The 57,671-nt window shown below is 39.9% G+C and carries 55 protein-coding genes and 2 pseudogenes (1 of these 57 running past the window's edge); 7 read left to right on the top strand and 50 right to left on the bottom strand.

Annotated elements, in window-relative coordinates; all coding sequences use genetic code 11:
- The 3 genes from ACFOSE_RS05160 to ACFOSE_RS05150 all read right to left on the bottom strand — a co-directional run.
- On the bottom strand, positions 1 to 371 hold the 5' end (the start) of the coding sequence (locus tag ACFOSE_RS05160) for a restriction endonuclease subunit S (protein ID WP_380431301.1). Its footprint begins 856 nt before the window's first position; the window shows 371 of its 1,227 coding nt (coding positions 1-371); its start codon is at positions 369 to 371; its stop codon lies off the left edge, out of view.
- Positions 372 to 482: 111 nt separating this feature from the next.
- On the bottom strand, positions 483 to 3,707 hold the full coding sequence (locus tag ACFOSE_RS05155) for a type I restriction endonuclease subunit R (protein WP_380431299.1): 3,225 nt from the start codon (positions 3,705 to 3,707) through the stop codon (positions 483 to 485).
- 66 nt (positions 3,708 to 3,773) lie between these two features.
- Positions 3,774 to 4,334 carry a restriction endonuclease subunit S gene (locus tag ACFOSE_RS05150; RefSeq protein WP_380431297.1) on the bottom strand — a complete coding sequence of 187 codons (561 nt, stop codon included), beginning with the start codon at positions 4,332 to 4,334 and terminating at the stop codon, positions 3,774 to 3,776.
- A 22-nt stretch (positions 4,335 to 4,356) separates the two neighbouring features.
- On the opposite strand from ACFOSE_RS05150, the gene ACFOSE_RS05145 reads away from it, so the two are divergent.
- Complete coding sequence (locus ACFOSE_RS05145; RefSeq protein ID WP_380431296.1) at positions 4,357 to 4,521, top strand: hypothetical protein; 165 nt, start codon at positions 4,357 to 4,359, stop codon at positions 4,519 to 4,521.
- Here the strand turns inward: ACFOSE_RS05145 and ACFOSE_RS05140 are convergent.
- The 10 genes from ACFOSE_RS05140 to ACFOSE_RS05095 all read right to left on the bottom strand — a co-directional run bounded on the left by ACFOSE_RS05140 (position 4,511) and on the right by ACFOSE_RS05095 (position 13,253).
- Positions 4,511 to 4,894, bottom strand: coding sequence for a PBECR3 domain-containing polyvalent protein (locus ACFOSE_RS05140; protein ID WP_380431295.1), 384 nt, complete (start codon positions 4,892 to 4,894; stop codon positions 4,511 to 4,513). The genes ACFOSE_RS05145 and ACFOSE_RS05140 overlap by 11 nt on opposite strands.
- On the bottom strand, positions 4,884 to 5,453 hold the full coding sequence (locus tag ACFOSE_RS05135) for a restriction endonuclease subunit S (protein WP_380431294.1): 570 nt from the start codon (positions 5,451 to 5,453) through the stop codon (positions 4,884 to 4,886). Before ACFOSE_RS05135 ends, ACFOSE_RS05140 begins: the two co-directional genes overlap by 11 nt.
- A 156-nt stretch (positions 5,454 to 5,609) precedes the next feature.
- Positions 5,610 to 5,996, bottom strand: a complete 387-nt coding sequence (locus ACFOSE_RS05130; RefSeq protein ID WP_380431293.1) for a hypothetical protein — start codon at positions 5,994 to 5,996, stop codon at positions 5,610 to 5,612.
- A complete protein-coding gene (locus ACFOSE_RS05125; protein ID WP_380431291.1) occupies positions 5,989 to 6,645 on the bottom strand; it encodes a TetR/AcrR family transcriptional regulator in 657 nt (218 codons plus the stop codon). Before ACFOSE_RS05125 ends, ACFOSE_RS05130 begins: the two co-directional genes overlap by 8 nt.
- Before the next feature lie 103 nt (positions 6,646 to 6,748).
- Positions 6,749 to 8,188, bottom strand: a complete 1,440-nt coding sequence (gene gatB, locus ACFOSE_RS05120) for an Asp-tRNA(Asn)/Glu-tRNA(Gln) amidotransferase subunit GatB (protein WP_380431290.1) — start codon at positions 8,186 to 8,188, stop codon at positions 6,749 to 6,751.
- Positions 8,188 to 9,654 (bottom strand): Asp-tRNA(Asn)/Glu-tRNA(Gln) amidotransferase subunit GatA, encoded by a 1,467-nt coding sequence (gene gatA / locus ACFOSE_RS05115; protein ID WP_380431289.1) that lies wholly within the window; start codon positions 9,652 to 9,654, stop codon positions 8,188 to 8,190. The genes gatB and gatA overlap by 1 nt, the downstream gene beginning before the upstream one ends.
- Positions 9,654 to 9,956, bottom strand: a complete 303-nt coding sequence (gene gatC, locus ACFOSE_RS05110) for an Asp-tRNA(Asn)/Glu-tRNA(Gln) amidotransferase subunit GatC (RefSeq protein ID WP_380431288.1) — start codon at positions 9,954 to 9,956, stop codon at positions 9,654 to 9,656. The genes gatA and gatC overlap by 1 nt, the downstream gene beginning before the upstream one ends.
- Positions 9,957 to 10,175: 219 nt before the next feature.
- Positions 10,176 to 10,727 carry a cysteine hydrolase family protein gene (locus tag ACFOSE_RS05105; RefSeq protein ID WP_380431287.1) on the bottom strand — a complete coding sequence of 184 codons (552 nt, stop codon included), beginning with the start codon at positions 10,725 to 10,727 and terminating at the stop codon, positions 10,176 to 10,178.
- A gap of 324 nt (positions 10,728 to 11,051) precedes the next feature.
- On the bottom strand, positions 11,052 to 11,837 hold the full coding sequence (codY, locus tag ACFOSE_RS05100) for a GTP-sensing pleiotropic transcriptional regulator CodY (RefSeq protein ID WP_380431285.1): 786 nt from the start codon (positions 11,835 to 11,837) through the stop codon (positions 11,052 to 11,054).
- A 201-nt stretch (positions 11,838 to 12,038) separates the two neighbouring features.
- The gene (locus ACFOSE_RS05095) at positions 12,039 to 13,253 is read right to left on the bottom strand and encodes a pyridoxal phosphate-dependent aminotransferase (protein WP_380431284.1); all 1,215 of its coding nucleotides are present in this window, start codon (positions 13,251 to 13,253) and stop codon (positions 12,039 to 12,041) included.
- Positions 13,254 to 13,420: 167 nt separating this feature from the next.
- On the opposite strand from ACFOSE_RS05095, the gene ACFOSE_RS05090 reads away from it, so the two are divergent.
- Positions 13,421 to 13,870: a universal stress protein gene (locus ACFOSE_RS05090; protein ID WP_380431321.1), complete on the top strand. Its 450-nt coding sequence runs from the start codon at positions 13,421 to 13,423 to the stop codon at positions 13,868 to 13,870.
- A gap of 1,152 nt (positions 13,871 to 15,022) precedes the next feature.
- On the opposite strand, the gene ACFOSE_RS05085 is transcribed toward ACFOSE_RS05090, so the two are convergent.
- Positions 15,023 to 16,429 carry a Cof-type HAD-IIB family hydrolase gene (locus ACFOSE_RS05085; protein ID WP_380431282.1) on the bottom strand — a complete coding sequence of 469 codons (1,407 nt, stop codon included), beginning with the start codon at positions 16,427 to 16,429 and terminating at the stop codon, positions 15,023 to 15,025.
- Between the two features lie 71 nt (positions 16,430 to 16,500).
- Between ACFOSE_RS05085 and ACFOSE_RS05080 the strand changes: the two genes are divergently transcribed.
- Together ACFOSE_RS05080 and ACFOSE_RS05075 are read left to right on the top strand one after the other, a co-directional pair.
- Positions 16,501 to 17,466, top strand: a complete 966-nt coding sequence (locus ACFOSE_RS05080) for an asparaginase (RefSeq protein ID WP_380431281.1) — start codon at positions 16,501 to 16,503, stop codon at positions 17,464 to 17,466.
- A 101-nt stretch (positions 17,467 to 17,567) separates the two neighbouring features.
- Positions 17,568 to 18,688: pseudogene (locus tag ACFOSE_RS05075) on the top strand (IS3 family transposase).
- Positions 18,689 to 18,780: 92 nt separating this feature from the next.
- Here ACFOSE_RS05075 and ACFOSE_RS05070 read toward each other — a convergent pair.
- The 22 genes and pseudogenes from ACFOSE_RS05070 to ACFOSE_RS04965 all read right to left on the bottom strand — a co-directional run bounded on the left by ACFOSE_RS05070 (position 18,781) and on the right by ACFOSE_RS04965 (position 40,182).
- Positions 18,781 to 19,752, bottom strand: a complete 972-nt coding sequence (locus ACFOSE_RS05070) for a YihY/virulence factor BrkB family protein (RefSeq protein WP_380431280.1) — start codon at positions 19,750 to 19,752, stop codon at positions 18,781 to 18,783.
- A gap of 3 nt (positions 19,753 to 19,755) precedes the next feature.
- Positions 19,756 to 20,616 (bottom strand): methionyl aminopeptidase, encoded by an 861-nt coding sequence (locus ACFOSE_RS05065; RefSeq protein ID WP_380431278.1) that lies wholly within the window; start codon positions 20,614 to 20,616, stop codon positions 19,756 to 19,758.
- A 16-nt stretch (positions 20,617 to 20,632) separates the two neighbouring features.
- Positions 20,633 to 21,913, bottom strand: coding sequence for a CBS-HotDog domain-containing transcription factor SpxR (spxR, locus tag ACFOSE_RS05060; protein WP_380431276.1), 1,281 nt, complete (start codon positions 21,911 to 21,913; stop codon positions 20,633 to 20,635).
- A 1-nt stretch (position 21,914) separates the two neighbouring features.
- Complete coding sequence (locus tag ACFOSE_RS05055) at positions 21,915 to 22,460, bottom strand: GNAT family N-acetyltransferase (RefSeq protein ID WP_380431319.1); 546 nt, start codon at positions 22,458 to 22,460, stop codon at positions 21,915 to 21,917.
- A 47-nt stretch (positions 22,461 to 22,507) separates the two neighbouring features.
- A complete protein-coding gene (recJ, locus tag ACFOSE_RS05050) occupies positions 22,508 to 24,709 on the bottom strand; it encodes a single-stranded-DNA-specific exonuclease RecJ (protein WP_380431274.1) in 2,202 nt (733 codons plus the stop codon).
- Positions 24,706 to 25,470, bottom strand: coding sequence for an SDR family NAD(P)-dependent oxidoreductase (locus ACFOSE_RS05045; protein ID WP_380431272.1), 765 nt, complete (start codon positions 25,468 to 25,470; stop codon positions 24,706 to 24,708). Before ACFOSE_RS05045 ends, recJ begins: the two co-directional genes overlap by 4 nt.
- Positions 25,467 to 26,396 carry a ribonuclease Z gene (gene rnz, locus ACFOSE_RS05040; RefSeq protein WP_380431270.1) on the bottom strand — a complete coding sequence of 310 codons (930 nt, stop codon included), beginning with the start codon at positions 26,394 to 26,396 and terminating at the stop codon, positions 25,467 to 25,469. Before rnz ends, ACFOSE_RS05045 begins: the two co-directional genes overlap by 4 nt.
- Before the next feature lie 80 nt (positions 26,397 to 26,476).
- On the bottom strand, positions 26,477 to 27,136 hold the full coding sequence (locus tag ACFOSE_RS05035) for a cystathionine beta-lyase (protein WP_380431269.1): 660 nt from the start codon (positions 27,134 to 27,136) through the stop codon (positions 26,477 to 26,479).
- Positions 27,129 to 28,367, bottom strand: a complete 1,239-nt coding sequence (gene hflX, locus ACFOSE_RS05030) for a GTPase HflX (RefSeq protein ID WP_380431267.1) — start codon at positions 28,365 to 28,367, stop codon at positions 27,129 to 27,131. Before hflX ends, ACFOSE_RS05035 begins: the two co-directional genes overlap by 8 nt.
- A 230-nt stretch (positions 28,368 to 28,597) precedes the next feature.
- Positions 28,598 to 29,803 (bottom strand): chloride channel protein, encoded by a 1,206-nt coding sequence (locus ACFOSE_RS05025; RefSeq protein ID WP_380431317.1) that lies wholly within the window; start codon positions 29,801 to 29,803, stop codon positions 28,598 to 28,600.
- Complete coding sequence (locus ACFOSE_RS05020) at positions 29,803 to 30,156, bottom strand: potassium channel family protein (protein ID WP_380431266.1); 354 nt, start codon at positions 30,154 to 30,156, stop codon at positions 29,803 to 29,805. Before ACFOSE_RS05020 ends, ACFOSE_RS05025 begins: the two co-directional genes overlap by 1 nt.
- Positions 30,157 to 30,167: 11 nt before the next feature.
- Positions 30,168 to 30,707: a phospholipase D-like domain-containing protein gene (locus ACFOSE_RS05015; RefSeq protein WP_380431265.1), complete on the bottom strand. Its 540-nt coding sequence runs from the start codon at positions 30,705 to 30,707 to the stop codon at positions 30,168 to 30,170.
- Positions 30,707 to 30,757 (bottom strand): annotated as a pseudogene (locus ACFOSE_RS05010) (hypothetical protein); the annotation flags it as partial. The pseudogene ACFOSE_RS05010 and the gene ACFOSE_RS05015, both read right to left, overlap by 1 nt.
- A gap of 165 nt (positions 30,758 to 30,922) precedes the next feature.
- Positions 30,923 to 31,441 carry an HdeD family acid-resistance protein gene (locus ACFOSE_RS05005; protein WP_380431264.1) on the bottom strand — a complete coding sequence of 173 codons (519 nt, stop codon included), beginning with the start codon at positions 31,439 to 31,441 and terminating at the stop codon, positions 30,923 to 30,925.
- Between the two features lie 71 nt (positions 31,442 to 31,512).
- Complete coding sequence (locus tag ACFOSE_RS05000) at positions 31,513 to 32,142, bottom strand: TetR/AcrR family transcriptional regulator (protein WP_380431263.1); 630 nt, start codon at positions 32,140 to 32,142, stop codon at positions 31,513 to 31,515.
- Positions 32,143 to 32,592: 450 nt separating this feature from the next.
- On the bottom strand, positions 32,593 to 33,642 hold the full coding sequence (locus ACFOSE_RS04995; RefSeq protein WP_380431262.1) for a D-alanine--D-alanine ligase: 1,050 nt from the start codon (positions 33,640 to 33,642) through the stop codon (positions 32,593 to 32,595).
- An 81-nt stretch (positions 33,643 to 33,723) separates the two neighbouring features.
- Complete coding sequence (locus ACFOSE_RS04990) at positions 33,724 to 34,656, bottom strand: alpha/beta hydrolase (protein WP_380431261.1); 933 nt, start codon at positions 34,654 to 34,656, stop codon at positions 33,724 to 33,726.
- Positions 34,617 to 34,967, bottom strand: coding sequence for an acyl-CoA thioesterase/BAAT N-terminal domain-containing protein (locus ACFOSE_RS04985; protein WP_380431259.1), 351 nt, complete (start codon positions 34,965 to 34,967; stop codon positions 34,617 to 34,619). Before ACFOSE_RS04985 ends, ACFOSE_RS04990 begins: the two co-directional genes overlap by 40 nt.
- Complete coding sequence (locus ACFOSE_RS04980; RefSeq protein ID WP_380431258.1) at positions 34,967 to 35,437, bottom strand: MarR family winged helix-turn-helix transcriptional regulator; 471 nt, start codon at positions 35,435 to 35,437, stop codon at positions 34,967 to 34,969. Before ACFOSE_RS04980 ends, ACFOSE_RS04985 begins: the two co-directional genes overlap by 1 nt.
- A 912-nt stretch (positions 35,438 to 36,349) precedes the next feature.
- The gene (gene recR / locus ACFOSE_RS04975; protein ID WP_380431257.1) at positions 36,350 to 36,946 is read right to left on the bottom strand and encodes a recombination mediator RecR; all 597 of its coding nucleotides are present in this window, start codon (positions 36,944 to 36,946) and stop codon (positions 36,350 to 36,352) included.
- 80 nt (positions 36,947 to 37,026) lie between these two features.
- Entirely contained in the window at positions 37,027 to 39,177 is a 2,151-nt protein-coding gene (pbp2b, locus tag ACFOSE_RS04970; protein ID WP_380431256.1) for a penicillin-binding protein PBP2B, read from the bottom strand.
- Between the two features lie 309 nt (positions 39,178 to 39,486).
- Positions 39,487 to 40,182, bottom strand: coding sequence for a phosphoglycerate mutase (locus tag ACFOSE_RS04965; protein WP_380431255.1), 696 nt, complete (start codon positions 40,180 to 40,182; stop codon positions 39,487 to 39,489).
- A gap of 232 nt (positions 40,183 to 40,414) precedes the next feature.
- Here ACFOSE_RS04965 and ACFOSE_RS04960 point away from each other — a divergent pair, with 232 nt between their 5' ends.
- A complete protein-coding gene (locus ACFOSE_RS04960) occupies positions 40,415 to 41,350 on the top strand; it encodes a dihydroorotate oxidase (RefSeq protein WP_380431254.1) in 936 nt (311 codons plus the stop codon).
- Between the two features lie 105 nt (positions 41,351 to 41,455).
- A complete protein-coding gene (locus ACFOSE_RS04955) occupies positions 41,456 to 42,493 on the top strand; it encodes an oxidoreductase (protein ID WP_380431253.1) in 1,038 nt (345 codons plus the stop codon).
- Positions 42,494 to 42,545: 52 nt separating this feature from the next.
- Here ACFOSE_RS04955 and ACFOSE_RS04950 read toward each other — a convergent pair whose 3' ends face one another.
- From ACFOSE_RS04950 to ACFOSE_RS04930, 5 genes are all read right to left on the bottom strand, one after another.
- Positions 42,546 to 42,737, bottom strand: coding sequence for a hypothetical protein (locus ACFOSE_RS04950; protein ID WP_380431252.1), 192 nt, complete (start codon positions 42,735 to 42,737; stop codon positions 42,546 to 42,548).
- Positions 42,738 to 42,825: 88 nt separating this feature from the next.
- Positions 42,826 to 43,101 carry an HU family DNA-binding protein gene (locus ACFOSE_RS04945; protein ID WP_380431250.1) on the bottom strand — a complete coding sequence of 92 codons (276 nt, stop codon included), beginning with the start codon at positions 43,099 to 43,101 and terminating at the stop codon, positions 42,826 to 42,828.
- 106 nt (positions 43,102 to 43,207) lie between these two features.
- Entirely contained in the window at positions 43,208 to 43,810 is a 603-nt protein-coding gene (locus ACFOSE_RS04940) for a YpmS family protein (RefSeq protein ID WP_380431248.1), read from the bottom strand.
- Positions 43,788 to 44,627, bottom strand: a complete 840-nt coding sequence (locus ACFOSE_RS04935) for an SGNH/GDSL hydrolase family protein (RefSeq protein WP_380431247.1) — start codon at positions 44,625 to 44,627, stop codon at positions 43,788 to 43,790. Before ACFOSE_RS04935 ends, ACFOSE_RS04940 begins: the two co-directional genes overlap by 23 nt.
- Complete coding sequence (locus tag ACFOSE_RS04930) at positions 44,620 to 45,462, bottom strand: DegV family protein (RefSeq protein WP_380431246.1); 843 nt, start codon at positions 45,460 to 45,462, stop codon at positions 44,620 to 44,622. The genes ACFOSE_RS04935 and ACFOSE_RS04930 overlap by 8 nt, the downstream gene beginning before the upstream one ends.
- Positions 45,463 to 46,664: 1,202 nt before the next feature.
- Here ACFOSE_RS04930 and ACFOSE_RS04925 point away from each other — a divergent pair.
- Positions 46,665 to 48,137: a putative cross-wall-targeting lipoprotein signal domain-containing proteiin gene (locus ACFOSE_RS04925; protein WP_380431245.1), complete on the top strand. Its 1,473-nt coding sequence runs from the start codon at positions 46,665 to 46,667 to the stop codon at positions 48,135 to 48,137.
- Between the two features lie 55 nt (positions 48,138 to 48,192).
- Here the strand turns inward: ACFOSE_RS04925 and ACFOSE_RS04920 are convergent, their stop codons facing one another.
- The 9 genes from ACFOSE_RS04920 to ACFOSE_RS04880 all read right to left on the bottom strand — a co-directional run bounded on the left by ACFOSE_RS04920 (position 48,193) and on the right by ACFOSE_RS04880 (position 57,497).
- Positions 48,193 to 49,944 carry an ABC transporter ATP-binding protein gene (locus ACFOSE_RS04920; protein WP_380431243.1) on the bottom strand — a complete coding sequence of 584 codons (1,752 nt, stop codon included), beginning with the start codon at positions 49,942 to 49,944 and terminating at the stop codon, positions 48,193 to 48,195.
- Positions 49,934 to 51,679, bottom strand: a complete 1,746-nt coding sequence (locus ACFOSE_RS04915; protein ID WP_380431242.1) for an ABC transporter ATP-binding protein — start codon at positions 51,677 to 51,679, stop codon at positions 49,934 to 49,936. Before ACFOSE_RS04915 ends, ACFOSE_RS04920 begins: the two co-directional genes overlap by 11 nt.
- A 179-nt stretch (positions 51,680 to 51,858) precedes the next feature.
- Entirely contained in the window at positions 51,859 to 52,392 is a 534-nt protein-coding gene (locus tag ACFOSE_RS04910) for a VanZ family protein (protein WP_380431241.1), read from the bottom strand.
- Positions 52,392 to 53,498, bottom strand: coding sequence for a 23S rRNA (adenine(2503)-C(2))-methyltransferase RlmN (gene rlmN, locus ACFOSE_RS04905; RefSeq protein WP_380431239.1), 1,107 nt, complete (start codon positions 53,496 to 53,498; stop codon positions 52,392 to 52,394). Before rlmN ends, ACFOSE_RS04910 begins: the two co-directional genes overlap by 1 nt.
- Positions 53,495 to 54,070 carry a YutD family protein gene (locus ACFOSE_RS04900; protein WP_380431238.1) on the bottom strand — a complete coding sequence of 192 codons (576 nt, stop codon included), beginning with the start codon at positions 54,068 to 54,070 and terminating at the stop codon, positions 53,495 to 53,497. Before ACFOSE_RS04900 ends, rlmN begins: the two co-directional genes overlap by 4 nt.
- Positions 54,071 to 54,259: 189 nt before the next feature.
- A complete protein-coding gene (locus ACFOSE_RS04895) occupies positions 54,260 to 55,348 on the bottom strand; it encodes a SepM family pheromone-processing serine protease (RefSeq protein WP_380431236.1) in 1,089 nt (362 codons plus the stop codon).
- Positions 55,317 to 55,826, bottom strand: a complete 510-nt coding sequence (gene coaD / locus ACFOSE_RS04890) for a pantetheine-phosphate adenylyltransferase (protein ID WP_380431235.1) — start codon at positions 55,824 to 55,826, stop codon at positions 55,317 to 55,319. The genes ACFOSE_RS04895 and coaD overlap by 32 nt, the downstream gene beginning before the upstream one ends.
- Entirely contained in the window at positions 55,816 to 56,355 is a 540-nt protein-coding gene (gene rsmD, locus ACFOSE_RS04885; RefSeq protein ID WP_380431234.1) for a 16S rRNA (guanine(966)-N(2))-methyltransferase RsmD, read from the bottom strand. Before rsmD ends, coaD begins: the two co-directional genes overlap by 11 nt.
- A gap of 47 nt (positions 56,356 to 56,402) precedes the next feature.
- On the bottom strand, positions 56,403 to 57,497 hold the full coding sequence (locus ACFOSE_RS04880) for an MmcQ/YjbR family DNA-binding protein (protein WP_380431231.1): 1,095 nt from the start codon (positions 57,495 to 57,497) through the stop codon (positions 56,403 to 56,405).
- Positions 57,498 to 57,671 lie beyond the last annotated feature (174 nt).

Below are 57,671 nucleotides of genomic sequence, written 5' to 3'. Positions count from 1 at the left end.
AAAATAAAATAAGAATTAAGCTCTCCAATATGAGGAACAATGGACTGAAAACCTTGGTTGGTAGCACCTTTTCTTGCCAGAATTGCTGTATTTCCAATACCAGCACGTGATGTAAATAATACAGTACCTACTGGTAATATTTTTGCCGAGCTTTTTTGAATTCCTAATTCCGTAATCTTCTTTTGACTACCCTTAAGAAAAATTTGATTCCCAATTTCAGCAGGAGAATACCAATCAATATCTCCATCCCAATAATTCTGTATTGAGGTACTAGGAGTTCCTCCTCCAACAATTTCCGCCACTTCCCCCAACTTCCGCTGTTCCCAATCATCCGTGAATCCCGGAAATCTTAGTTTCGGTGTTTTTGTCATTCAAACAACCCCCAAATTTTAACCATTTTAATCATCATTTGCTCTTTTTCTCCTTGATTTCTATCGTCTTTTAATTATAGCATACTGACGCTGGTTTTCAGTAAGCATCCTTTATTCTTCTCTGACTAAGGTATCAGCCAATTCATAGATAGCTGCCCGCAATTCATTACGGTATTTAACTTTCGACAAGGATTTAATCGTTGCATCTTGTGCCATGATGTGATAAGTCTTGACGGCCTCTTTTTGCCAATTGCTGAGGAGATTGGTATCATTGAGGTCTTGTTTTCCATAAGTATGCTGAGCTAACATTTCTTTAAAGACAGCATTGTTCACAATATCAGTCAATCCCCACTTATAACGAAAGTCTAAAATCACTTGATCAATGGTAACAGCATTCGCTTCTTCAATAACAGCTCTGCTATCATCTAAATCATAAGGATACTTGAGCTTACTGTTTTTATCTGGATAAAGACCTTGGACAATAGCTGATGCCGCACTTTTGATTTGTTTAGCATGTAAGCGATCATCCAAACCATCTGCAAATTGAACAATTTTCTCTTGTATGTCTTTTGCTTCTTCCATTTTCTTATCATGCACTTGACGAAGGAGAGTGGCGATCAGTTCAGTGAGATAATCGTAGTTGACACGAACATCCTTGATGTGGCTCATGCGCAGATCCAGCTGATAAACCGGGATTTCTTTAGCTGCTGCTAACTTCGCTTTTAGTTGATTAGCCAGGACAGTTGTCAGCATGACTTCCTCTTCCGAGCTAATTCCTAGTTTTTCCAAGACCTTATCTGGCTCTGAATAATCAAATCCCTCACCGTTTTCTGGCTGATACTGCTTAAGCTTGGCCATACCGGCATTATAAGATTTCAGCAATCCATACATCTCCTCACACTTCTTCTCAGAAGCCGGAATTTCATTGAAATCTTCTGTCATTTCGCGCAGCTCTTCAATAACTTCTTTGACCTCTGCTAAGGTTGAGCTGAAGTCTTTAGCTGTAATCCCATCTTCTTGATTGCGTCTCTTGCGTTCTTCATCGCTCAGATCAGCAGACTTTTCATCGGCATAAATGGCTAAAGCTTCATTCATCAGTCGTTCATTTTGTGCTGGCCAACGATAATTGACAATACGTCCAAAAGGTTTAGCATCCATATCAGCAACACGATTGGTCCGTGAATAAGCTTGGATCAAACTAGCGTTTTTTAGTGTACGGTCAACATAGAGAGTATTCAACTCTGGTGCATTGAATCCTGTCAAGAGCTGATCCACCACAATGACCAGATCAAGGTATTTACCATCATCTGCTGTCTTTTTCAAGCGATCCACCACGTCATCTGTATACTCTGAGACATCGCTCATCCCAAAGCTTGTTCCAAATTCATCATTGTAAGCCATCATAGCGCGGTGAAGCCCTTTGTTGCTCTCCAAACTATGATCGCTATGATTGGTACTGTCTGCAAAAGTAACAGCTACTTTCAAACAGTCATCTGTTCGACCTTGCTCTTTAAGTTCCTGATTTTTCTTCTGGAAAGCATCAAAATACATCATTGCCATTGGTGTGCTGGCCTTTCCACCACCGACATGCGTCGTAAAGAGAGCATTATACTTGCCGTCGTTGGATCGATTTTTCCAATTTTTAAAGACATCCTCTACCACCAATTGAATATGGTCTTGATTTTCATCGTAAAAACTCGGCTGTACAGCATCATCCATATCCTCTGGAGTCAGATTGGCAATTTTTTCCTTGATTTTTTCGTTAGACCAGTCAGGATGTTGCGCATGATAGAATTCTGGAAGGTACTTTTCTTTCATAGATTCTTGGTCAATCGTTGTCTCAAAATCAACCTTAAACCCTAAAACGTTTTGGTCACGAATGGCGTCACGAATGGTATAAGAATGCAGGCATGGCCCAAATACATCCTCCGTATAAGTCCCTTTTGCTGTATCTTCGACCATTGGTGTCCCTGTATAGCCAACCCAAGCTGCTCTTTTAAAAGCATTTTGGATGGCCGAGAAACTATTGCCATTTGTAGAGCGATGGGCTTCATCGACAATGAAGACAATATTTTTATCAGGTGATTTGAAAGAGCGGCGTTTCACTAAAGTATCCATTTTTTGGATAGAGGTGACAATAATGCTGCTTGACTTATCTTTCAGACGACGTCCTAAAACCCTTGTATTTTTAGTGTCTTGAACGCTGCCAAGAGCTGATTCGCCTTCAATGTTATCCTCTATATGCTCTGGATCATAAGCCCGATATTCATCGCGCGTTTGATTGGTTAAATTCACACGATCAACCAGAAAGACAACTTTATCTACATTAGGCAAGCGCGAAGCCAGCCAAGCCGTTTTAAAACTAGTAATGGTTTTTCCTGAACCTGTCGTATGCCAAATATAGCCTAGTTTATTCGTCCCAAGCTCAAAATCAGTACGCTTCAAAGCCTCAATCACCTTACGGGTAGCCTCGACTTGATAAGGACGCATGACCTTGAGCGTTTCTTTTGTCTTTGTCCCATCCAAAATCATAAAGGATGTCGCCATTTGATGTGCCATAGGAATTGAAAGAAAACGCCGGGCAAACTCCTTCCATTGTCTAACAGTGCGATAGCGGCTAACTCCTCTGTCATCCTCTTCTTTGACTTGCCAGTTAAAGGCAAAGTCTTTATTGAAGCGCTCAGAAGGCGTGTTTGCCATGTATTTCACATTATTAGGTGTAATCCCCACTAAAATTTGCAGAGTAGAAAAAATATCGCCGTACTGCTTTTCATCCATGTACTCTTTCATCTGATTAAGAGCCGCATTTACATCAATTGTGTCTTTCTTTTCTTCAATTTGAACAATAGGAAGTCCATTAATCAGAAGGGTCGTATCAAAACGACGGTCTATTTTACCCGTAACAATAGCGGGACGCTTAATTTGATTAACAACTTGATAAACCGTATCATCGGCATCAATAGCATCCTGTTTGAAAACGGTCAGATAGACATGCTTCCCATCATCCAAATCAATCTCAATTTGCGCTGTCCCATTCATCCCATAAAGAAATTGACCCGCTTGATAAGGCGTATGGAGATCAGAAATAACCTTTTTCACTTGTGCAAATTCCGTCACAGTCATCGGACGATAACCCAATTCTGACTGATTATGCTGTTCCAGAATCTCCTTAAAATTCTGCCACAAAGCATCTGTTGTACGAATATCAGGGCGGTAAGTCCACTTTTTTTGACTAGGTAAAAAGTCAATTAAGTCTTCTTCAACCTCATTATTTTCCACAACACGTCCAGTTGACAAATATTCAATCAATTTCGTTTCAAAAACAAGCTCTTTCATATCTTACTCCTATCTGTTTATTTCTATAATATATTTAACTTCATTTTTATCGTTTATCATACCTTATCACTTACGCTGATGAAGGGTAAGCAGCTCATCCAGCTGACGGAAAAAAGTACCGATGGCTTCTTGTTCGGGGAGGGTGGGATTTGAAAATACTACTTTTTCCAAATCAGAATTACGAATATGAACTACTGATTTTCCTTGTGCCCTCTTAACTAGTTCTTTCTGTGGTTTACCATTTGAGATAGTCAAGGCTAAAAATTCAGAACGAAGCTGTTTCTTAGGATATACGATATTTAAGTCCCCACCTAGAATAATACCAGTCTTTCTAATAGCTGAAGCCCTAGCAATATCTTCAGGTGATTCTCCTGAGGCAGGTACAATGACTTCATTACCTTTACTTATTACAGAATTTGGTTGTTCATTAACAAATGTATCTACATCAGTTATCACTGTTTCATAATTTGTATAGAGTCTACCATATAAAACTATTGAAGAACCTTTTTCTATAAGGTCATTCTTTGAATAACCTTTGCCTTTGGTGAAATCTGCCACTTCCCCCAACTTCCGCTGTTCCCAGGCGTTAGTAAAATCGGAGAATCTTAATTTGGATACTCTTGTCACCTACTAACTCCTTCAGCTTTCATTGATTTTATTATGCCCAAAAGAAAAACCGCCAACGAAGTTGACGGCTAAGAATTTAGGAAGACGGCTGGTCGGCGTACCCAGCATCTCAGATACCTTCTCAGGTGCGGCAGGAACCTTTTCTGCCCTCGGCTTCCATTTCTACTATCATTCTACTATTCTTTGAATGACCTGTCAACTTTTTTCAATCGTCCACTATATAAACGCTGCTTCACTTTATACTCACTAACAGTATACATGGTTGGAATATAATAACAATTGTTTTTCTTATCAACCTTTAAGGCTAATAAAACATTAGAATCATACCTTTTAATCAGCTCCATACTTTCATTTTTTTCCTTTGGATTAATGCCTACATAATCTGGAGTTGAAATGATTTCAGCAATCTTATTAAAATAAATCAGAGCATCTCCATGTTTTTGTTTTACCAAATGTTTTTTCAACCCTCCTTCAAATATTGCGACATCTGAGATAAAGCTGTCTAGGTCAACTAGTTTTTTGAGATAAGGTGAAATCTCTCCAATAATTCTATACTCCATCTGTAATCCTTGTTAACGTCTCCATCATTACTAAATGTTCTTGATTTAACCTTTTCATTTTTAGAGTTTCCAGGCGAAGCTGATTAAGGTAAAGAGACCCAATCAACTCCTGTTTTTCAAAATTTGGAAGCACTGGCAATACAATATCTTTTAAAACACTTATCGTTACTTTTCGAACCATACTACCTTGTAACTTAAGCTCAATTTGTTTTTTCACTTTTGTATTTTCATTCAAAAGATAAAGTAAATATTTTTTTGAGACATCCTTATGAGGCTCAATTTTAACAAAATTTTGAGTAAATAAATATCCAGCATGTTTTTTTGAAACAAGGGCACCTTGTCCTGAAATCATACTATAAATTAAATCTCCTTCTGACAACAACTGAACATCATCAAACGTACGAATTAGCTTATCATTAATTTTTCGATCTGTATTACCATGTAGGTCTGACTCCAAGTGCTCCTGAGAATAGAAACGATGACTTGGTGCCGATTTCTCTAATGATTTTTTGATTCTTGTTTGAGGATTGCCTGCTTGAAAAGTTGTATGTTCTTTCATTATGTAATTTCCTCGTTTTCACTAGTTTATTTGATTATAATATAAGATAAAAGAAAAAGCAAGCCAAAATAGCTTGCTTTTTTGTAAAAATAAAATAATTACATTTTAATCAAATCGTTTATTTTTCGAACAAGGTCCTCTCAGAACTAAAACTACTTATACCTTAATATTTCTAGTCTTCAATTCAATCAACCAACCAAGAAACCAGCCAAGAACTAAAAGATAATTTTCCAATGCACCAACGCCATTAATAAAAGACTGATGAACGATAAAACGCACTAAATGATTGGTTCCAATGCAAGTTCCTCCCACAATCAATGCTAAAAGTACAGCCTGCAAATAGAACCAATCGTACTTGATATTAACCGCCAGTAAAATAATGATCATAGCTATATTCCAGAAAGCAATTTCCCTTTGCCAACCGTAAGCTACTCCATAACTCGAATGCCTTCCCATATAATCAGGAAAGAATAATTGTAGCAATGTTGCTCCAGTCATTGCCACAATGACTAGAACAAACATTATCTTTAAAAATTTATTCACTTGTGTCTCCTCCTTTATACATGAACTTCAATGCTTTTTTAATTTCTTCACTCTTTTCTGCCGAAATAATCGACAGTCCACTCTGTTCTAAATAAAAGGCTATATAATCAATTTTCTTAGCTAGAGTGGTAAAAGGATCTTCTGCAATAATGGGATCTAACCAGACATCAACCAAGATTAAGAAGACACTGGCCGTCTCAAAAGGATAAGGACAGTTAAATTCTCCCTGTTGATTCCCCTGCTCAATCATCCATTCCACATAAGGAGTCAGGTGATTCACTGTATTTCTCAAAGTTCTTAACAAACCAAACGGCACCTTCTCAGCCCAGTTAATTGTCGTAAGCTTTTGAAGAGACTGGTTCGTAATCAAATTATCAACTAAATTAATCAACCGTTTCTTGGCTGACTGGTAGGTTTGACTTGCCAATAGTTCCAGCTGTTGGTTGAGCTCGTTCATTTCATCCATCATTAGCTGTCGCAAGATTTCTTTCTTACTTTTAAAATGATGATAAACCGCACCTTTTGACAGAGCCGTTACATCAACAATATCAGACATTTTTGTTTTCTGATAGCCTTTTTCAGCAAATAAGGACAAAGCCGCTTGCTTTATCTTCCTTTGTGTTTGAAATGATTTTTCTTCTTGTTTCATTTACATAAGCCTCACGAAAACAGACCTTTAGTCTTTTTTTGATTATAACAGACACTTATAAAATTATCAATAAGAAAAAGCCAGTTCAAAACTGACTTTTAAACTATTCTTTCAACTTGGCCAGTTCCTGTGCCAAGAGTTTAAGAGCAACCTGCGGATTGGCCTGACCTTTAGTTGCTTTCATGAGAAAACCAGTGAATGCCTTGTCAGCGTTGCGTTTCCCGGCCTTGAAATCAGCAACCGCAGCTTCATTATCAGCAAAAACCTGATGAATAATAGGAAGCAGAACTGCTGGATCTGAAATTTGGACCAGCCCTGCTTTTTCAACATAATCACGCGCACCACCGCCGTTTTTAGCCAGATGCACAAAGACCTTTTTGGCAATCTTGGACGAGATTGTTCCGTCTTCAATGATGGCAATCATTTCGACCAGATTTTCTGGTGTTAGCTCAATTTGCTCAATGGTTTTGCCTTCGCTATTTAGGAATTGAGCGACTTCACCCTGCAGCCAGTTAGAAACCTGCTTGGCACCGCCTCCCAAAGCGACAGCCCTTTCAAAGAAATCGGAAAGTTCCTTACTGGCTGTTAACTGGCCAGCATCATAGGATGACAAACCAAGCTCAGCCACATAGCGAGCGCGTCGTTCTTTTGGAAACTCCGGCAAGCTTGTACGGACTTCTTCAATCCACTTGTCTGACACCTCAAAGAGTGGCAGATCCGGCTCTGGGAAGTAACGATAATCCGCCGAACCTTCCTTGACCCGCATGAGAATGGTTCCTTTATTGGCTTCATCATAGCGACGTGTTTCCTGACGAATCTGTCCACCAGAACGCAGAAGCTTGGTTTGTCGTTCGATCTCAAATTCTAAGCCCTTACGCACATTATTGAAAGAGTTAAGGTTTTTCAGCTCGGTCTTGACACCAAATGCCTCTTGACCGTAAGGGCGAAGCGAGATGTTGGCATCAACCCGCATGGAGCCTTCTTCCATTTTAACATCCGAGATACCTGTGTATTGAATAACCTCTTTGAGAGCAGTCAAGTAAGCATAAGCTTCTTCTGGGCTGCGCATATCAGCTTCCGATACAATTTCAATCAGAGGAACCCCTTGACGGTTGAGGTCAACATAAGAGTAACCATCTGTTCCATGAGTATTTTTCCCAGCATCTTCTTCCAAATGAGCACGTTCAATACCAATTTTTTTGGTTGAACCATCTTCTAGTTCGATTTCAATCCAACCATCATGACCGATAGGTTCATCAAATTGTGAAATCTGATAGGCTTTAGGGTTGTCAGGATAGAAATAATTCTTACGGTCAAAGTGGGTGTGTTGATTAATAGACATATTAAGCGCCAGAGCAGCTTTAATTCCCGCATCAATAACACCCTTATTCATCACAGGTAAGACGCCAGGGAAGGACCAGTCAATAACATTAGTATTGGTATTTGGTTCTTTTCCAAAATGAGCCGATGATGGAGAGAAGATTTTGGAATTGGTGTTCAGCTCAACATGGACTTCCAGTCCGATAATTGTTTCAAAGTTCATTAGGCGTCACCTCCAAAAATCACAGGTTGTTGCTTATGATAATCTGTTGTGGCTTCAAAAGCAGCTGCCGCTTGATAAATAACTTCCTCGCCATATTTTGGACCAATCAGCTGCAAGCCAACCGGTAAACCTTGAACAAAGCCTGCCGGAATCGAAATCCCCGGTAGACCAGCCAAATTGACTGGAATAGTCAACAGGTCAGCTAAATACATGGCAACAGGATCATGATTAAGAGTATCAAGATCAAAAGCGACATTTGGCGTCGTAGGACCCAAAATTAAATCGTAATCCGCAAAAATATTGGCAAAATCCTGAATAATCAGGGTACGAACCTGACCTGCCTTCTTGAAATAAGCATCGTAGTAGCCTGATGATAGACTGAAGGTCCCCAGCATGATACGGCGCTTAACCTCATCACCAAAACCTTGACTACGAGTTTTAACATAGATTTCCTCAAGACTATTGGCATCTTCTGCTCGGAAACCGTAACGGATCCCATCAAAACGCTGCAGATTGGAAGAAGCTTCCGATGAGGCGATGATATAATAAACAGCTACACCATATTTACTGTGTGGAAGACTGACTTCTTCAACAGTCGCACCCAGTTTTTCAAACTGCTTGGCAGCTTTTAAAATAATTTCCTTAACTTCTGGATCAATTCCTTCCCCAAGGTATTCCTTTGGCAAGGCGATCTTCATCCCTTTAATCTCTTGACCAATCTTACTAGCAAAATCAGCTATCTGAACAGGTGCAGAAGTTGAATCTCTATGGTCTGCTCCAGCAATAACATTGAGCAGCTGGGCATTTTCCTCAACTGTCAAAGAGAAGGGACCAATCTGATCCAAGGATGACCCAAAAGCAATCAAACCAAAACGCGATACTGTTCCGTAAGTTGGTTTGAGGCCAACAACACCATTAAAAGAAGCGGGTTGACGGATAGACCCCCCTGTATCTGATCCCAAAGACAAACGAGTTTGTCCTGACGCAACGGCTGTCGCCGAGCCGCCTGATGAACCACCAGGAACTTTGGTTTGATCCCAAGCGTTCTTACTTGTTTTAAAGTATGAATTTTCAGTTGATCCTCCCATAGCAAACTCGTCCATATTGGTTTTACCGATGACAATCATATCTTTAGCATAGAGTTTTTCAACTGCCGTCGCATCAAAGATAGGCTCATAATTGTTGAGCATCTTAGAGGCCGCTGTTGTCAAAATTCCCTTGGTAGAAATATTGTCTTTAACAGCTAAAGGAATCCCTGCCATGACATTATCGGGATCAATACCTTTATCATCAAGCGCTTTAGCCTGTGTCAGCGCAGCTTCTCCTGCGATAGTTATAAAAGAAGAAACACTTCCTTCACGGTTCTTGATATCTTCAAGTGTCGCCTCAGTCAGATCAAGCGCTGAGATTTCCTTAGAGACAAGAAGCTGGTGTAATTCTGTGATTGATTTATCATTAAAAGACATTAAGCATCTCCTCCATCATCCAAGATTGCTGGAACTTTAATATAGTAATTTTCAGATTGAGGGACGTTTTTGAAGAGGTCATCGCGGTTATCACCAGCTGCTGCCACATCTTCACGTATGACCGTCTTGTGGTCTGCCATAGTTGTGGTAACTGGCACACCGGTTGTATCTACTTCATTTAAAAGTTCTACCATATCAACAATTTTGGTCAAGGTAGCAGCAAATCCGGTCCTTTCTTGATCTGAGAACGATAATTTCGATAAGTGAGCCACATGGTTTACTTCTTCTTCAGAAATTTTCATAATTTCTCCTTTTCCTATCAGTTATCAAACTTAAAAATTATTTTTAATGATTAGTTCATCATTACTTGCAAAAATTTCAAACAGTCTTTAAGATTATACCACAAAATCCGCTTTACGAGTACTCTTATAAGATACTAAATAAATTCAATAAAGAGCTGGAGCTGATGATCTCTCTATCATTAAAAGACGATGAAGTTCTTTCATTCACCGTCTTTGGTTTTATTCTATAATTTTAGCACCCAAGACATTTTTAAAATGATTGAGAGCGAATTGATGATTTTCCGGTGACAGAGAAGCAATGGCTGAGCTTACAATTTCAATATCATATCCTAAATTGTAAGCATCAATAGCTGTGTGGAGGACACAAATATCGGATAGCACACCTGTTAAAACAACTGTTGTAACTCGACGTTCCCGCAAGCGAATATCCAAATCTGTTCCGGAAAAAGCTGAATAGTGGCGTTTATCTATCCAGAAAACACGGCTGTCAGATTTGATAGCCTCATAAACCGGTGCTAGTTGACCATAGAGATCACGACCACTGCTTCCCTTGATGTTATGAGGCGGAAAAAGCCTGGTCTCAGGATGAAACCGATCTCCTTCGTCATGACCATCAATGGTAAAAAAGATATAATCTCCATTATCATAGGCCTCTTGAGTTACCTGAGCAATCTTAGCAGCGATAGCCTGAGCTGCTGCGCCAGCTGTTAGTTTTCCATCATCAGCCACAAAATCATAGGTGTAATCAATTGAAATCAATGCTTTAGTCATTACAATAGCTCCTTGCTGTTATTATCCTCATTATACAAAATTTCTTAAAAACTGCAAGATTGCAGGCATTCAACTCTGCCTTGATAACTTGAATAAAAAATCCTCCTCTAGTTACTAGAACTCAGAAGAGGAAGGAGAGGCACCTTAACTATAAGCGAAGATTTAATAATAGGGTAGCGGCGCCCCCATTAACCATACTTAGAGCATGGTCAAATTGTAGAGCTTGTAAAATATTATTATCTCTACATTTGCTATACTAACATTTTTAACCCTAACTTGCTAATTATTTCTGTCATTGACATCAAAAAGTAATAAACAGGTCATCTATTCAAATTCTTTAATTTTGTCAAAAATGCCTTCGTTAATCACCTTGAGGTAGGTTCCCTTCATACCAAGAGAGCGACTTTCAATAATACCAGCACTTTCTAGTTTTCGAAGGGCATTGACAATAACTGAGCGGGTAATCCCTATACGATCCGCAATCACCGAAGCTGTCAGACGGCCTTCCACCCCATCTAGCTCATTGAGAATAGCGGCCACAGCCTTCATTTCGGAGTAGGAAAGGGTATTGATAGCCATATTCACAGCTGTTTGCTTACGGATAGTTTCTTCCAGATTTTCAGTCTGCAGATTAAGCAACTGGAGGCCAACTACGGTTGCTGCGATTTCAACCAAAATAAGGTCGTCATCGGTAAATTCATCATCATTACGCCAGATAATCAAAGAACCCAAACGCATACCACCGCCATAAATAGGGGCAAGAGTCGTTAGGCCATTTGGATAGACATCTCTTGATTCTACTGGAAAAATGGTCAATTCACTGCTAACTGGGATGTTTGACTCTGTATCATAAATTCGACTAATTCCACGTAGGTAGTCATCTGGAAATTGTTTGGCATCAAAAATCTCTTCGACACGGTCATTATTGGTCTTATACTTAATAGCATAGCCCAAAAGGCTACCACTACCATTAACAATACAGGCATTGCAGTCGATGATATCAGCTAACTGCAAGGCCATAATATTGTAGGGCAATTCTTCTTGCAAACTATCAACTGAACGCTGCAAAATGGAAGTGATCTTTCTTGTTTTCTCTAATAAACTTACCATTTTCTTGCTTCCTTCTTTTATTCATTATTCAGTTTATTATATCAAAGTAAGAAGGGAATTGCAAAAATTATCTGAATATTCCTTATTGTTCTAAAATTATAAACAACTCTGTCCAATTTTATAAGAACGTTCGGATTTTATAAAATAGGAAGGCTGGATAAAAAGTCCAGCCTTCCTATTAAAAGTAATAAATTAATTTAATTAACGGCGATACTGGGCTAAAACACGAGTGATTTTTTCCTGAACATCAGCCAATTCCTCAACTCTTGGTAGGTAAACAATTCGGAAGTGATCTGGCTTATGCCAGTTAAACCCTTTCCCTGGAACCAACATAACTTTTTCTTGCTTAAGGAGTTGCAAAACAAACTCTTCATCGTCATCAATCTTATACATATTTTGATCAATTTTAGGGAAGATATAGAGACCAGCTTTTGGTTTAACAGCTAATAAACCTGGGATATCATTGATAGCTTTCGTGATAAATTCCCTCTGCTCATAAATACGACCTCCAGGAACTAAAAGTTCATCGCCTGATTGATAACCTCCCAGAGAGGTTTGAACAACATGCTGGGACAAGACATTAGAACACAGGCGCATATTGGAAAGCATGTTAAGACCTTCAATATAGCCCTTAACGTTTTTTTTAGGCCCCGATAGGACCATCCATCCCACACGGAAACCACAGATGCGATGCGACTTAGACAGGCCATTCATGGAAACACAGAATACATCTGGCGCAAGACTAGCAATAGCGGTATGATGAGCTCCATCCATAACAAGACGGTCATAAATTTCATCCGCAAAAATAATCAAGTCATTCTGACGGGCAATTTCAACAATCTCTTCTAAAATATCCTTAGGGTAGAGAGCTCCTGTTGGATTATTAGGATTAATGATAACGATAGCTTTGGTGTTGGAACTGATTTTGGACTTAATATCATCAATATCCGGATACCAATCTGCCTGTTCATCACAGATATAATGCACCGCCTTGCCACCAGCTAAACTGGTACAGGCAGTCCACAAGGGATAGTCAGGCATGGGGATCAAGACCTCATCTCCTTCATCAAGAAGGGCCTGAAGCGACATCGAAATCATCTCCGAGACACCGTTCCCGATATAAATGTCATTAACATCCACATCAGGAAAACCCTTAACCTGACAATACTGCATGATAGCCTTACGGGCAGAGAAAATTCCTTTGGAATCAGAATAACCCTCACTGTTGCGAACATTGGTTATCAAATCTCGGACAACCTCATCTGGTGCTGTAAAACCAAATTCTGCAGGATTCCCTGTGTTAAGACGAAGAATTTTTTCACCATTAGCCATCATGCGATTGGCTTCATCAAGGACCGGCCCTCTAATATCATAAGCAACATGCTCCAACTTGGATGACTTATCAAATTGTTTCATACTATTAACCTCTGTTGGTTTATATTATAGCTTAAATTATCTAGAAATTAAAACAAATTTTTATAAGTCTCCTAAAAAATGATGGAAAAAATTGGGAATCGCTTTCATAAATTATGAAAAAGAGTTATAATAACTAATAGGAAGAAATTCAAGGAGGACTAGATATGATTCAAGCTTATAAACATGTAATGGTTGCTGTTGATGGTTCAAAACAGGCTGAGTTAGCCTTTAAAAAAGGCGTTGCTGTTGCCAAAAGAAATAATGCGAAGTTGATTCTGGCTCATGTTATTGATACACGCGCCATCCAAAATGTCGCAGCAGTTGATACTTTCACTTATGAAAATCTTGAAAAGGAAGCTAACACCTTACTTGATAACTATATTCAAATGGCTAAAGAAGCAGGTGTTAAAGAAGTCCGTAAAGTCATAGAATTTGGTAATCCTAAACGGCTACTGGCAGTTGAGATTCCTCAAAGTGAGAACATTGATTTGATTCTGCTTGGCGCTACCGGTCTGAACAATTTTGAACGCCTCTTGATTGGTTCTTCTTCTGAATATATCATGCGTCATGCTAAGGTTGATATCTTAGTCGTCCGTGATGAACAAAAAACATTGTAGTTGATTAAATAAATGCCTAATACTTACTTATGACCAATACCCTTAAGTTGGACTTGGCATCCAACTTAAGGGTATTTTTATAAAAATTTATCTTTTGTTAGCAATGATAACATGGTCAAATAATTCTAAAAGTAAAACTATCTGTATAAGTAATATCAATATATTATTACTAAGGAGAAAATAAATGACACAAGCATTTGAACACAAGAGAATTGTCATTATTGGAGCTAGTGATGGCTTAGGAAATAGCCTGTGTTAAAGCTCTTTTGAGCGAAAAGACTGATTTGTTCTACTTAGAAAATTAGATCATTACCCAGAAAGCTCTCCAGTAAACTTCCATTTGAAACTATTGATATTACTAATCAGCTATCAAGAGAAGATGTTATTTCTACTTATCCGTTCTTGGTCAGATTCTATTGATTTTGTTATCATGCCACAGACGTAGATATCTGAAAGTCTTTGTTAATCATTCGAAAAAAAATATAAAAATGATTTTAGATATTAATCTTCTGGGTACAATTCTTGTGACTAAAAACTTTTATCACTAATGAATGGGCAAAATGGTGTAACGATCGTTCATTCCGATAGTTTTGCTGATGGTCACTAGCTTTCCCCTATTATAGTGTTGATCTGGCTTCTAGAATGGGAATTTTTTCATTCATTGAAACCATGAATAGAGAACTAGAACAAGAAGAAAATCGTTAGACTAACTTATTTTGGTCCTAATGCTTCAGATACCGCTTTTGAAACTCCCTACCATCTTGTTTAGGAGATAAGAATTGAGATTCCCATAGTCGAAGAAATTTTTCAAGCCTTATTAAACGATTTTAAAAAGTAAAGAGTAGTAATCCTAATGGGACAGGGGCAACAATTATATCAAAATTAATTTATTATCAAACAAACTAATTAATAGCCTAGTCCTTGAAATATGGTTGATTAAAAAAATATTCTGGATAATTTAATTACTTTTATGACTGAAAAAAGGTTGGGCAAAGGTTCCCAACCTCTAATATTTTATCATTTACTTGCAAGGCACAGTGGCTGGATAGCAGATCTTATCCCTTGTAAAACAAGTAATAGCGACCAACCTAGCCAATTATGCGGAGGTGGGACAAAATCAAATTTCTTTGAAATTACTGATTTGTCCCACTTTTATCTTATTTCTGATTTATCACTCTGAGTGCTACGGCTGAGGGCTTTTTGTAATTGACGGTCGACCTCACGTTTAATAGCTGGTTCTGGCGCAAATCTTTCTTCCCAATCATCGGGTTTCAATATTTTATGTGTCACCGGATCAAAATGAGCCTTACCATCAGGGAAGATTTTACCCATATTAGCACTGTGGACAATGTTAAAGATGCTGCCAGGATCAACTCCCATTAATACGAATGAACCATAGGTTAAATAGAGTAAATCTACCAAAGCATCTACTTGCCCAATCAGAGGACTTTCTGGATGTTCTTTGGACTGAACCTTAGCGGCAGCTTTATCGATAGCCTGATGCAGTTTTTGAACTGCTTCTTCAAATTCTTGATCATTTTGACTACCTGCATAGATAAATTCAACGATTTCTTCAAGCTTGAAGTCAGCGCGATGACCTGCTTCTTCTAGTCCATAAACACGAGGAGTATTATTGGTTTCTTCATCCATCAAGCGATGGAAGTCACGCACTTTGTTGAAATTTTCATCGGATGATAGAAAATCATTTTCACTATCTAGGTGAATGAGCCCATAGTGGGACAAGGCCTTAGCAATGCCATCTTGATTGTTAGAATCAGTGATATAAGAAGCACTTTGTTTGACGACTTCTGTGGCATTCCCCATGGCCACACCAATCCCTGAGCCAACCATCATTTCAATATCATTTTCCGAATCCCCAAAGGTCATTACTTCTGATAGATCAAAGCCAAGCTGATTGCCTAAGCGTTCAATCCCCTTGATTTTTGATTGTCCTTGCGAAATGAGATCTGCCGAGTAGGGGCTAGACCGGGTAATTTTGATGTGAGGAAATTTTTCTTGAATTTTGCCTGTTTCACCTTCTGTTGCAACCATAACTACTTGGTAGACTGGTTCCCTCATGATGGTTGTTAAAGTTTCAAAATTCTGCGGTTTAATTCGACGAATAATATTTTTAAAGCTTCGCTCAACCATCCTGGTTAGTTTTTTAGGTACAATGCGACTGATAGTCTGACCAAAACGGCTGGTCCCCATATTGATGATATTAGATCCCAAGAGACCAACAGAGGTCCCCAAAGAAACCTCACGGCGGCGATCTGAAGCATACTTAATGAGACGATAGACAGTTGATTTAGGAAGCTGGTTCTGATAAATAACTCGATCACGGGTAAAAATGTATTGACCATTGTAAGTTACAGCAAAATCTAGGCCTAAATTTTCCATAAAAGGGCTGACAAAAGCTGGTCCGCGCCCTGTTGCTACACCAACCAAAATACCCTGTTTTTTCAGTGCATTGATTGCTTTTTGGGTCGAATGGGAAACATTTTTACGATCGTTTAAAAGTGTGCCATCGATATCAAAAAAAACTGCTTTAATCGCCAAATCAGAATCTCCTTTCAGGTGAATTATGTTAAAATAAATTATAACACAATTTGGAAAGAATAATACTTAAGATGAAAAAAATCCTCGTACTTCATACAGGTGGAACGATTTCAATGCAGGCTGATGATCAAGGCAAGCTCAATTCCAGCTCTGACAATCCCATGAAACATGTCGGTTTGAATTTAGCCGATATTGATTTGACCGTTATCGATTTTTTCAATATTCCCAGTCCTCACATGACTCCCTACCACATGCTAGCACTATATCATAAAATTAAGGAAACTGCTGGTCAATTTGACGGTGTGGTCATCACTCATGGAACGGATACTCTTGAAGAAACAGCCTACTTTCTCGATACTATGGCTGTCCCAGATATTCCCATTGTCCTGACTGGTGCTATGCGCTCTTCTAATGAACTGGCAAGCGATGGGATCTATAACTATCTATCTGCCCTGCGTGTCGCTAGTCATGATAAAGCAGCAGGTAAGGGGGTCTTAGTCGTGATGAATGATGAAATTCATGCCGCCAAGTATGTCACCAAAACTCACACTACTAATGTTGCTACCCTCAGTACGCCAACCCATGGCCCATTAGGAATCCTCACCAAACAAGAGATTCTCTTTTTCAAAACGGCGGAACCCCGTGTTCGCTTTGATCTTCAGAGCATCACCGGAACTGTTCCTATCATTAAAGCCTACGCTGGAATGGGAGTGGGAGATGGAATCCTCAGCCTGCTGGATCCACAAAAAATTGACGGAATTGTCATCGAGGCTCTCGGGGCAGGCAACCTTCCACCGGAAGCTGCCGAGGAAATCAAAACACTCTTGTCACAAGATATTCCTGTCGTCTTGGTTTCGCGTTGTTTCAATGGAATCGCCGAACCTGTCTACGCCTATTCTGGAGGCGGTGTCAAGTTAGCAGAATCTGGAGTCATGTTTATAAAAGAACTCAACAGTCAAAAAGCTCGACTTAAACTGCTCATCGCACTCAATGCAGAATTAAAAGAGGCAGAATTAAAAGACTATATCGAAGGATAACTATAAAAAAGACTGGGACAAAAGGGCACTGGCCCCATAAAATGCGACACAATAAAAACACTCCTTGAAATCTAGTAAACCAGAAACAGGAGTGTTTTGTTATGGTCAAAAAAGCATACTCGTTAGAAACTAAGTTAGTCTGCATCGAAATGAAAAAAACAGGCAAATCCAATAAGGTCATCAAGGAGACTTTGGGAATTAAGAATGACAGTCAAATCTATACTTGGATGAGATGGTATGAGAACGAAGAACTACACCGTTTCCATCAACACCTGTGGGGAAACGGTATACCTACGGTAAAGGGATGGAACAGTTATCTGAAGTGGAACAGTTACGTTTGCAGGCAGAACTCTAAAAAGTACCGGAGCTTGGTAAGGCCACCGACAAGGTAAGTCTTATCAAGCTGGTGGAAGAATATAAGGTCTTCTATCGCAATCATTCTGAACTGTTTTCGGCGTCAAACGCTCCACTTTCTACCGTTGGAAAGCTGAAAGAGAGAAGTCTGAGAAAAGAGACGAAATTGTCAAGAAAATTGAGCTACTCTGTATGGATAATTCGTTTATCTATAGCTATCGCACTGTCACCCGATTGCTCAAGAAGAGTCATGGACTCGTCGTCAATCAGAAGAAGGTCTATCGTATCATGGAAGAGAATGGATAGCTCTGTCGGACGCGCCCTAAAAAGCGCCAAATCTAGGGGAACCTTGCTATGTGACGGAGAACAGGCTAGACCGTGATTTTAAGCGGACAAGCCGATGGAGAAACTTGTCACAGATATTATCTACCTCTACTTTTGGAACTGTAAGCTCTACTTATCCTCTATCATGGACCTCTACAATCGTGAAATTGTGGCTTATACCATCTCAGATTGTCAGGATACAAACGTCGTTCTGGACACGCTCAATCAATTGGAATTACCTCAAGGAGCAATCTTGCACAGTAATCAGGAATCGGTTTACACCTCAAAGGCTTACTATCAGGCATGCACAAAAAAGGCATCACCCGCTCCATGTCCCGAAAGGGAACCTCAGCGGATAATGCCTTTATCGAATGGTTTCATTCTATACTAAAATCTGAAATCTTCTATCTCCATACTGGAGAAACCTAACCAAGGATAGTATAACAGATGTTGTTAAAAATTACATCATATTTTATAATGAAATGAGAATTCAACAGAGATTAATGTCCTGTCTCCTGTAGATTACAGAAAACTGGTCGCATAAAAAGTGTTTTTCTTCTGTCCCATATGAGGGGGCAGTGCCCTTTTGTCCCCGCTTTTTTAACTAGTCATAAATAAGATAAGCCATTCAAACTTTTAGGAGTTCTCATCGTCTTGTCCATCTCGATCATGCTCAGTAGAATCAGAAGATTTGCCATCATCGCTGAAAGATTGGAAAAAGGTAAAAACATCCCCTCTCCTACCTTCCATTTCTCCATGAAACAGTTCTTGGGCAGTGGCATTAAGAACAGCTCCCATGATCAAAATTCGAGCCAGCAAGACGAACCAGAACATAATGATAAAGATGATGATGGAACCAAAGACCTTAATATCCACTAGATTGTTGAAAGTATGGGTCACATATTCACCCACCAAACCGGTCATAAAGATGATAACAACACCGCTTAGGGTTGTTCCCGGCAAGGTATAGCGGATTTTCCTAATACGAACGTTAGGCAGTATAAAATATAAGGTCATCAAACCTAGTAAAACTACTGCCATCATCAAAGGGCGGTTGAGATGAAGCAGGAGCTGAACAATTCCTGATGGCAGGTCATAATGCTGACGCAGAGCCTGATATACCCCATCAGATAGAGTGGAGAGCAAGAGGGCAAAAGTCAAGAGAAATAGGATGAAAAAACTAGCAACTATCCCAATCATATGCCCGATAACAAAATCTCTGTGTTGACTAACCCCATAAGCCTTATTAAAAGCTTTCTGCAGGGAAGTTAGGCTTCGGGACATGGTCCAAAAGCCGGCGACAGTCGCCACTCCTAAGACACTATTAGAAGGTGTGGCAAAAAGATTACGGATAATTTCCGCTACAGAGCTATAGATTTCACGTGGTAAATTCGCTCGTAAAAAAGATAAAAAATCCGTCAAATCAATATTAAAATAAGGAAAAATATTAGCAGCAATAACAATCAAAGGAAAGATTGTCAAGAGCATGTAATAGGCGACAGCGATACTGGATAAATCTATCTCAGCGCTGCGATAATGCTTGAGATAGACTTGCAGAGGTGGATAGTTTAGCTTATCCACCAGTCTATCCAAGAATTTTTTCTTCATTTTTTAGTAAGTTCCTTCTTCACCCTGACTGGTCAAAATAACAGGACCATCTTTGGTAATCACAAATTGATGCTCATATTGGCAGGATAGGCCGCCATCTAGCGTTTTATGAGCCCAACCGGTTTCTACATCCGTATCAATTTCCCAAGTTCCTGTATTGATCATAGGTTCAATGGTCAGAACCATACCCTCTTTCAGACGTAAACCACGGCCTGCTGTTCCATAATGGGGAACCATAGGTTCCTCATGCATGGTAGGTCCAACACCGTGTCCAACTAGATCACGAACAACACCGTAACCACAACTTTCTGCATATTCCTGAATAGCTGCACCGATATCTCCAATACGATTACCGACAACAGCCTTTTCAATACCTCGATAGAGACACTCCTTGGTTACAGCCATCAAATCTTTAACTTCTTGTGACACATTTCCAACAGCATAAGCCCAACAAGAATCAGCTAATCCACCTGCATAATGTTCGGTATATTTTTTCATCTCAGCAACATTATCAAAATCCAACTTGGATACATCCAAAACAGACTTATCAAGCGGCTCACTGAGCACCATATCAATCTTGAGTAAATCACCATCTTTTAAAATATAGTGACGCGGAAAAGCATGAGCTACCTCATCATTTAGCCCACAGCAAGTAGCATAGGGATAATCCATCAGTTGCCCCTCTACACCGATTTGTAGAGGTAGAACATTGCTTTCTTTGCAGCGGCGGCGCACGTATTTCTCAATTTCCCACATATCTAAACCAGGTTTGATAAGATTACGTAGACCAATATGGATATTCGCTAGAAAGTCACCTGCACGATCCATCGCCTCGATCTCACGCGCTGATTTAAGTGTAATCATTTATTTTCTCCTAATGTTAATTGATTTTACCAGCAACAATCGCCTTGCAGACAATGTTATCTTGACAGTAGACCTCGATATCAATAGTTGTACTGCGACGTTTTTTTGTGACAATCTTAGGTTTTAAAACCAGTTGATCATCAATTTGGACAGCTTGTAAAAAGTATATCATCATTTGCTCAATAAAGATATTTTTTTTACTATCTAAAGATAAAGCGCGTAGAGCGGCTTCTTTTAGTATTTCTGCCAGAATACCATTGGTTAGATTACCAGCATTATCAATCATAGCTGGTTCAACCTTGAAACTAAACCCTTCTCGTCCCTGCTTGAGACTAGCAACAATCTGATCACTGATAGTATGAAGGTCCTCGTTATTGGGATCCTGCAAATTTTCCATGACCAATTTACGGGTAATAACCCCCAGTAGATGATGTTCATCATCAACAACGGGTAGCATGGCAAAATCTTCCACTATCATCCGCTGAGCGACCGTTGCCAAACTGTTTTCCGGCTTGGTCGTCACCGGTTTAGTCATAACAGTATTGATAGGGGTCGCTAGGCGTTGATCGGTTACATCTCGCATAGTTACAATACCAGCAGCACACCCTTTCTCATCTATAACTGGATATCGAACATGATTATTTTTCTTAACCAAATGATGGTAATCCCTAACAGCATCCGCTGTGGTCAGATAGCCATATTGCGATTTAGGACTATAGACCTGAGCAACCGTCTTGATATCCGTTTTAATGCGGACATTTGATAGAGCTCGATTAATCATGAACGCTACGGTAAAGGTATCATAGGCCGATACCATGACCGGAATTCCCTGGCGCTTGGCTAGCTCCAGCACCTTATTAGACACTTTAAAACCACCGGTCACTAAAACAGCATTTTTATTTTCAAGGGCCAATAATTGAATCTCCTCACGATCCCCAACAATTAACAAGCCCCCTTTAACCAAATAGCGAACAACATTCTCACGTGTCATAGCCCCGATGGAAAAGCGACTGAATTCGTGCTTGAGACCGGCATGGCCAGCGATAACCTCTGATTCTGAGATGGCAGCAATTTCAGCGTAAGTCAACTTTTCAAGTCTGACCTTGACCTTCTGCTCTATGCGAATAGTTCCGCTGCGAGGCTGAGTTTCAACCAGCCCTCGATTCTCAGCTTCCTTAATAGCCCGATAAGCAGTCCCTTCACTGACCGACAAATGGTTGGAGATACTGCGAACACTGACATGTTTGCCAATGGGAAGAGCCTCCAAGTATTCCAAAATTTCTTGATGTTTAGTCATCTCACTGATCACCTGCCTTTAGATGAAATTCCAGATAATCGCGCATCTTGTGGCTGTAGCGGTCACTCCCCCTGAACTGACGCACCAGCTTAAAACCAGCTTTTTGAGCAACCCTCTGGCTGGCAATGTTTTCCTTGTGAGTAATAATGGATAAAGTCTTGAGTCCAAATTCCTGAAAAGCAAGAAAGGACAACGTCTTGAGACTCTCTGTAGCCAATCCCTGCCCCCAATACTCTTGATTAATAAAATAGCCGAGCTCCGCATAGCCCTTAGACAGATTGAGATTTTCAAAGCGAATCGCGCCCAGCATATGCTGACTGGTTTTATCCTCGATAGCCCAAGTGCCCAGAGGTTCTTTCATAAAATAGTGCACCAAGAGATAATCACTCTCAGAGCGGCTGGCCTGAGTAGGAAATATAAAGGCCAGATTATCAGGGTTATGCGTAATCGCATAAAAATCATTACTATCCTCAAAATTGAAAGGGCGCAACCACAAGCGCTGTGTTTCCAAACGGGAGAATTTACCTAGATTTGTCCAGATATCCATATTATTATAGTACAGTTTTTCCCCTGTCAAGTCAAACGTGACTAAACTTAATCTTCCATCAGCCAATCATAAATTTCTTTAGGAGTACCAAGGGCCATGAGTTCTTGATATTTGACCAGTTCAACAAGTTTCTGATAGATACTACTTTCAGTAATCTCATGCTTTTGAGCGTCCTTATTAACCGTCATCACACCATCATCAATGGTGACAAAATCCAACTCATCGAAAATCTGGATCATTTTCACCAACAAAAGATCAGGAATTTTAAGATAGTCAGCCAGTTCAGTCAATTTATGACGGACATCAAATTCTGGAAATTGGTAGATAGTCTTATAAAGTTTGGTGAACTGTTCCCTTGTGCCATAACCTGTTAAATAATAGGCATTTTTTATTCGATTCTTGAAGTAAATCGCTTGAAAATCCTGATGTGCAAAAAGTTCTTTAAGTCGCTCAGGATCTTCTGGGATATCATCTATAACTACAGTCTGACTATCAAGCCCTTCTGCCAATACTGGAACGTTATCGGGGAAATGTGCATTCTTAGCACGAATATCAATTAACTGAATCCCTTCTACTCGAGCATCAGTCAGCATCAACTGCAGGCTGGTATTGCCATTCCAAACATTGACCGCTAAGGTCACGGCTAGCTCAAGATTGTGAGCTTGGGCAAATTCCTGAGCCAGATGCCCTTGAGAAAAGGCTACAAGGTCAAACTCAGCGCCCTCTTGGGCAATCTTCATTTTGAGGTGAGCCCCGTTTTGTCCCATACTGCGACTCTGCAAGACCTTAAAATGACTGATTCTAAAGACTGGCTTCTTATTGTCCATGCCAAAAGGTGCCAATCTTTCCAAACTTTTAATGGTCTCAAAACTCAGATCTGGCAAGTATAGATCCTCATCAATAGTCAAACTATTTTTGCTGGACCTATCAATTTGCTTGTCAGCAATATAGTCACATAGAATATCAGAGAGTTCTTCTAAATTTTCAACAGGCAGAGTCATACCAGCTGCACCAGCATGACCACCAAAAGCCTCAAAAATCTGACGATGCTCGTCTAAGGCTTCGAAGATATTGACTGCTTCAATTGAACGAGCACTCCCTTTGGCCATCCCATTGTCAATATTAAGAACAATGACAGGTTGATTGATACTTTCCAAGATGCGGCCGGAAACGATGCCTAAAACCCCTGGATGCCAACCTTCTTTAGCCAAAACCTGAACAGGTTTAGTCAGATCCACCATGCCAATCGCTTCATCGTAGATCGTCTGTACAATTTGTTTGCGCTCTTTATTATTCTCTTTTATCATGAGGGCGGTTGTCTGAGCTTTTTCTCCATCAAAGCCTGTCAAAAGTTCGATAGCTGGGTTGGGATCGCCTAAACGTCCCAGTGCATTGAGCATAGGGGCAATTTTAAAACCAACAGTCTCTTCATCCAGCTCCACTGGATCAATATCAGCTACAGTCATCAACTCTTGAAGACCGATACGTTCTGTCTGCGCCAACATCTTCAGCCCATACTTGACCAGAATGCGGTTCTCATCGGTTAAGCTCACCATATCGGCTATTGTACCGATAGCTACCAAATCTAAAAGTTCATTAGGAACACCCTCCAAAAGAGCCGTTGCCACCTTAAAGGCAACACCGCATCCAGCTAAATAAGGAAAAGGATAGGAGTTTTTTGGATGTTCAGGATGTATAATGGCATAGGCATCAGGTAGTTCAGTGGGTAGAGAGTGATGGTCTGTCACGATAACATCGACACCGTTTTCTTGAGCATAGTGAATTGCCTCATGACCTGCCACACCATTATCCACTGTTACAATCAAAGAGACTCCTTCTTGCTCAATAAAGTATTTATAAATACTAAGATTGGGACCATAACCGTCTGTAAAGCGATTAGGGAGATAGACCTGATTCTCGGCTCCTAGCATCTCAAGAGCTTCCTTCATAATAGAGGCTGAGGTCATGCCATCTGCATCATAGTCTCCATAGATGAGAATGGATTCATTATTCTCAATGGCTTGACGGATTCTGACCACAGCCTTGTCCATGTCATGAAAAAGATATGGATCATGAAGTTGGGATAGGTCGGCAGACAAGAAAGCAGCTAGTTTTTCTTGGTTATCAATACCACGTTCAAAAAGAATTTTAGCCGCTGTCTCTCCTAAATTTTCTTTTTTAGCCAGTACCAAAAAGGACTCACTCGGAGTCTTTTCTAATTTATTCCAGTCATACTTTGACGAAATCATTTGTAGTTAAAAACCTTTCTTGATAGAAAATCAGCGAACCCCGGAAAAAGAGTGTAAAATTTTGCAATGGCAGCCATGGCCAAGGGTAGATTGATTTCACGCTTGTTCTTTCCAAGATTTTTTATCATTTTATTAGCCACCTGCTCTGGACTCAAGCTAAAGCGCTCAATAGCCTTAAGATAATTTCCTGATGGGTCTGCTCGATCAAAAAACTTAGTTACAATCGGTCCAGGATTAACGGTGGTTACAAAAACATTTTTTTCAGCTAGTTCCAAACGTAAAGCGTTGGAATAGCCAATTACTGCAAATTTAGTTCCAGCATAGACACTTGCCTTGGCTGTTCCCATTTTACCAGCCATGCTAGCGATATTGATGATATGACCAGCACCCTCTTCTGCCATCTTTTGCCCGATGAGTCGCGAAAAATTGATAGTCGCTAAGGTATTGATATCAAAGTGTTCTCTGATATCTTCTGGTTCAAACTGGTCAAAATCCTTGAACTCGCCAAAACCTGCATTATTGATGAAAACATTAATCGTTCCATAGTCCCGATAGATGTCAGCAACTAGTTGAGCAATCGCTTCATCATCTCTCATATTGACAGCTCTGGGCTCAACATTAGGAAATTGACTATAAAGCTGAGCCAGTCTTTCCTTGCTGCGACCGATTGCTATAATGGTATTATCTTCAGCCGATAAGGTCTTGATTAAGGCTTGGGCCAAATCACCAGAAGCTCCTGTAATAGCGATGATACGTTTCAAATTTCCACCTCTTCTAGGTCCCAAACAATCTTAGAATTATTAAAAATAGTTCTAGCGTCCGCCTCTAATTGGCGGACATCTCGTGATAGGAAACGAGCACTGATATGATTCAGTAAAAGGCGTTGCGCTGAGGCATCTTTAGCAACTTGAGCCGCCTGCATATTCGTTGAATGGCCGTGATTGCGCGCTAATTTCTCATCACCCTTACCATAGGTTGATTCATGAACCAAAATATCAGCACCTAGGCCCAAACGCACACTGGCATGGCACTTTCGAGTATCACCGAGAATAGTAATGACCTTACCCTTGCGCGGAGCGGAAACATAGTTCTTGGCAATGATCTTCGTCCCATTCTCTAAAATCACATCTTTACCGTCCTTAATCTTACCAAAAAGTGGTCCAAAAGGAACACCAGCATCTTTCAGAGCTTGTGCATCTAAGGTTCCTTCCAAATCTTTTTGAACAATACGGTAACCCACACAAAAGATAGTATGGTCCAATTTCTCTGCATAAACCGTAAATTTATCGGTCTCTAAAATTTGCCCGAGCGATTTTCCATCAAATTCATGAAAATGAATACGATAGGGCAGGCGAGTACCGGTCTGTTTTATAGAAGATAAAACCAGACTACGAATACCAATAGGTCCGTAAATATCAATATCTGTCTGCTCTTCACTCGCCTGAAAGGAACGGCTAGCTAAAAAGCCTGGCAAACCTAGAACATGATCCGCATGCAAGTGAGTGATAAAAATTTTTCTGACCTTACGCGGTCGGATATTGGTCTCCAAAATTTGGCGCTGAGTCCCTTCACCACAGTCAAACATCCAGACCTCATCAATTTCATTGAGTAGCTTTAAAACAAGACTAGAGACATTTCTAGCCTTTGCTGGCTGGCCTGCTCCTGTTCCTAAAAATTGTATTTCCATAGTGATTACCAACTGCGCTCAGCTATCAATCCTAAAATAAACAGAACTCACTTCCCTTGCACAGCTGCCTCCCTTTCTTTCTAATCTTTTTCTTTAAAATAAATCGCAAATTCTCTCTGTTGAAAGGCATAGTAAACGGGACCTTCAACTTTAGCTGATAAATCTTCTCCCAATTCTAAAACTTCTTGCGCATTGTAACCTGAAAGTTTAATAATATTCCCTTTTAAACGAACCAAATCTGTCAGCAGTACATCCGTTGATAGATCTTCAACGACCTCCTTATCTTTCTCATCGAAAACTAAGGGTCGCATCTTAATTTGAGAATCTTCCTGATAAATCTTGTAGTGGGGGAAAAGCTTGGCAAGTTCCAGAAGCAATTCACCAGTAATAGTTTCTTTTTTCTCTGAAAAGACAAGAGCCACCTCATCGGCTGACTCATAAACAAAAGCGAAGGATTTACCAGATAAGTTTAAGCGGACAAAGGGCTGATGCTCGTCAAAACTAGGATGGGACTGCAACCAGTTATAGCTTTGAGATAGCTCCAGATAATAAGCTGTCGCAGCCTCAGGCCCTTGCTTTTGATAGATTTCCGAAAAATAGGCATTGAGAACACTAGGAGGAGGCGTTACAAAAAGCAACTGAGCTTCTGGGCTCAACTGCGCTAAAACATTGGTCAAATAAACTTTATCTAAACTCGTGAAACCACCATATTTGAGAGCCAATTCCATCACATCAGTCATAAAATTCTTCCAATCTCCATTTGTTTTTTTCAGCGATAAAACCTGTGATCACTTCATCATCACGTTCAAAATGATAAGGATCAATCAAGGCAATTTTGCTTAACTCATAAAGTTTGTAGAGCTTGTCCTTACTCACCTTAATTGAAAAGGGAAGAAAGATATGCTCAATTTCATCTAAAATCTGTTGACGTAAAGTTTTCCGACTCATTTCATCCTTGAGAGACAAACGAATATTGGGGAAAGCAGTCGTTACGAGATGCTCTGTCTGGTCCATCTTATTGTAAACAGCTAGTCGGGGAATTTCCGACATTCCCAATTCTTTGAGAATATCGACAACAATTTTTTCATGCTCAACATGATTAGGATCACTAGCGTCAATGACATGTAGGAACAAATCCACATTACGGCTCTCTTCTAAAGTCGACTTAAAGGCAGCTACCAACTCAGTTGGTAAATTTTGGATGAAGCCAACCGTATCAGTCAGCGTTGCTTGGAAGCGATCTTTGAGATAAATCTGATGGGTGGTTGCATCCAAGGTAGCAAAAAGTTCATCAGCTTCATACTGCCGATTATCACTTAAGCAATTCATCAAGGTTGATTTGCCAGCATTAGTGTAGCCAATCAGACCAATTTTAAAGATTGATGAATCCATGCGTTTCTTGCGCAGGGTAGACCGATTCTTCTCCACTGTCCTTAACTGACGCTCAATATCAGCAATCTGATTGCGAATAGAGCGGCGATTGAGTTCTAGCTGACTTTCACCCGGCCCACGACTACCAATACCACCAGCCTGACGACTGAGCATGACCCCTTGACCTGTTAAACGTGGTAACATATATTTGAGCTGGGCTAAGTGAACCTGCAGTTTACCCTCATGACTGCGAGCTCTCATGGCAAAAATATCCAAGATTAACTGCATCCGATCAATAACCTTCACCCCAAAAGCTGCTTCTAAATTGGTATTTTGCCGTGGCGTTAGACGATTATTAACAATAACTGTATCAATCTCATCCGCCTCAATTCTAGCGGAAATTTCTTGAAGTTTACCAGAACCAACAAAAGACTGACTATCATAGCGTTCACGCCTTTGACAATAGCTAGTAACAACTTGAGCTCCAGCCGTCTCTGCCAAGCTAGCCAGTTCAGACATGGACATTTCAAAATTATCAGTTTCCTGCAATTCAACACCAACTAAGATCACGCGTTCAGGCTTTGCAGCAGTCTTAATCATAAGCTCTCTTTCCACCTTTTTCTTCCCAGCATTGAATTTTATTATACCATAAATAAGGACAATTTTTCTTGGTTCTATAATTTTTGTGGAAGTGACATCCATGGAAGCAATATAGAACTTTTTGAGTATACAAAAATCCCACATGATGGATAATGAAAAGTAACTAATTCAAAGAAGCATAAAATGAAAGATACACAGAAGCCCAAAGACCATAGAGCAATCGCTATTGATTAATTCTCGGCATGGGCGTCTTCTACTTTCACTTTTTTACCCAACCATTGTAAAATGAAAATCAAAATAAGAGCGACTGGCCAGAGTTTAAGTGGGAAAAAGAGGGAGATAAAGATACCCGCCAGCCACTCCTTTCCTAGTAAGGTAACCGCCAAGGAGAGGCTGACAACCAAAACGACAAAGAGGGGATCGTAGCCTGGCAGGAACTGGGCGAAGGCAAAGCCCTGCAAGATACTAGCAAAGGTAATGGGAAAAATATCCCCACCAGTCCAGCCGGTTTCCAGACAGACCTCTAAAAAGAGCAGTTTGATGAGGGACAAGCCAATCAGGACAAGAGCTGGCAGCTTCATGCCCATATCCACAACCAGATGCATGGCATGCTGGCCAGAAAAGAGCAAGGAGGGAGCAAAGACAGCAATTCCAAAGATAGCAGCTGCACCTATCAAGATTTTCCCAATAAGAGGCATTGACAATTTCCTCAAATGCCTTTTGAGCTTCTTGATTAGCCAGTGATAGGCCTTGCCAAAAAGAAAGCCATAAAGCATCAATGGTAACAGTAAAATTAATTCCTTAACCTGCCACTGACTGTCTCCCAACTTGGTAATAAAAGAAGGCTGCGCCGTCATCCGCATCAGAAGGACAAAAATAATCAGACCATTGATGATGAAGAACAGGCGCTTCTTCTTATCCGTCCCTTTCTGGCTGGCTGGGTAGGTCAAAAGGTATTGACTGGGATGCAAGAGCCTCACTAGCCTATCCTTGAGCGTTCCTTGCTTGAGCTGCTCTGCATTGGCCTCCAGATAACGCAATTTATCCGCCTGCCAAATCGAGTAAGCAATGACTGCGCCCAACAAAGGAGCCTCGGGCCCCACTCCTGCTCCCAAGACAAGGATGATGAGAGCCAGAAGTAGGCTGCGCCAAGTATGGCGGTAGTTGACTGTCTGATGCTCTTTCAGCTCCTCCATCAGCTCATGACTGGTTCTTGGAAGACTGCCCCACTTTCGCTTGAAGGCAAAGACCAAAAGACCGCCAATCAAGAGCAAAAGGCCCTTATAGAGGATGGGAAAGGGCAGAGAATGTCCCCAGCTTTCCCAAAGCAGATGACTGCCAAATTTTTCAGCCATCAAAAAGAGAAAGGCAATCAAGGCAATCAGACTGCTCAGGCAGAAACCAGAAAGCAAGATAATAAGATTTTGTTTTTTCATCACTTCTGATCATCCTCCTGCGGTAAGAGCTTGTTCATTTCCATATAATAGGTCACCACAATCCCTGACAGACAGCCAAAAAAGAGAAGGCCGTAGAGAGCTAGGATAACGCTGACAATTCTGCCAATGGCGGTTGTCACCACAATATCCCCATAGCCTGTAGTAGTCGAGGTAACGAAGCAATACCAAATGCTGTCACCGAAAGTCTTGATGGCTGGTTCGGTAAAAAACAAAATTAAGGCTGCTAAAAAGAGGTAACAGACAAAGGACAGGATGAACTTGGAAAAATGAGTCACCTTGATAATATGCCACAAAACCTGCAGGGGTTTCTTTTTTTTGAAGGTTGGTTTCATAGAATTTTCTCCTAAAAGAGTGGACTCAAGACTCTCAAAACAGCCTGACCAGTCCGCTTAAGCAAGCCTTCTCCCAGCTCATCCAAATGAACCTCTTCGCTGACCGCAAAGGTTTCTTGGTAGTCTTGTTTCAAGTCCTTAAGAGCATCCACTTGATAGAGGAAGGTGCCGCATTCAAAGTGCAGATAGAGACTGCGGTAGTCCATGTTGATGGTGCCGACTACACCAACCTTATCATCTACCAGATAGCTCTTGGCATGGATAAAGCCTGGTGTGTAGCGGTACAAACGAACTCCTGCTTCCAAAAGCGGGCGGAAATAAGATTCGGTCAGGGTGTAGACGGCCTGCTTATCCGGGACTTTTGGTACCACTAAGCGCACGTCCACTCCTCTTTTGGCCGCCATGGTTAAAGCAAGGGTCATTTCATGGTCGATAATCAGATAAGGGGTAAAGATGTAAACATAGTTCTTGGCATTCCAGAGAATATCCATGCGGAAATTAAATAAAGAAGGGTTCCAAACATGGGCAAAAGACCAATCAAGATAATCCAACCAATCTTGTATACCGGATTATCCTTGGAGCTGACTACTGCCAAAATCATGATAAAACTGACAACTCCAAAAATAGCTGTAATAACAGTAGAATAGCTATTAATTGATAGAAAAATAGTAAGAGCCAAACCAGTTGCATAAAGAGCAGGATGGCCCGATAGTCACCTTGTTAAAGAGGAGATTTTTCACTTTCTCCATATTGGAACTTTTCTATCTTATGCTTTTTTAGATTTGAAGTAAAGAATGATAGCTGCAATCCCTTGATAGATAAAGACAAAAGCTATGGTATAGGTCACAAAGATACCTGTCATAAGTGGGTGACCCATCATGATGATACCGGCAATAATTCCTAAAATACCAGTCCAAAGAAGGGTGTTGCCCAACTTCTTGTCCACTTTTTTAACCTGAAAACTCATGATGGTTTTTGAAATACCTGTAAAGAGAGCCCAGAAAGCAAAGATGAAAGGAATAAAGGTCACTTTTTCAAGGAAACTTCCTGAGAAGAGCCAGAAGGACAGCAATACGGTCATAATACCACTAAAAAGATCCCAGCCACTTTTTTCATCTGCTGTAAAGAATTTGATGATTTCAGAAATCCCGTTGATCATAAAGATCAAAGCAAACAAGAAAGCAAAAGATAAAAGACTTAGAGCAGGATTAACCAACAGATATAGACCTGCCAGAATAGATAAAACACCTGCTAAAATGGACAACCATGAATATTTTTTCGACATAATTTTTCTCCTAATATTGTATATAATCTAATTTTCTTTTTATTTCGAGGATAGGCCCTCATACTGGACTTCTAATCATGAATCCCTCCTTTCTCCTTATCGTCTTTTAAAATACCATAAATCATTAAATCCAGTACTTTATTAAGAGTCATTTCGTATTTTTCAGCAAAATCTAATAGATTATTATCCGACTCTGCCAATAAATAGTAGCTTCTGAACAATTGTTGGATAAAAGCCAGATAATCCATGGCCTGAGAATGGCTAATCTGATTTTTAAGAGTGGACTCAGACAGCAACCTTTCTGAAACCTGCTGATTCAACTGTTCAAAGACAGCTTTTTCCTTTTCCACTTCTTCCGCAATTTCCCTTGGAGCTGTCATCCAAGCCTCAAAGAAGACATGACTATGGTAAGGAAAGTCTTTACTAAAACGATGTCGGCGCTCCACATAGTCTGCCAGACTGGGTACATCGCCCGACTCTCCACGAATCATAGACACAGCCTTGTGGAAACTCTCCCTGACACAGGCTAGATAGAGCTCGGTTTTCCCAGAAAAATTGTGATAGAGAACGCCCTTTGAAATACTATGTTTCTTACAAAGTTCATTGATGCCAAAGGCCTTATAGCCTTTTTGGGAAAATTCAATCAGGGCCGCCTCAATAATCCTTTCCTGAGTTAACTTGGTCTTTAACTCTTTTTTCATCCTACTTCTCCTAAATTTTCTTTATTATAGACCAATCAGTCTATAATGTCAAACCAGTTGCACTAAAAAAGAGAAGCCTATGGCTTCTCCTGTTCATATAGCGCTTAAGACTCCTTGCAAATCTCTAACTCCCTCTCTAACTAGCGATACCTATGCCACACGTCCAAGGATTCCTCAGCCATTAAAAGATATCCCCCAAAACCCTATAATGTCACTTGAAATGCCATTTCATCGTAGAACTTGTCAGATAAAGTCTATCTGATGCCTCTTCGTATCGGACTGGGAATTGACTGGTTAATTGTTTAATTATATAACCTCTCTATCTTAAGCGATAGATTTGAATTTCATCTTCATAATTTAATTTCATCAGAAAAAGCACCTCAAAAGTTAGATTTCATCTCTAACTTTTGAGGTGCAATTCAAAGTGTTTGTGTTTATTATTTAAGAGCACTATGATAGCAAGTGATTTTCACGTTTATAAAACATTTCTTGAGCTAGGCGGATGAGCTCTGTGATGAGTTCAGAATAGCCCAACCCCATATTCTCCCAAAGTAGAGGATACATTGACCACTGGGTAAATCCAGGCATAGTATTGAGCTCGTTGAGATAGATTTTCCCTTCTTCTGTCAAGAAGAAATCGCAGCGTGACAAACCACAACCACCAATCGCACGAAAGGCTATTTCCGCATAATATCTCATACGTTTAACAACATCCCCAGAAACATGCGCTGGAATATCCATGGTGATCTTATTATCAATATATTTAGCTTGATAATCGTAAAAAGCAACATCCTTAACAACTTCACCTGGGTATGTTGTTTTCACCTGAGAATTGCCCAAGATACCAACTTCAATTTCACGCGCAACAACACCCTGTTCAATAAGGATACGGCTATCATACTTTAGAGCTAATTCAATAGCTGAATGCAGCTCAGCCCCATTACCAGCCTTAGAAATACCGACAGATGAACCCATGTTAGCCGGTTTGACAAAAACCGGATAACTAAGCTTGCTATCAGTTTCAGCAATCTTAGCCTTCAAATCCTCACCTTCCATATAAGTCACATAGGCTACTTGGGGGACTCCAGCTGATTCTAAAACCTGCTTGGTTGTAATCTTATCCATAGCAACACTAGAAGATAAAATATTAGTTCCGATATAAGGCATCTTCAAAACCTCTAGAAAGCCCTGAATAGAGCCGTCCTCACCCATTGGCCCGTGTAGAACTGGAAAGACAACCGCTCCTTCCTCATAGATATCACTGGGCTTAATACGAGGGCTGATATCAGTTGTGTCGTTCGTCATCAGCTTTTCATCAGCAGCTGGGCAAGTTGTAAATTCCTGTGTCTTGATAAAATCCCCTGTCTGCGTGATAAAATAAGTTTTAACTGAAAACTGCTCATAATCAACCGCCCGCATGACACTTTCGGCTGAAAGCACCGATACTTCACGTTCTGCAGAACGCCCACCATATAGTAAAACTAATGTTTGCTTAGACATAAGTTCTCTTTTCTAACTAAAATATTTTTACCGCTCCCTATCATATCATAATTCAAAAGGACTTTCAAAGGCCACTAAGGCTTAAAGATAGTTTGAAAAGAAAGATAATGTAGCCTGCCAAGATTGCTGACTGTCTGCCAGAAGGTTTTGCCAAGCAAACTTCTTATAACGATTATTAGGTTGATAGGCAACCGTTAACATATGACCGCTGTTTTCTAAAATGAGGGTTTGCAATTCATATTCTTGGGAGGAATAACTTGACTGCCAGCGCCTTTTCAACTGTTCAATAGACTGGACAGCTGGCCAAATTTCATCCTCTTTAGTGCCAATCATAAGTAAATGAGCCTTCACTTTCTCAATCGAAATGAAACTGTTTTTATAATAATGGACAATTGGTCGTCCATAAACCTTTCCCTTGATAAAGTCGCTGAGTGAAAACTTGGTAAAAGGAAGCTCTTTTCCTTTATAAGTCCAAGATGAATGACCTGAATTTTTAAATCTTTTAAGTCCTTCCATGACCGCGCAGGAAGGTGAATTGACGACAAGGCATTTAAAATTTGGTATTACAGAAGCTGCGCACAGAGCCATTTCAGCCCCCTTAGATCGTCCGTAAAGTCCAATACGATTTCTATCTACCTGCGGTAAAGAAATTAAATAGTGTACGCCTTCTTCTACCGTTTCAAGCGCAATACGATCTAAATGAGTTGGTATTCCTGATAAACCAAAATAAGAAAGGGCTAAGGTGACAAAGCCCCTATTAGCTAACAACTGGGCTATATTCTGAGCTTTTTCAATACGTCCATCACTGCCACTCAAAACAATAATGGCCGGAAGATTTTGCCCTTCTTTAGGATAAAAGAGCCTTGCTCTGGTTTTTGAGAAGTTAATGTTTTTAAATTGAACATGTGGCAGTTGATAATAGCGGTGAAATTTATAGTCATCAATTTTTTCGCCTCTCTCATCAAATATCTCTACTAATATCTCAAAATCACGATGTAATGGGATGTCCTCCAAACGCCAAGCTTGTTTACTTTTTTCAACTCTTGCGGTCTACTGTTAAAAAATAGCCCCATATTGCTCTGACCCTGATAAGAGCCTTCCTGACAAATCGTCTGATTAACTGAAATACTCCCTTGATGATCTGAATAATAGTAACCGTAGGACTTCCATGGAATATCACAGTCCAAGGTCATAGGAGCATTGATATTATAATAATTAAACAAGGTCATCTCTATCTTATAGAGTGCCAAAGGTTTAAGTTGACGAATGACAATATCAAATGGGCAGTCTGTCAATTCGTTATCACTGATAATTGTAATGGTCATCAATCCCAGCCTTTCTGGTTCTTTTGATAAAGTTCTTCCCAAACTTTTTCGATCTCAACCATCAATTGTTCTACTCTTTCTATAAAATCATCAGGATAGCCCATCAAAATATTACCCAACTTTTCATTGAGAAAGGCATGCTGTTTATTATGGTAATCATATATTTTCTCACCTTTAGTCGTCAAAATAAGTTTATAGGCACTTTTTTTATCGTCTGAGACTTCTTTCCTAAGATAATCTTTAGCTGTCAGCTTATTGACCAACTGAGTGACCGCACTACGAGAAATCTGACGCTGCTCAGCCAGCTGAAAAAGATGAATATCTGGAAACCGTCCCACCAAAACCAAGATATGAACTTCAGCCATATTTAGGTCACTACCTTTAACATCGTGTTGATACTGCTCAAGTTTCTGATATTTCCTCATGAACTCTCGTAAATGTTGACTGAATATTTCTAATTTTTCTATCATAATATCACCCTATTTTGTTAAGATGCTTAACATATTACTCGCTATAATCTTTTTTGTCAACCCTAGATGAACTGTAAACAAGGCTAAGCAAATCATAACACTGCTCCCGGTAATAGAACAGAAAGGAAAGCGCTTTTATGCAATTAGTTTTTCTGTATTGTATGTGGACTGCTTGTTCAGTGTCCTTATAATAGTTGACATCAAAAGTAGACAGTTTGCACTTTTGGTGTCCGAATGGAATACAAAGTGATCTTTAATCAAGGAGCGTCTATGAAAAGGGACACCGAACTGCTCAAAAAACTTAATTGAGACCAGAGGTTCTGAAATTCAAAAACAGGGAAGCGAGCGTTTGTCAATTCGCACTGTGGCACAAAAATACTGCGTTACCCATGGAACTTCTCTATCTCAACTTTGGCAACAAGAAAGGTTATCTAAAAATCCTGCTAGCAGCTATCTCTCAATTTTTTGAACAGTCCATTATGACAGTCAATCTACTAAAGAAAGGCTGCAGCTTATAGGGTATAATTTTTTTAAAGATTATCCTTATTTCTTTGAAGTTTTATTTATGAATATCCCTTCCACTATATGACTATTTCTAATCAGACTATTGAAGTTAATTTTGGTCTCCCAGAATTCAACAATTTCAAAGCAGTTGCTCTAAAACTAAAAATGCAGAAAAAAAACAGATCGCCACACCGAAGCTGACTGGAAAAAATAGATCTCTCTTTTATAAACTTTTTGTGGCTGAGATAACAATTTATTTTAAAATGGTATATAAAAAACAGCACTCCGTAGATGTACTGCCCCAAAAAGTTAGAGAATAAATCTAACGATTGGGGTGCAGTTCAAGAAAGGCTGCTTTTTATATTTTCTCTTTTAGAGGTGAGATAAACTAGTTATCATGTCAATCGACTATAACTCCGTCCTATTTTCAATCGCCCGTAAGAGGGTTACTTCATCAGCGTATTCAATATCACTGCCAACAGCAAGACCACGTGCAAGACGAGTCACCTTAATGCCAGCTGGTTTCAGAATACGTGAGATATACATAGAGGTTGCCTCACCATCTGCCGTTGCATTGGTTGCAATAATAACTTCTTCCACCTGATCATCTCTTAAACGGTTAATCAACGACTTGAGGTTAATATCATCTGGACCTACCCCATTCATGGGGGAAATCAAACCGTGCAGAACATAGTAAAGTCCCCGGTACTCTTGGATCTTTTCCATGGCTGTCACATCCTTGCTCTCTTCTACTACCAATAAGACGGATTTATCACGAGTTTCATCGCTACAAATAGCACAAGGATCTTCATCTGTCAGATTGCCGCAAACAGAGCAATAGGTCAATTCTCGCTTAGCTGCCAAAAGGTTCTTGGCAAAGTCATTGACATCCTCATCGGACATTCCAATGGTATAGAAGGCTAAACGCGTTGCCGTCTTTGTCCCAATTCCTGGCAGCTTAGAAAAACTATCAATTAGTTTAGCAATAGGGGTTGGATATAACAAATTAGTCTCCTTTTTTATAGAAAGATAACCAGATAAAGAGGCTGAGATAAAATTCAGCCTCTTTATCATCATCAAAATACTTAGCCTTGATTACCACCATACATGGATTGGTAAAGATTTAGGATATCACGGGCAATATATTGGTGGGCCTTAGAATCTGAAGAAGCTGCATGTGGATACATGACGGCAACTGCCACCCTAGTACCGTCGTTGGCTGTTGCATAAGCTACAACATTGAGGTTTACCGTTGCGGTACTATTGCCATTATCATCTGTTGAGAAGGTTTCGGCTGTCCCTGTCTTACCAGAGATATTGATAGATGAACTAGCCATGCTCTTACCTGTAGCATAGGCATCTGAACTATTGACTACATCATGAAAACCTTGTTGAATTAAGCCCATCTGCTCATCAGAGATATTAACTTTGTTGAGAACCTGAGTATCCACCGAACGAGTCAGCTCACCCAATCCACCATCTTCATTATTGCCATAAATACCTGATACTAGATGGGGAGCAATACGACTGCCACCATTGGCAACTGTCGCAGCGTATTGCGCTAGTTGCAATGGGGTATAACTGTCATATTGACCAAAGGCTTCAGTCAAAACATTCCCTGGCTTATAATCATCTGATGTATAACCGGCTGACTCATTTGGCAAATCAATACCTGTTGTCGTTCCCATACCATATTCGGCATAGGTTGCACGCAGAGCTGTCATCGTTGAATCTACATTTTCATCGCTCAGCGTCATTCCTGGGTAATAGTCTTGTCCCATCATTTTGAGAGCCACTTGAACCATGTAAGTATTGGAGGAATACTCTAAGGCTTGCGTTGCTGTAATTGAGCGCGTTCCATTTCCAGTAAACCATGATGTAATAGGGTTAGAGCCATCAACATTGATAGATTGGTCAACTAGTGTTTGATTACCAGAAATAACACCTGATTCCCAACCTGCCGTCAAAGTTGCTCCCTTAACAACAGATCCTGGTACAAAGACGTTGGTGGCTGTTCCCAAAGCATTTGAACTGGTTTCGCCAGTTCCTTTTTCATGTGCAAGCCCTGCCATTGCAAGCACGGCACCCGTATCAGCATTCAGCGCAACCGTATAAACACCTTCGGAATTGGCTGCGGATCCAGAAGCAATTTCCTGACTGTAATACTGATTGAGGATTCCTTCGACACCATTTTGAAAATTCAAATCAATAGTTAGCTTGAGGTTATTTCCCTTGCTTCCTCGGGCAGTGGTTTTGTGACTAACCACATTACCATCATTGTCGACATTGATTTTAGTTGTTGTCCGTGTTCCTTGCAGGTCATCCTCATATTGCTTTTGTAAATAAGAAGTCCCTACACGGTCATTCAAGGAGTAACCCTTAGCTAAATATTCATCAGCACTTTCTTGAGGAAGTCCTGTTTTTTCACTAGAGAGAGTACCAATAATATCTGATAGCGAGGAGGAAGAGGTTGTGACATGCTGATTCCAGTCTGAACCAATACTGATACCATGAAGGTCCGATTTATTAGCCGTGATATAGGCAATCTGATCCTCTGTCAAATCTCCTGTCGTCAGATAAACTGTACTGAAATTAGAAGCCGCATTCATCTGGCTGAAAATATAGACCTGTTTCAACTCATCCTCGGAGTAATCAATTTTGCTATTCGGAACAGCATCAACAGCATTTTTATAAATATCTGATTCCGTCAAACTATTGCCGTAGCTATCATATTTCTTTTTGTCTGGCAGTTTGTCAACAATCGCCTTATAATTATCTGGATCGGCTAAATAATAGTCCTTCTTCTCACGCTTGCTGACCTTGGTTTCAGTCAAATCAACCATTGTTGATAGCTCCTTGGCAACACTGCGAATATCCTCAGCAGTAACTTTATTGCTGCGCGTATAGGTAACAACTGTCTTCTTTTCATTATCAACCAAAGGCTGGCCAGTAGCATCATAAATCTGGCCGCGTTCAGAAGATTGCCTAACCGTGTAAGTTGTCTGCTTATTTAATTTACTGAGATAGAAATCCTTATTACTGACTTGCATATAGGCCAGACGTCCAATTAAAACAGCCAAAAGCATTAAGACTAGAGCAAAAATAATATAGAGACGACTCGTTATACTAGATAAAAATCCAGTTTTTTTTGCTTTCCTAGTCAATGTTTTCTTCTTTTTTTTAGGCAGGACCCTTTCTTTTTTAGATAATTTTGGCAACAGTTCTCTTAATCTCATACTCTCCTCATTTCAAATAATCTATTGCCATTATTTTATCATAATTCAAGGAAAAAAACCTGTCTTTATCGGAGACTTTATAGAAATTTATCTCATAAAGTATCTCTTTATTTAGGCAGAAACTTAAATAGAACCAGGGAATCAATCACTAAGAAACGGACTGAAAATTACATAAAAAAGAGTAGGACAATTGATTAGGTTGGCCGCTATCATTTGTCTAGCAAGGGATAAGGACTGCCAATCAATCCTTGCATTAATTTGGTAAAGCTAGAGCAAAACAAAAAGGCAGGACTTTTGTCCCAGCCTCCTTTAGTTGTCACCAAGATAGTATTCAGCAGTAACATTCAAGTGTTCATCAAATTCAAATACCAATGGTGGGAAGTTTGGAATTTCAACATCCATGATTTCATCATCTGAAAGACCCTTGATATGTTTCACAAGGGCACGGATTGAATTACCGTGGGCACCAACGAAAACATTTTTACCATCAACAAGAGCTGGACCAATTTTGTCTTCCCAGAATGGAAGTGCACGCTCCAAAGTGACTTTTAAGTTTTCAGCATCTGGAATAACTGAGTTATCCAAATGTGCGTAACGACGGTCTGTATGAGCTGAATTCTCATCATCTTTAGCCATGTCTGGTGGCAATATGTCGTATGAACGACGCCAGATATGAACTTGCTCATCTCCCCATTTTTCAGCAGCTTCTGCCTTGTTTTGTCCTGTCAAACCACCGTAGTGACGTTCATTCAAACGCCATGATTTTTCAACCGGTACCCAAAGCTGGTCAGAATATTCCAAAGCTAAGTTGGTTGTCTTGATAGCACGTTTTAAAACAGATGTAAAAGCAACATCAAATTCAATACCAGCTTCTTTAATCAACTTACCAGCATCAATAGCCTGCTGAGTCCCTTTTTCAGAAAGATCCACATCAGCCCAACCAGTGAATAGGTTAGCCTTGTTCCATTCTGACTCACCGTGGCGAGCGAAAACCAATTTTACCATTACAATTCTCCTTCTAAAATTCCAAGCTTATAGCCTGTTTACATTTTCGGCCTCAGACCGTTTACCCTTATCATTTTACCGAAAATAGCTTAAAAAAGCTAGTCCTACATTAAAAAATCTTTTCTTCGCTAGAGAGAATAACGAACATTCAGCTGAGCAAGTAAAAAAGAGTTGCTTTTTCTCTTCTGTCATAGTAGAATAATCAAAACATCTACATCTACCAAGGAGAATTATGATTTCAACTGCTACAAAAATTGCTGATTTTAACTTTGGTAACTGCCTTATGAATGCAGCCGGTGTATACTGCATGACACGTGAGGAGTTAGCTGAAATTGAGGCTTCGGCAGCCGGTTCCTTCGTTACCAAAACCGCAACCTTGGAAGCACGCACAGGTAACCCCGAACCCCGCTACGCCGATACACATTTGGGTTCCATCAATTCCATGGGATTGCCTAATAAGGGCTTCAACTATTATCTTGATTATGTCACTGAGCTACAAAAGCAAGCTGACACTAAGAACCACTTTTTATCCTTGGTTGGTATGTCTCAAAAAGAAACTCACACAATTCTTAAGCAGGTTCAGGCATCTGATTATCAAGGCTTGGTTGAGCTGAACCTCTCCTGTCCCAATGTTCCTGGTAAACCACAGATTGCCTATGATTTTGAAACAACAGAAGAAATCCTAAGTCAGGTCTTCTCTTACTACAAAAAGCCTCTAGGCGTTAAACTACCACCTTATTTTGATATTGTCCACTTTGATCAAGCTGCTGCTGTCTTTAATACATTTCCGCTAGCCTTTGTTAATTGTATTAACTCTATCGGTAATGGTTTGGTAGTTGACGATGAAGCTGTTGTCATCAAACCTAAAAACGGCTTTGGCGGTATTGGCGGTGACTATGTCAAACCGACAGCTCTAGCTAATGTCCATGCCTTCTATCAGCGTTTAAATCCATCTATCCAGATTATTGGTACCGGAGGTGTCAAATCTGGTCGCGATGCTTTTGAGCACATCCTTTGCGGAGCTAGCATGGTTCAGATCGGAACAGCCCTCCATCAAGAAGGTCCTGCTATTTTTGAGCGAATCACCAAGGAACTCAAAGATATCATGGCTGATAAGGGTTATGAGACATTGGAAGATTTCCGAGGCCAGCTCAAATATATGAACTAATACCTCATAGAAAACTGGACTTGCTTAAGAGCAGTCTAGTTTTTTTACACTTCTCTTTAAACCTTTTTGCTATAATATGAACATAAAAAAACAAGGAGGTCTGTCATGTCTAAATTATTATCACCTGCTCAGATAGCAGGATTATCTCTAAAAAACCGAGTTGTCATGCCACCTATGTGTATGTATGTTGTTGAAAAAGAAGACGGTAAGGTAACTCCTTTTCATCATGCCCACTATGGAGCACGCGCTATTGGTCAAACTGGGTTAATTATCTTGGAAGCTACTGCGGTCGAACCAGATGGTCGTCTGACCAAAAATGATTTGGGTATCTGGAGCGATGAGCATATTCTAGGTTTAAAAAAGCTCGTCGACGAGCTACACTCTCTAGGTGCTAAGGTAGGCGTTCAATTAGGCCACGGTGGACATAAGGCACAAGATGCTCTTGATAAAATAGCACCAAGCGCCCTTGCCTATAATGATAATTATGGTAAACCCCGTGAAATGACACTGGAAGATATTAAACGTGTTCAGAAATCATTTGTAACAGCGGCTGGGCGTGCTCAAGAAGCCGGATTTGATATGATCGAATTACATGGCGCCCACGGCTACCTTATCAATCAATTTTTAGAACCACTGAGCAATCATCGCTTGGACGCTTACGGTGGCAGTTTAGAAAACCGCTACCGTATAGTAGGAGAAATGCTGCCTGCCATCAAAGATGCCTTTGCGGGTTCTATCTGGATTAGACTATCAATGACAGCTTATGATGAGACTGGTCAGCAAAACACCATCACTGATTGGCAAACTATCGGACGCTGGTTAGAAAGAGATGGTATCGACTGTCTGGATATTTCAACTGGTGGATTGATGGAACTCCAACCCAACATTCCCATTTATAGCGGTTATCAAGCCCCCTACACCAATCATATGAAGCAAGCTGTCTCTATTCCCGTCAGTGCAGTTGGATTGCTAAATGCTCCAGAACTGGGAGAATACCTATTGCAGACCGAGCAAGCTGACCTCATCGAAGTAGGGCGCGGTCTCATTCGCAATCCCAACTGGCCTGCGGAGGCAGCGACGGTCCTGCATGACCACGACTTTGAAGTCTACAATAACTCTTATAAACGCGGTCAGTTCAAATAAAACCTTCTACAACTAATTAAAGCCCGGAGCTAACAGCCCCGAGCTTTATTAATTAGGTTAGCGAATCAAAATCAGTATCATCATCCTCTTCTTCATCGCCATCCATTTTTTTATCAAATTCAGCCTTTTCTTCTTCTGTCATTTCTTTGGGCTTGAACATTTTAAGCATATAACCAAAGATTACAAACTTAAGAAGCGAAAATAAGACTAAAATAATCACTACGATAATAAGTGTCTTTTCCATCTGCTTTTTGCACTTCTATATTAAATTAAAGATTGAAAAGAAAAGCTGGGAAATTGTCCCAGCCTATCTAGTTATTAAGAAATCTTTCTTATTTAACTGCGTCTTTAAGAGCTTTACCAGCTTTGAATGCTGGAACTTTTGAAGCTGCGATTTTGATTTCAGCACCAGTTTGTGGGTTGCGGCCTTTACGAGCTGCACGTTCACGAACTTCAAAATTACCGAAACCGATCAATTGAACTTTTTCACCTTTTGAAAGGAAGCCTTCAATTGAAGCGAATACAGCATCAACTGCTGCTGCTGAATCTTTCTTAGTCAGTTCTGTTGCTTCTGCAACTTTTGCAATCAAATCTTGTTTATTAGCCATTTCACTAATCCTCCAAATATTATTAAGCCTGTAAGTTATACTTACGACCTTAACAGAAACTATCATATCTAATTTTCCTAGCTAGGTCAAGTAGAAAACGTTAATTTTAGCCCTTTTTCTTATAAATATCAAAGCTTATTCGGTCATTCACCAAGTTAAAGTCTGTAGCCTTGACATAAATTCCTGCCTCATTATCCATTTTGGGAAGGTTTAAGATAATAGCTGACTTCTTACTATCCACTTCAACAAAACTAGGAAGATCATAGCTCGAAGCTATAAATTTCAAGACATCCGATACAGGCAGAGACAGGGTACCGGCTGATACAGAGCTAACATCAAGCTGAATACTACCGTCATCAAGAACGACTGGTGTAAAGTGGACATATAAGGGCACATTGTAGCCTAGTAAGGTATAAGTTCCCTCAAACAGGACATCACTTGAGGTTGCTGTAAAACTATAGCTGTTATTTTTCGTTTGATACTGCTCCAAATATGAAGCTACCGTACTATTCACCTCATCGCGCGATGAGGTGAAGGTTCCAACTTTGACATCTGATTGGCTAACGGCAGTAGAGGGAGAATGACCAGTGCTTTCCTTTAGAGTTCCAATTCTCAGCAAGACCACCCCAACAAGAGCAATATTAAAGGCAAGTAGAGCTAGAAAGCCCCACTTCCATACGTTTTTTTTACCAGTTCTTCTTTGTTTCATTGATTTTCTCCAAAGCAGCATTTGCCATTATTTGATAGCCTGTGTTATTAGGATGGAAATGGTCTTTTTCAAAAAGGACATCATTTATCACCTCTGACTGATCATCAGATGTAGACTCAGTAATCCCTCCTTGCCCATCGATTCCCCTATAGAGTTGATCATTGATAGGAACGAAGTAGACATTATCATATTCATCTATAACCGTCTGAGTACTCTCATTCCAGTTATTAACAACGTCCTGCATCTCAGTCATATCAGGAAAGTTTAGATAGAAAGGATTATAGATACCATAGATGTAGATGGGCAAATCTTTATTTTCTTGACGAGCCAGCTTGATAATCTTATGCAAGCATTCCTGATATTTTTCGGCAGGTCTTTTAAAACTGTCGACACTCAAATCCGATAAATTTTTTCGGATGACAGCCATAACATCATTACCACCGACAGTCACAGTCATCATATCGGCTTTTTTCAAATCTTTTTGAATATTAGTTTTCTCTTGCATTCGTTTGAGAATTTGATTGCTAGTATTGCCGGATACTCCATAATTTTTTGAAGTAACCTTGTAATGATAATCCGTTTCTAATTCTCGCGATAAGATGGGAACAAAACCGCCCTGTTCAGTCGAATCACCAACACCTTCGGTCAGTGAGTCACCAATAGCAACATACTGAAAAGATTTAATTTTACTATGAGAGTTGGTAGCTGAAATCGACAAGCTGTCATCTGCCCTTGGAAGCAAAAGATTGATTAGGACTGCAAAAACTATAAGACAAGAAATGAAAAAGGCTGGTGCTAATAATTTTTGCTTATTCATAACGAACCATCACTGCAAAAGCATCTTCACCCGTATGGGTTTGAATAATCGATCCCGTTTCCATGACAGAAATATGATCTCCTGCTAGAAGTACTTCCAGCTTTTCTTTCATTTGATTGGCCCAGTCGGGGTTCCCAGAGTAGGAGATACCGATTTCAGCTACCGGTCTTTGTTTGGCATGTTCAATAAAGCTGTCCAACCATTTGACAAAAGTCTTATGACCGCGACCCTTGACTACCGGATTTAAATTACCATTCTTAAGCTCCATAACTACACGAATATTTAACAATGATGATAACATTCCTGAAACGCGGCCAATCCGACCACCCTTAACCAGATTCTCAAGTGTAGACACACCGATAAACAGTTCAGATTTCTTACGGACTTCTTCAACTTTAGCGAGAACTTCCTCTAGGCTATCACCTTGTTCAGCTAAGATAGCGGCTTGAACAACTTGATGTTTCATCGATTGATCTGTAAAAGTTGAATCAATAACCGTCACATCTGCTCCAGCAATGACGGCCCCCTGACGAGCCGCTTCTACGGTACCTGATAGGCTGTTGGTGATATGGATAGAGATGATGTGTTCTGCACCTTCCTTGACCAAATTTTCATAGACCTCAGCAAAAAGCCCAACCGGTGGTTGACTGGTTTTGGGCAGCTCCTTGCTCTCTCGCATCAAATGCAAGAACTTCCCTTCGTCTTTTAGGTCATTATCATTGTAAACAACACCATCAATCATCACTGATAGAGGCACAACAGTAATTCCTAAACTTTCGACCAATTCTGGCTCGATTGTAATTGATGAATCAGTAACAATTTTAATTTTAGACATTGTGATTCCTACTTCATTCTTTCTAATAAATCATTTCCATTATATCAAAAAATAAGAGGTTTTGGAGATTCTATGAAGGATACTCCATCTAATTAACCAAAAAACACCTAAGTCCAGATGCTGAAATCAGCTTAAGTGTCCGCTTAATAAAATAAATTGATTAACACATTTAAGAAAACAAGGGCAGAGCAAATAGGGTAATGATTGAGGAAACACCCAAGGTTAATGAATTTTGCCCCTTTGAAATGATACAATAAATTATAAATCAGAAATTCAAGATTGTCTAGAGTAGCAAGAAATCTACCAAGAGCGATAGGAACAGAATACAAAAACTCTCTATCGCTATAAAATAGCTGGCTATAACTAGAGAAGAAAAGCGATTGCGATATCTTAGTTTTTCGAGATTACTTTCTACCATACCCTCCTCACCTACTTGAGACATTATTTATGCCATGGTAAGCCAATCTACATCTTGTTAGTGAAAAAACATCTTTTTACCAGCCCTATCAGTAATAGTCAATTTAACTTAAAAAAAGACTGTTCTTCCCTTTAACTTCCTGAATATCCCTCAGTAGGGATAAAGAAAAATTTATTCCTCAGCACAGAGCCATTCTATTGCTCCCCTCAATAAAGAGCAAACCTGTAGGTTCAAAAGATACCTTATAATTAATATAGTAGACCATCAAGACCATGAGTTATTACCCAAGTCATTGCTAACAGTAAAATTAAGCTCATCAGAACTGTATTCCGACTCTGCCTTAAGCGCATTGAAGGTCTCTAAACTGTATGTTTTAGCAAACATAAACAATAAACCGTATTAAGTACATCAATATGAATGAGCCTGACAAGCCAATTTTCTGACAAAAGGGCTACAAAATAGAATAACTTTCCAGTTAAAAAGAAGTGACTGGCCAATTAAAAGGGCGTAAAACCTATAAAATCAGCATTTTGGGGGTTATGTTTTCCTATTTAAATTCTGTAACAAACTCGACATATTTTTTTAATCTAAGCTCATGTTGGAAAATTTTTATAGAAAGCAGATAGAATAATCTGCTTTATTTAACAAGGATTATGCTTCCTTTTTTTGAGACATAACCTTGTTAAAAAGGCATTTTACAACTTTTTTTGAGTTTTGATAATTGGGGAAACTGTGATAAAATATTTCACTGTTACAATAAAATTTAGATTAGATAGGAAGTATTATGCAAAAGAATACATTCAGTAAACGTAGAACAAAATTCGCAGGCCTCTGCGGTGCTATCCTTGCTACGGCAACTGTCGCTGTAACTGCTGGCACAACCGTTCAAGCCGATGAAACTTCTCAAGCCACTGATACAACTATAGCAACCCAACAAACAACTACAGCAGGTACAACAGCTCAGGAAGATCAAACACCTGTTTTTGAAACTGAAACAGCTTCTGTTGCTACTCCTGTAAATAATGAGGTTGCGGCAAATTCAGTTGCTTCATCTCAAGCGGAAGTTAATGCTCCTGTTGTGCAAGCTGCTCCTGCTACTACTCAAGCACAGACTGCTCCAGCTTCAGCTGCTAGCGAAAATACCAACACTGCTACTAATAATAAGCCTGCTTCAGCTGCAGGTGTTTATACTAAACCTGAGAATACTTCTGAATACGGTAGTGTTGATTTTGACACTACCTTGAACAACGCCAGCAAGTCTGCACCTGTTACAGAAATCACTTATAATGGTTCTCGCGATGAATATATCACCGTTGATGATCCTAATCAAGCCTACACTCCAAATCCAACGGCTATCACTCAATATTTGAACGAATATTTACAAGAATTACGTCAAATCAACGGTATCAGTGTTCCGGTTCCAGATGCCAATACTTTGATGAATGACTTCGCTCAAGCGCGTGCTAATGAAGAAGCTGGTGAAGTTAATGGTATTGATCACCAAACAAGCCTTGCTTTTCCAAGTGGTGTTACTATCTATTCTGAAAATGGTCACCAAGACCAACTCAGCTCCATCACGCCAACTGTTAACGGTCAGTCACTAGGGTCTGATAAAGCAACTGCTTATTATTTAGCACTTAACTGGTTCGCTGATTACTTTAATATTGCTAGCGGTACCGGTGAAGAGGCCTTTGGTCATGCTATCAGTATTCTATCCAACAGCGGTGATGGAATGAGCGTTGGAATTGCCAACGGCACTGGTGCAGAAAGTGATATGTTCTATGCTATGTTAGAAATCGGTAGCAATAGCAATGTCAGAAATGACAGTGGATTCACTACTGCTAAAGGCGCTGACGGCAACTGGGTATTATCTTACAATGGCCAGCAGGTTAAATTCTTACCAAGAACAATCTTTCATTATGTCAGCCAAAATGCTACAGCGGCTACTCCTGAAACACCCCAAGCTGGTGATAACCCAGCAGCCAATCCAACCGATCCAACCACCGATCCAGATGCTGGTAACGCAGGTGCAGGCAATGGTCAAACTGCCACTACTCCTACTGTACCTACAACAACAGTGACACCAAAAACTGCTGACCTTACTAAGGCTGGTATGGGCAGCACCAATCCAAGCAAACAAGAATCCCTCCCAACAACAGGTGATTCTAAGCAAGGAGCTATCACTGCACTCGGTACAGCTCTAGTTATGGTAGGTGCTGGTCTTATTGCAACACGCAAACTAAAATCTGAAGACTAATTTCATTTAGGTAAAATATATAAAAAAGCAGTTCATTTATAAAGAACTGCTTTTCTTATTCCATCATACCAGCTTGAAGTTGGTACATTCTATAGTAAATTCCTTTTTTCTCTAGAAGTTCTTCATGGTTTCCACTTTCAACAATGTGCCCCTTGTCCAAAACGTAGATGCAGTTGGCATCTTGAATTGTTGATAAACGGTGGGCAATGGCAATGGTTGTACGCCCTTCACGCATTTTTTTAAGAGAAGTCTGAATGATATCTTCTGTTTTAGAGTCGATGTTGGCAGTAGCTTCATCCAGAATAAGAATCTTGGGTTGACTAGCAACCGTCCTTGCAAAGGCTAGGAGTTGACGCTGGCCCGTTGAGAAAGTCGAGCCTCTTTCGGTAACAGGCTCATCATAACCCTGAGGCAATTGTCTGATGAAGTCATCCGCATCAACAAATTCTGCCGCTGCTTCTACATCCTGATCACTGATATCTTGGTACATACGAATGTTAGATTTAATGGTGCCATGATAGAGAAAAGGATCCTGTAGCACTAAACCAACTGACTTGCGCAATTCTTCCTGAGAATAGTCGCGAATATCATGACCATCTAGCAGTACCTGACCAGATTGAAATTCATAGAAACGCATAAATACATTGATAATTGAAGATTTTCCTGAGCCAGTTGCCCCAACAAAAGCGATGGTTTCACCCTGTTTTACCTTGAAACTGATATTATCTAAAATCTGATGATCACCATCATAGGAGAAACATACGTTTTTAAATTCAATACCACCACGACTAACCTCCAATGATTGATTATTGTTTTGCTGTGGTTCATAATCATCACGATCAATCAAGGTAAAGACCCGACCAGCTGATACCATTGAGGTTTGTAGGGTTGAAAAATTCTGAGTAACTGAAATCAAAGGATCAAAGAGACGGTTGATGTATTGAATAAAAGCATACATGAGACCAGCTGTAACACCAATCGTCTGCCAAGTAAAGCCAAAATAGGCCATCAGGACCACATAGCCCAAAAGCTTCAGTAGGGACATGGCCGGACGCAGGAAGATGCTGTCTAAGAGTACCGAGCGATTAGCATAGCGCAGATGATCCTGATTGATAGCTTCAAATTCATCCTGGAGACGCTCCTCTTGTCGAAAGGCCTGTATTACTCGGATACCTTCAATAGATTCTGATAGTTTGGTATTGATATCACTGAGGAGACTGCGTGTCGTTTCAATGACCGTCATTGATTTCTTGCGGTAAAGATTAACCAGTATAAAAATGAAAGGCCAAAAAAGGACAACAATAGCTGTCAGGCGGATATCCAATACAATCATTGTATAAAGGGTAGTCGCAAAGATGAAGATAGCCGAAATGAAACTAGACAGGATACCAGAGAACATCTGACTAATCGCCTCTGTATCATTGGTCAGGCGCGAGACTATCGAACCCGCAGAAGTCTGGTCAAAATAGGACATCCCTAGACGCTGGACATTATCAAAAGCATCTTGACGGATATCTCTGACAATGCTATAAGCCACCTTGGAAAAGAGATAATTTCCCACATACGAGAAAATCATCTGTAACACATAGAGTAGAAAGTATCCTAAAAGTATCAGAAGGGCAAGCTGGCTAACCTGCTTGATATAATGGTCAATAAAATACTCAGCAACCAAGGGAATGATGGTCTGAACAACCGTTGTCAGAAGTAGGAAGGTGAGCGCTACCACTGTCAGCCACTTATAGGAGCTGAGATAGTGCGTCAACCGTCGAAAGACAAGTCTTTGACTCATAGGCTCTTTAGTTTTCATTAGAGGCTTCCTCCATTTCAAGTTGCTGGGATTCATAGGTGCGAGCGTACCATCCATTCTGGGCCAAAAGCTCCTCATGACGACCGCGCTCAACAATCTTTCCTTTATTCATAACTAGAATTAGGTCACTGTGAACAACCGCGCTGAGACGATGGGCAGTGATGATTGTCGTCTTTTGCTGACGGCTCTCTTTCAAATTGTCAATAATAGCGTGTTCGGTCTTTGCATCAACTGCCGATAAAGAGTCATCTAAAATCAAAATTTCTGGGTTCATAATCATGGCCCGAGCTATGGCAATCCGTTGCTTTTGTCCACCTGATAAGGAGACACCTTTTTCACCGATAAGAGTATCAAAACCATCCGGCATTGCCATGATATCAGCATAAACATGAGCGAGTTTGGCGGCAGCTTCAACCTGCTCTAAACTTAAATCAGGATTGGAAAAACTAATATTTTCTAAAATGGTCATGGCAAAGAGAAATTGGTCCTGAGGAACGTATCCCATCAGACTACGCAAATCAGATAGACTATAATCTTTAATATTATGCCCATTGATACTGATGGAGCCGACCGTTACATCATACTGGCGCAGGAGTAATTTCAAAAGCGTGGTTTTGCCAGAACCCGTCTGACCAACAATACCGAGGGTTTCCCCCTTATTGAGTTGAAAATGAATATCCGATAAATTTTCCTCATCCTCATATTGGAAATGATCGATATCATAAATAATAGGACCGTTTTCTATTTTATCAAGTGGAGACTCGTTTTCTACAACATCGCTCTCTTGCTCTAAGAGTTCTGAAATACGGTCATAGGAAACATTACCACGCTGGCTAATATTAAAAAGAAAACCAATAGCTTGTAAGGGCCAAACTAACATATCCAAATAGGTGATGAAGGTTACCAGACTACCAATAGTTACCAAACCAGCTGTTATCATATAGGCCCCTACCAACAAAGTCAATACATAACTGGATCCTACAAAAAGTAGGGTTACTGGTGAAAACATACTATTATAACGCATGCTGATAATATTTTTATCAAAGGTCATCTGATTAACTTGAGCAAAGTTAGCTGACTCCTGCGCTTGGTAACCAAAAGACTTAGTCACCTTAATTCCAGAGACACTTTCCTGAACCTTGTTATTGAGGTCTGAAAAAGCGGCTTGGGAAGCCTTGAAAGATTCATGATTTTTGCGTCCCAAACGACTAGTTGCTAAGACCATCAACGGCAAAGGAATAATAGCAATCAAGGTCATCTGCCAAGAGATGGAGAATAACATAGTAAAAAGGGTTACTAAAGCTGTTATTGAGGCATCAACTGCCGACATAACCCCTCCTCCTGCTAACATAGTTAAGGAGTTGATATCATTGGTAGCATGCGCCATGAGGTCTCCTGTTCGATATTTCTGAAAGAAGGATGAGGACATCTTGGTGAAATGCTCAAACAATTGACTGCGTAGAATCTTCCCCAGACGATAAGAGGTTCCTAGTAGATAGATTCTCCAAATCAGGCGTAAAATATACATCCCAAAGGCAATTAGAAGCAAGATGAACAATTTAAGCAAGAGCTCACTTACAGTTAAATTCTTAATCTCAATCGAGTCAATAACCTGTCCCATCAGTTTGGGAGGGATTAGATTGAGGACACTGACCATGCTCAGTGATAAAATTCCAATTAAATAGCGGCGCTTCTCCAAACGGAAGAACCACCAAAGTTTTTTTATAATTGACATAATAGCCTTTCTTAATGACTGGTAAGCTAATTAAGTTATATTTAGCAGCTTATGAACTTAAAGCCATAACAAGAGCCTGAAACAAAATGTTCCCAGGCTCCTTTAAAACAATTTCCATTAAAATTTGTCATTGATGACTAATAGGTGGTTTGATAGCTCGTATGTGCAGACACTAGTTCTTAGTCTTTTGACTCTTTAGTTTTTCCTATAGTAACTACTATAAATTGTAACATAGGCAGCCCCCACAGGGCAATTAATCCGCCCAGAGTATTGGTAATCAAATCATCAACTTCAAAAACACGATTGATATCGAGCACAATATCTAAAATAACCTGCATCAACTCGATACCTAAACTGATTAGAAAACTCATCTTCAAGACCAAGCGCCAACGGCGCCAATCTTTAAAAAATCCTAAGAAACCTAACATCAATGGTGTCAGTAGAAAAATATTGCTGATATTTTGACCGATAATCCAAAAAAGTTTTTTAAAATTATCCAACTGTCCAATATTTAGAAAGGAATTAAAAGGAACCAACAAGACTGGTACTCTACCAATATAAAAAATATTGGGTGTATGAACACCTTCTACTCCTATAGGCTGGGGCGAAAAGCAAAGAATTCCTAAACAAAATATATAGCCAACCAGTAACAACCAGATTAATTTACGTCCTGAAACTGTTAGCTCTCCTTTTTCATCAAACCACCTAGACATTATTGAGCCGCTCCTGCTACCGCTTTTTGACGGTCACGTTTCATAGTATTGGAACGCAACTGGCCACAAGCAGCATCAATATCAGTACCGTGCTCTTGACGTACAACACAGTTGACACCATTCTTTTTAAGGACATCGTAAAAGGCATCTACACGTTCCTTGGTTGAACGGCTGTACTGATCGTGTTCTGATACTGGATTGTAAGGAATCAGGTTGATATATGATAACTTACGGATTTTCTTGGTTAAATCAGCCAACTCTTGAGCATTTTCGGGACTATCATTGACTTCATTGAGCATAATGTATTCAAAAGTCACTCGACGATTCGTCGTTTCGATATAGTATTCAATAGCGTCAAAAAGTTTCTCTAAGGAGAAGGAACGATTGATGCGCATGATACTGGAACGCAGATTGTTATTGGGTGCATGCAGCGATACAGCCAAATTGACCTGAATGCCTTCATTAGCAAACTCGCGAATCTTATGAGCTAAACCAGAAGTTGACACCGTAATATGGCGAGCACCGATGGCCAAACCATTGTCATCATTGATGGTTCGCAAGAATTTGATGACATTATTATAATTATCAAAAGGCTCACCAATTCCCATAACAACCACATGACTAACGCGATCACCTTCTTTACGGTCATCTAGGTATTTTTGAACCAACATAATCTGAGCAGTGATTTCACCATTGTTAAGATCACGTTGCTTCTTAATCAGGCCGCTAGCGCAAAAAGTGCAGCCAATATTACAACCCACCTGAGTTGTCACACAGACTGAGAGACCATAATGCTGACGCATTAGAACCGTTTCAATCAGCATGCCATCTGGTAACTCGAACAAATACTTAATGGTACCATCAGCCGACTCCTGAACAATCCTCTGTTTGAGCGGATTGAGGCAGAAGTTATCTTCCAGCTCAGCAACAAATTCTTTGGACAGATTGGTCATCTCTTCAAAGGATTGCACGCGTTTTTTATAGAGCCAATCCCATATTTGGTTAGCACGAAACTTTTTACTTCCGTGTTCAATTACCCAGTCAATCAACTCGTCCCTAGTCAAGCCATAAATAGATGGTTTAATTTCCTTTTTTTCTTCAGTCATGATTCACTTTCCTTCTTTCTAATAGTGAAGTGCTGGTTATGATCCTTGTTAGAAGATGGTTGTGAAACCTCATTCTTTTCCCAATGTTTTTGATCAGATTTTTTAGGCCCAGTCTGTTCCTTACCCTTAAACTGTTGGTAGTGCTTAGCGGCTTTATACGGTTGACGGCGTTTACGATTATCACGACGTCGAGGTCTCTTATCTTCTTTGTCTACCTTGAATTCTTTAGGCTCAGAATTTTCCAGAAGAAAATAGGCGCAGCCAAAATTACAATATTCTTTAAGATAGTCCTCTAAGCGACTGATTTTGCTATCATTTTTGACCGGTTTCTCATTTTTGTAAAAGCCTCGCAAACGCAATTCATCACTGGACCAATCACCTAGAATATAGTCATACTTGAGTAGGATTTCCGAAAAACGTTGCTGAAAATTTTCCAGTTTAAAACCCTCGCGATAATTCTCAACCAGCTCTAGGCTAATGCCTTCAGATTTGACAAGATTATCTGAGATGGTAAAGATAGGTCCCGGAAATTTATTGTAGTTCAGCATGTCGGGGGAAATGTTTTTTCTCATCCTTTTCCTTTCTCTATGGCTTTTTTATTTTTATTAGTCGAAAAATACTTTCTACTTAGCCTTACCATTATACACCATTTTATTCTATTTGTAAGCAATTGCAGATAAGTAAGGCACTTAGCTGAGCGGACAAAAAGAAAAGAGCAAACTCCTAGGGCGATAATAGCCTAATGGGAATTTGTTCCTTTCTTAACGATGAGTTTTTAAATAATCAATAGCATCTTGTGCATTTTTGACTGGAACGATTTTCATTTTAGTACCAATATCTTTGGCTGTCTTTTTGGCTTCTTCATAATTATTACCATTAGGATAGTATTTTTTCTCATCCTTTTTGATAGCATTATCAGGAACAAAGAAAAGATCTGTACCAGAATTGGCTGCTGAGACCACCTTTTGGGCTACACCACCGATATCACCAACTGTTCCATCCTGTTCAATAGTTCCGGTACCAGCAATCTTGCGACCTTTCATCAAATCCTCTTGATTGAGTTGATCGTAAATCGACAGAGTAAACATAAGACCAGCACTTGGTCCTCCCACACCTTCAGTTGAAAACTCAATCTTTTGATCCGATTTGACTTCCGTATGATCGGTCAAACTGATACCAATACCATTTTTACCGTTGCTCAGCTTGATGACCTTACCATCAGCTGATTTTTTCTTTCCTTCCCTCATATATTGCACACTGACTTTAGATCCAAGCTTTAAGCTACTAGCGTACTTAATCAAGTCTTTAGAACTCTTGAAAGTTTTGCCATTGAGGCCTGTCACTGTATCAGCAATATTCAGAACCCCTTTGAAGGTTGAATTATCTGCCACAGACAAAACATAGACACCTTTATAGTCGAGTTTAACTTCTTTTTTTGCTAGTTTGAAGGCTTGATAAATTGCTATGTTTTGTGAATTTTCCATATAGTATTGATTCATCAAATCAAAATCCTTCGTACTAGCACCGCCGGTCATTTCATCAGCTGAAACAATATCGGTATAAGGAGTCAACCAAGCATAGACCATCTGGAAAATCGTTCCGCGACGAACCGATACCGCTACAAAATTGTAGGATCCTTCATCCTTATTGGTTTGACCATCAACCGTCAGAACCTCATTGATATCATAGGCACCACCCGGTGTCTCTACATAATAGGGAAGGGGGAAAAGGAAACAAAAGGCTAACAGCAAGAGGAGGATAAGCCCACTAATCCACCATTTAAAACGTTTCACAAAGGGCCAAAAGACCTTATTCTTTTTAGTTACTCTTATTTGTTGCACTTGTGTCATTCATTTTCTCCAATTCTAAGGCGACAACTTCCGGTACATAAGCGGTCACATCCACTCCAAAATGGATCAATTCACGAATTCGCGAAGACCTAACTTGGGCATACTCCGACGCTGTCACCAAGTAGACTGTCTCAAGATCAGGTGCTAAACCATGATTAAAATAATCCATACTAGCTTCATAGTTCAAATCCTGCTCATTACGCAAACCGCGGACTAATACGCTTGCTCCTAATTCCTTGGCAACGTCTACCGCTAAGTGATCCTGAGAAGTAATAACAGAAACATTGGGGAGGTCTTTTACAACCTGCTCCATCAAGTACTCACGTCTTTCAATTGAGAGAAAGCCTTGCTTGTCTTTATTAAAAAAGATTCCCACATAAAGCTGGTCAAAAAGCTTGCTGGCCCGCTGAATTAAATTCAGATGACCCTTGGTTACAGGATCAAAAGAGCCTGTAAATAGAGCGATTCTATCTGACATAAACTGTTACCTTACTGATTCCATATATTTTTTGTTTCCAAATTCCTAGATGACCGATTTCTTCTGGCAAGTCAACATTTTTATCTGTTTCACAAACCACCATAACATTCTGGGGCAAAAGGTTGTATTCTTGCAAGGTCGAGATGTTACTGACAATTTCTTCTTTGGCATAAGGAGGGTCCAGCAACACCAAATCAAACTGACCTGTTAGCGAAGGCAAAACCTCCCTAGCATCCCCTTTTATTAGCTTAAATTGCTCTTGTGATTTGGTCATTTGAATATTTTCTCGAATGATGTCTTGGGCCTTGCGATTTCGTTCTATCAATATAGCCTCTGTCATACCACGGGAAATAGCTTCAATCGCTAGACCTCCACTGCCGGCAAACAAATCCAAGACCCTTCCTCCCTTGAAAAAAGGCCCAATCATGTTATAGATAGCACCTCTCACCTTATCAGAGGTAGGTCTCGTTGTTTTTCCTTCCAGTGTTTTCAGCGGTCGACCGCCAAAGGTTCCAGCAATAATTCTCATAAAAGATATTATAACAAAATTTCCAAACTTTGCGGCCAATGAAGGATTTAACAGTCCTTTACTTGTGGCTCTACTAGATCAATCATTTCTTTAGTCATCCGACGTGGGCCCCTCACTGTTTTAACCCCATGAGCTTTCAAAACTTCCATAGAAAGACTAGCATCATCAAAGGTCTTTATCCGTTTGATTTCCATAAGTTCTTTAATGGAGGAATTCTCACGATAATTATTATTGGGAATATGAACATCCAAAACGCGACAGGCATAGCGAACAGCTTTAACAGGTGCTGTCACATAAATAAAGACCCAATCTCCCTTTTTAATCTGTGCTTTCTGAGTCCATTTGATGATATCTGTAGCTGCAAACTCCGCATCAATGTCATAATATTTGGGATTAGCAGGAATCAACCAATAATCTGAACCATTTTCTACCTTATAACCTTTGGGACCGACTAAGTCACGGCTCCTATCAACTAGCTCATAAAGAAATTCATCAGCCAATTGACCATCTAGCACAATGGAAATCCAAGACTTTTTATTCATGTGATAACTGGGATAAATACCATCTATATTAAGTAGCTCTTCTAAACGCTCCTGCTCCTTATCAATTTTAATATTGACAACTTCTAACTCATGCTCTAATTCCTGTTGAGTTAACTGACTTCGATCAAAATCCAACTTGCCTAATTGGAGATTAAAAATCAAAGCATACCACTTGCGATTAGCAGGGTGACGGTAGGAAGCATACTGGGGATACTTGGTAAAAGGATAATCAAACTGATCGCCATATTTTTTCTGCAAATGCTGAGCCAGCCGATTAGTTTGGTCAAAATTAAAAGGTCTATCTTCAAAGCAGGATTCAGCAATCTCTATCAACAGTTTTCCATAGGCTTCCCGCACCTTACCGACATAATTTCCCGTGCTACCGAGCACATAAATAGCAGTATATTCTTCATCCAAATCCTTGTCTAGCAAACGACCACTAACTCGACCGGTTCGGTCTATTTCGATCTGGGCTTGGAAGTTTCTATCCATGATATCACGACTATATGTATACCCCTTATCTGTTAACATAAACCCAAAAGCCAATAATTTGTTAAAATTCACTCTTTTACGCTTAAAAAACTCATCCTCAAAAGCCATACCTAGCTCCTTAAATAAAATCATTAATAAAACTTAAACCGCACCTCTTAAGTTGGATACGAAAAATCCAACTTAAAAAACAGTACAAAACAAGTGAGCCATCGGCACTGCACCCACATAATGGGACAGAAGAAAAACACATTTATGCGGCCAGTTTTCTGTACTCTACAGGAG

This window comes from Streptococcus dentapri (genome assembly GCF_042649885.1).
In the GTDB taxonomy this organism is placed as follows: Bacteria; Bacillota; Bacilli; order Lactobacillales; family Streptococcaceae; genus Streptococcus; species Streptococcus dentapri.
The sequence above is the reverse complement of the archived record's forward strand: the minus strand, read 5'-3'. Positions and strand labels throughout refer to the sequence as shown.

Bases quoted from the DNA above. Each gene is read 5' to 3' on its own strand.
- ACFOSE_RS05155 (WP_380431299.1), bottom strand. From the start codon at position 3,707: ATGAAAGAGCTTGTTTTTGAAACGAAATTGATTGAATATTTGTCAACT.
- ACFOSE_RS05140 (WP_380431295.1), bottom strand. From the start codon at position 4,894: ATGGAGTATAGAATTATTGGAGAGATTTCACCTTATCTCAAAAAACTA.
- ACFOSE_RS05135 (WP_380431294.1), bottom strand. From the start codon at position 5,453: ATGAAAGAACATACAACTTTTCAAGCAGGCAATCCTCAAACAAGAATC.
- ACFOSE_RS05125 (WP_380431291.1), bottom strand. From the start codon at position 6,645: ATGAAACAAGAAGAAAAATCATTTCAAACACAAAGGAAGATAAAGCAA.
- gatB (WP_380431290.1), bottom strand. From the start codon at position 8,188: ATGAACTTTGAAACAATTATCGGACTGGAAGTCCATGTTGAGCTGAAC.
- gatA (WP_380431289.1), bottom strand. From the start codon at position 9,654: ATGTCTTTTAATGATAAATCAATCACAGAATTACACCAGCTTCTTGTC.
- gatC (WP_380431288.1), bottom strand. From the start codon at position 9,956: ATGAAAATTTCTGAAGAAGAAGTAAACCATGTGGCTCACTTATCGAAA.
- ACFOSE_RS05105 (WP_380431287.1), bottom strand. From the start codon at position 10,727: ATGACTAAAGCATTGATTTCAATTGATTACACCTATGATTTTGTGGCT.
- codY (WP_380431285.1), bottom strand. From the start codon at position 11,837: ATGGTAAGTTTATTAGAGAAAACAAGAAAGATCACTTCCATTTTGCAG.
- ACFOSE_RS05095 (WP_380431284.1), bottom strand. From the start codon at position 13,253: ATGAAACAATTTGATAAGTCATCCAAGTTGGAGCATGTTGCTTATGAT.
- ACFOSE_RS05080 (WP_380431281.1), top strand. From the start codon at position 16,501: ATGAAAAAAATCCTCGTACTTCATACAGGTGGAACGATTTCAATGCAG.
- ACFOSE_RS05070 (WP_380431280.1), bottom strand. From the start codon at position 19,752: ATGAAGAAAAAATTCTTGGATAGACTGGTGGATAAGCTAAACTATCCA.
- ACFOSE_RS05065 (WP_380431278.1), bottom strand. From the start codon at position 20,616: ATGATTACACTTAAATCAGCGCGTGAGATCGAGGCGATGGATCGTGCA.
- spxR (WP_380431276.1), bottom strand. From the start codon at position 21,913: ATGACTAAACATCAAGAAATTTTGGAATACTTGGAGGCTCTTCCCATT.
- ACFOSE_RS05055 (WP_380431319.1), bottom strand. From the start codon at position 22,460: ATGGATATCTGGACAAATCTAGGTAAATTCTCCCGTTTGGAAACACAG.
- recJ (WP_380431274.1), bottom strand. From the start codon at position 24,709: ATGATTTCGTCAAAGTATGACTGGAATAAATTAGAAAAGACTCCGAGT.
- rnz (WP_380431270.1), bottom strand. From the start codon at position 26,396: ATGGAAATACAATTTTTAGGAACAGGAGCAGGCCAGCCAGCAAAGGCT.
- ACFOSE_RS05035 (WP_380431269.1), bottom strand. From the start codon at position 27,136: ATGACTGATGTGATGGAATTGGCTCTCAAATATGGTGGTTTCACGAGT.
- hflX (WP_380431267.1), bottom strand. From the start codon at position 28,367: ATGATTAAGACTGCTGCAAAGCCTGAACGCGTGATCTTAGTTGGTGTT.
- ACFOSE_RS05025 (WP_380431317.1), bottom strand. From the start codon at position 29,803: ATGAAAAAACAAAATCTTATTATCTTGCTTTCTGGTTTCTGCCTGAGC.
- ACFOSE_RS05020 (WP_380431266.1), bottom strand. From the start codon at position 30,156: ATGAAACCAACCTTCAAAAAAAAGAAACCCCTGCAGGTTTTGTGGCAT.
- ACFOSE_RS05005 (WP_380431264.1), bottom strand. From the start codon at position 31,441: ATGTCGAAAAAATATTCATGGTTGTCCATTTTAGCAGGTGTTTTATCT.
- ACFOSE_RS05000 (WP_380431263.1), bottom strand. From the start codon at position 32,142: ATGAAAAAAGAGTTAAAGACCAAGTTAACTCAGGAAAGGATTATTGAG.
- ACFOSE_RS04995 (WP_380431262.1), bottom strand. From the start codon at position 33,642: ATGTCTAAGCAAACATTAGTTTTACTATATGGTGGGCGTTCTGCAGAA.
- ACFOSE_RS04985 (WP_380431259.1), bottom strand. From the start codon at position 34,967: ATGACCATTACAATTATCAGTGATAACGAATTGACAGACTGCCCATTT.
- ACFOSE_RS04980 (WP_380431258.1), bottom strand. From the start codon at position 35,437: ATGATAGAAAAATTAGAAATATTCAGTCAACATTTACGAGAGTTCATG.
- pbp2b (WP_380431256.1), bottom strand. From the start codon at position 39,177: ATGAGATTAAGAGAACTGTTGCCAAAATTATCTAAAAAAGAAAGGGTC.
- ACFOSE_RS04965 (WP_380431255.1), bottom strand. From the start codon at position 40,182: ATGGTAAAATTGGTTTTCGCTCGCCACGGTGAGTCAGAATGGAACAAG.
- ACFOSE_RS04960 (WP_380431254.1), top strand. From the start codon at position 40,415: ATGATTTCAACTGCTACAAAAATTGCTGATTTTAACTTTGGTAACTGC.
- ACFOSE_RS04955 (WP_380431253.1), top strand. From the start codon at position 41,456: ATGTCTAAATTATTATCACCTGCTCAGATAGCAGGATTATCTCTAAAA.
- ACFOSE_RS04950 (WP_380431252.1), bottom strand. From the start codon at position 42,737: ATGGAAAAGACACTTATTATCGTAGTGATTATTTTAGTCTTATTTTCG.
- ACFOSE_RS04945 (WP_380431250.1), bottom strand. From the start codon at position 43,101: ATGGCTAATAAACAAGATTTGATTGCAAAAGTTGCAGAAGCAACAGAA.
- ACFOSE_RS04940 (WP_380431248.1), bottom strand. From the start codon at position 43,810: ATGAAACAAAGAAGAACTGGTAAAAAAAACGTATGGAAGTGGGGCTTT.
- ACFOSE_RS04935 (WP_380431247.1), bottom strand. From the start codon at position 44,627: ATGAATAAGCAAAAATTATTAGCACCAGCCTTTTTCATTTCTTGTCTT.
- ACFOSE_RS04930 (WP_380431246.1), bottom strand. From the start codon at position 45,462: ATGTCTAAAATTAAAATTGTTACTGATTCATCAATTACAATCGAGCCA.
- ACFOSE_RS04925 (WP_380431245.1), top strand. From the start codon at position 46,665: ATGCAAAAGAATACATTCAGTAAACGTAGAACAAAATTCGCAGGCCTC.
- ACFOSE_RS04920 (WP_380431243.1), bottom strand. From the start codon at position 49,944: ATGAAAACTAAAGAGCCTATGAGTCAAAGACTTGTCTTTCGACGGTTG.
- ACFOSE_RS04915 (WP_380431242.1), bottom strand. From the start codon at position 51,679: ATGTCAATTATAAAAAAACTTTGGTGGTTCTTCCGTTTGGAGAAGCGC.
- ACFOSE_RS04910 (WP_380431241.1), bottom strand. From the start codon at position 52,392: ATGTCTAGGTGGTTTGATGAAAAAGGAGAGCTAACAGTTTCAGGACGT.
- rlmN (WP_380431239.1), bottom strand. From the start codon at position 53,498: ATGACTGAAGAAAAAAAGGAAATTAAACCATCTATTTATGGCTTGACT.
- ACFOSE_RS04900 (WP_380431238.1), bottom strand. From the start codon at position 54,070: ATGAGAAAAAACATTTCCCCCGACATGCTGAACTACAATAAATTTCCG.
- ACFOSE_RS04895 (WP_380431236.1), bottom strand. From the start codon at position 55,348: ATGACACAAGTGCAACAAATAAGAGTAACTAAAAAGAATAAGGTCTTT.
- coaD (WP_380431235.1), bottom strand. From the start codon at position 55,826: ATGTCAGATAGAATCGCTCTATTTACAGGCTCTTTTGATCCTGTAACC.
- rsmD (WP_380431234.1), bottom strand. From the start codon at position 56,355: ATGAGAATTATTGCTGGAACCTTTGGCGGTCGACCGCTGAAAACACTG.
- ACFOSE_RS04880 (WP_380431231.1), bottom strand. From the start codon at position 57,497: ATGGCTTTTGAGGATGAGTTTTTTAAGCGTAAAAGAGTGAATTTTAAC.